This window comes from Cellulomonas sp. NPDC055163 (assembly GCF_053607065.1).
On sequence record NZ_JBSGSU010000004.1, the window covers coordinates 301,895 to 358,565 of the forward strand.

51 protein-coding genes (2 of these 51 cut by a window edge) are annotated in these 56,671 nt (G+C 74.2%); 26 read left to right on the forward strand and 25 right to left on the reverse strand.

What is annotated here, in order from left to right:
- Positions 1–1,143: the 5' portion of a glucuronate isomerase gene (uxaC, locus tag ACWFNE_RS09750; RefSeq protein WP_452122221.1), read on the reverse strand. The gene continues 321 nt to the left of window position 1, outside the view; only the first 1,143 of its 1,464 coding nucleotides appear in the window; it begins with the start codon at positions 1,141–1,143; its stop codon lies beyond the left edge, outside the window.
- A gap of 270 nt (positions 1,144–1,413) precedes the next feature.
- Between uxaC and ACWFNE_RS09755 the strand changes: the two genes are divergently transcribed.
- The 4 genes from ACWFNE_RS09755 to ACWFNE_RS09770 all read left to right on the forward strand — a co-directional run bounded on the left by ACWFNE_RS09755 (position 1,414) and on the right by ACWFNE_RS09770 (position 6,584).
- Positions 1,414–2,565: a LacI family DNA-binding transcriptional regulator gene (locus ACWFNE_RS09755; protein WP_452122222.1), complete on the forward strand. Its 1,152-nt coding sequence runs from the start codon at positions 1,414–1,416 to the stop codon at positions 2,563–2,565.
- Entirely contained in the window at positions 2,562–4,166 is a 1,605-nt protein-coding gene (locus tag ACWFNE_RS09760; RefSeq protein WP_452122223.1) for a mannitol dehydrogenase family protein, read from the forward strand. Before ACWFNE_RS09755 ends, ACWFNE_RS09760 begins: the two co-directional genes overlap by 4 nt.
- A 211-nt stretch (positions 4,167–4,377) precedes the next feature.
- Entirely contained in the window at positions 4,378–5,541 is a 1,164-nt protein-coding gene (locus ACWFNE_RS09765) for a Gfo/Idh/MocA family protein (protein ID WP_452122224.1), read from the forward strand.
- Complete coding sequence (locus ACWFNE_RS09770) at positions 5,538–6,584, forward strand: sugar phosphate isomerase/epimerase family protein (protein ID WP_452122225.1); 1,047 nt, start codon at positions 5,538–5,540, stop codon at positions 6,582–6,584. The genes ACWFNE_RS09765 and ACWFNE_RS09770 overlap by 4 nt, the downstream gene beginning before the upstream one ends.
- Positions 6,585–6,727: 143 nt before the next feature.
- On the opposite strand, the gene ACWFNE_RS09775 is transcribed toward ACWFNE_RS09770, so the two are convergent.
- Positions 6,728–7,375, reverse strand: coding sequence for a TetR/AcrR family transcriptional regulator (locus ACWFNE_RS09775; RefSeq protein WP_452122226.1), 648 nt, complete (start codon positions 7,373–7,375; stop codon positions 6,728–6,730).
- A 68-nt stretch (positions 7,376–7,443) separates the two neighbouring features.
- Between ACWFNE_RS09775 and ACWFNE_RS09780 the strand changes: the two genes are divergently transcribed.
- The gene (locus ACWFNE_RS09780) at positions 7,444–7,959 is read left to right on the forward strand and encodes a cupin domain-containing protein (protein WP_452122227.1); all 516 of its coding nucleotides are present in this window, start codon (positions 7,444–7,446) and stop codon (positions 7,957–7,959) included.
- Positions 7,960–8,127: 168 nt separating this feature from the next.
- Here ACWFNE_RS09780 and ACWFNE_RS09785 read toward each other — a convergent pair whose 3' ends face one another.
- Together ACWFNE_RS09785 and ACWFNE_RS09790 are read right to left on the reverse strand one after the other, a co-directional pair.
- On the reverse strand, positions 8,128–8,595 hold the full coding sequence (locus tag ACWFNE_RS09785; protein WP_452122228.1) for a hypothetical protein: 468 nt from the start codon (positions 8,593–8,595) through the stop codon (positions 8,128–8,130).
- Positions 8,596–8,612: 17 nt separating this feature from the next.
- Positions 8,613–8,981 (reverse strand): hypothetical protein, encoded by a 369-nt coding sequence (locus ACWFNE_RS09790; RefSeq protein ID WP_452122229.1) that lies wholly within the window; start codon positions 8,979–8,981, stop codon positions 8,613–8,615.
- A 326-nt stretch (positions 8,982–9,307) separates the two neighbouring features.
- Between ACWFNE_RS09790 and ACWFNE_RS09795 the strand changes: the two genes are divergently transcribed.
- The 3 genes from ACWFNE_RS09795 to ACWFNE_RS09805 all read left to right on the forward strand — a co-directional run bounded on the left by ACWFNE_RS09795 (position 9,308) and on the right by ACWFNE_RS09805 (position 12,678).
- Entirely contained in the window at positions 9,308–9,670 is a 363-nt protein-coding gene (locus ACWFNE_RS09795) for a gamma-glutamylcyclotransferase family protein (protein WP_452122230.1), read from the forward strand.
- Positions 9,671–9,822: 152 nt separating this feature from the next.
- Positions 9,823–10,098 (forward strand): hypothetical protein, encoded by a 276-nt coding sequence (locus ACWFNE_RS09800; RefSeq protein WP_452122231.1) that lies wholly within the window; start codon positions 9,823–9,825, stop codon positions 10,096–10,098.
- A 153-nt stretch (positions 10,099–10,251) separates the two neighbouring features.
- On the forward strand, positions 10,252–12,678 hold the full coding sequence (locus tag ACWFNE_RS09805; protein WP_452122232.1) for an SIR2 family NAD-dependent protein deacylase: 2,427 nt from the start codon (positions 10,252–10,254) through the stop codon (positions 12,676–12,678).
- Between the two features lie 123 nt (positions 12,679–12,801).
- Here ACWFNE_RS09805 and ACWFNE_RS09810 read toward each other — a convergent pair whose 3' ends face one another.
- The 5 genes from ACWFNE_RS09810 to ACWFNE_RS09830 form a co-directional block, all read right to left on the reverse strand.
- Complete coding sequence (locus tag ACWFNE_RS09810; RefSeq protein ID WP_452122233.1) at positions 12,802–14,910, reverse strand: FAD-binding protein; 2,109 nt, start codon at positions 14,908–14,910, stop codon at positions 12,802–12,804.
- A gap of 35 nt (positions 14,911–14,945) precedes the next feature.
- Positions 14,946–15,740 carry a 3-ketoacyl-ACP reductase gene (locus ACWFNE_RS09815; RefSeq protein WP_452122234.1) on the reverse strand — a complete coding sequence of 265 codons (795 nt, stop codon included), beginning with the start codon at positions 15,738–15,740 and terminating at the stop codon, positions 14,946–14,948.
- A 138-nt stretch (positions 15,741–15,878) separates the two neighbouring features.
- Positions 15,879–16,736, reverse strand: coding sequence for a sugar phosphate isomerase/epimerase family protein (locus ACWFNE_RS09820; protein WP_452122235.1), 858 nt, complete (start codon positions 16,734–16,736; stop codon positions 15,879–15,881).
- Between the two features lie 81 nt (positions 16,737–16,817).
- Positions 16,818–17,927, reverse strand: coding sequence for a Gfo/Idh/MocA family protein (locus ACWFNE_RS09825; protein WP_452122236.1), 1,110 nt, complete (start codon positions 17,925–17,927; stop codon positions 16,818–16,820).
- Positions 17,924–18,751: a sugar phosphate isomerase/epimerase family protein gene (locus ACWFNE_RS09830; RefSeq protein ID WP_452122237.1), complete on the reverse strand. Its 828-nt coding sequence runs from the start codon at positions 18,749–18,751 to the stop codon at positions 17,924–17,926. The genes ACWFNE_RS09825 and ACWFNE_RS09830 overlap by 4 nt, the downstream gene beginning before the upstream one ends.
- A gap of 238 nt (positions 18,752–18,989) precedes the next feature.
- On the opposite strand from ACWFNE_RS09830, the gene ACWFNE_RS09835 reads away from it, so the two are divergent.
- The 4 genes from ACWFNE_RS09835 (at position 18,990) to ACWFNE_RS09850 (ending at position 25,318) form a co-directional block, all read left to right on the forward strand.
- The gene (locus tag ACWFNE_RS09835) at positions 18,990–20,162 is read left to right on the forward strand and encodes a Gfo/Idh/MocA family protein (protein WP_452122238.1); all 1,173 of its coding nucleotides are present in this window, start codon (positions 18,990–18,992) and stop codon (positions 20,160–20,162) included.
- A 63-nt stretch (positions 20,163–20,225) separates the two neighbouring features.
- Complete coding sequence (gene recQ, locus ACWFNE_RS09840) at positions 20,226–22,319, forward strand: DNA helicase RecQ (RefSeq protein ID WP_452122239.1); 2,094 nt, start codon at positions 20,226–20,228, stop codon at positions 22,317–22,319.
- A 4-nt stretch (positions 22,320–22,323) separates the two neighbouring features.
- Positions 22,324–23,283, forward strand: coding sequence for an AEC family transporter (locus ACWFNE_RS09845; RefSeq protein WP_452122240.1), 960 nt, complete (start codon positions 22,324–22,326; stop codon positions 23,281–23,283).
- Between the two features lie 274 nt (positions 23,284–23,557).
- Positions 23,558–25,318 (forward strand): glycoside hydrolase family 64 protein, encoded by a 1,761-nt coding sequence (locus tag ACWFNE_RS09850; RefSeq protein WP_452122241.1) that lies wholly within the window; start codon positions 23,558–23,560, stop codon positions 25,316–25,318.
- Positions 25,319–25,333: 15 nt separating this feature from the next.
- Here the strand turns inward: ACWFNE_RS09850 and ACWFNE_RS09855 are convergent, their stop codons facing one another.
- The gene (locus ACWFNE_RS09855; protein WP_452122242.1) at positions 25,334–26,221 is read right to left on the reverse strand and encodes an alpha/beta fold hydrolase; all 888 of its coding nucleotides are present in this window, start codon (positions 26,219–26,221) and stop codon (positions 25,334–25,336) included.
- Positions 26,218–27,261, reverse strand: a complete 1,044-nt coding sequence (mgrA, locus tag ACWFNE_RS09860) for an L-glyceraldehyde 3-phosphate reductase (protein ID WP_452122243.1) — start codon at positions 27,259–27,261, stop codon at positions 26,218–26,220. Before mgrA ends, ACWFNE_RS09855 begins: the two co-directional genes overlap by 4 nt.
- Positions 27,262–27,404: 143 nt before the next feature.
- On the opposite strand from mgrA, the gene ACWFNE_RS09865 reads away from it, so the two are divergent.
- Both ACWFNE_RS09865 and ACWFNE_RS09870 read left to right on the forward strand, forming a co-directional pair.
- Positions 27,405–28,439 (forward strand): endo alpha-1,4 polygalactosaminidase, encoded by a 1,035-nt coding sequence (locus tag ACWFNE_RS09865; protein WP_452122244.1) that lies wholly within the window; start codon positions 27,405–27,407, stop codon positions 28,437–28,439.
- A 31-nt stretch (positions 28,440–28,470) separates the two neighbouring features.
- Positions 28,471–28,935: a tRNA (cytidine(34)-2'-O)-methyltransferase gene (locus tag ACWFNE_RS09870; RefSeq protein ID WP_452122245.1), complete on the forward strand. Its 465-nt coding sequence runs from the start codon at positions 28,471–28,473 to the stop codon at positions 28,933–28,935.
- 213 nt (positions 28,936–29,148) lie between these two features.
- On the opposite strand, the gene ACWFNE_RS09875 is transcribed toward ACWFNE_RS09870, so the two are convergent.
- Both ACWFNE_RS09875 and ACWFNE_RS09880 read right to left on the reverse strand, forming a co-directional pair.
- The gene (locus ACWFNE_RS09875; protein WP_452122246.1) at positions 29,149–29,814 is read right to left on the reverse strand and encodes a TetR/AcrR family transcriptional regulator; all 666 of its coding nucleotides are present in this window, start codon (positions 29,812–29,814) and stop codon (positions 29,149–29,151) included.
- Positions 29,811–30,515: a sugar O-acetyltransferase gene (locus tag ACWFNE_RS09880; protein ID WP_452122247.1), complete on the reverse strand. Its 705-nt coding sequence runs from the start codon at positions 30,513–30,515 to the stop codon at positions 29,811–29,813. Before ACWFNE_RS09880 ends, ACWFNE_RS09875 begins: the two co-directional genes overlap by 4 nt.
- 83 nt (positions 30,516–30,598) lie before the next feature.
- On the opposite strand from ACWFNE_RS09880, the gene ACWFNE_RS09885 reads away from it, so the two are divergent.
- The gene (locus ACWFNE_RS09885; RefSeq protein ID WP_452122248.1) at positions 30,599–30,979 is read left to right on the forward strand and encodes a VOC family protein; all 381 of its coding nucleotides are present in this window, start codon (positions 30,599–30,601) and stop codon (positions 30,977–30,979) included.
- A gap of 9 nt (positions 30,980–30,988) precedes the next feature.
- On the opposite strand, the gene ACWFNE_RS09890 is transcribed toward ACWFNE_RS09885, so the two are convergent.
- Positions 30,989–32,086 carry a DNA glycosylase AlkZ-like family protein gene (locus ACWFNE_RS09890; RefSeq protein WP_452122249.1) on the reverse strand — a complete coding sequence of 366 codons (1,098 nt, stop codon included), beginning with the start codon at positions 32,084–32,086 and terminating at the stop codon, positions 30,989–30,991.
- A gap of 20 nt (positions 32,087–32,106) precedes the next feature.
- A complete protein-coding gene (locus ACWFNE_RS09895; protein ID WP_452122250.1) occupies positions 32,107–32,757 on the reverse strand; it encodes a VOC family protein in 651 nt (216 codons plus the stop codon).
- Between the two features lie 134 nt (positions 32,758–32,891).
- Here ACWFNE_RS09895 and ACWFNE_RS09900 point away from each other — a divergent pair, with 134 nt between their 5' ends.
- The 7 genes from ACWFNE_RS09900 to ACWFNE_RS09930 all read left to right on the forward strand — a co-directional run bounded on the left by ACWFNE_RS09900 (position 32,892) and on the right by ACWFNE_RS09930 (position 41,027).
- Positions 32,892–33,632, forward strand: coding sequence for an ankyrin repeat domain-containing protein (locus ACWFNE_RS09900; RefSeq protein WP_452122251.1), 741 nt, complete (start codon positions 32,892–32,894; stop codon positions 33,630–33,632).
- Positions 33,633–33,696: 64 nt separating this feature from the next.
- A complete protein-coding gene (locus ACWFNE_RS09905; protein WP_452122252.1) occupies positions 33,697–34,509 on the forward strand; it encodes a hypothetical protein in 813 nt (270 codons plus the stop codon).
- 221 nt (positions 34,510–34,730) lie between these two features.
- Positions 34,731–36,575: a gamma-glutamyltransferase family protein gene (locus tag ACWFNE_RS09910; protein WP_452122253.1), complete on the forward strand. Its 1,845-nt coding sequence runs from the start codon at positions 34,731–34,733 to the stop codon at positions 36,573–36,575.
- Positions 36,576–36,634: 59 nt separating this feature from the next.
- Positions 36,635–36,880, forward strand: a complete 246-nt coding sequence (locus ACWFNE_RS09915; protein ID WP_452122254.1) for an AbrB/MazE/SpoVT family DNA-binding domain-containing protein — start codon at positions 36,635–36,637, stop codon at positions 36,878–36,880.
- The gene (locus ACWFNE_RS09920) at positions 36,877–37,245 is read left to right on the forward strand and encodes a type II toxin-antitoxin system VapC family toxin (protein WP_452122255.1); all 369 of its coding nucleotides are present in this window, start codon (positions 36,877–36,879) and stop codon (positions 37,243–37,245) included. Before ACWFNE_RS09915 ends, ACWFNE_RS09920 begins: the two co-directional genes overlap by 4 nt.
- A 427-nt stretch (positions 37,246–37,672) precedes the next feature.
- Positions 37,673–39,832, forward strand: coding sequence for an alpha-glucuronidase (locus ACWFNE_RS09925; protein ID WP_452122256.1), 2,160 nt, complete (start codon positions 37,673–37,675; stop codon positions 39,830–39,832).
- 115 nt (positions 39,833–39,947) lie between these two features.
- Positions 39,948–41,027, forward strand: a complete 1,080-nt coding sequence (locus ACWFNE_RS09930; protein ID WP_452122257.1) for a diguanylate cyclase domain-containing protein — start codon at positions 39,948–39,950, stop codon at positions 41,025–41,027.
- Positions 41,028–41,045: 18 nt separating this feature from the next.
- Here the strand turns inward: ACWFNE_RS09930 and ACWFNE_RS09935 are convergent, their stop codons facing one another.
- From ACWFNE_RS09935 to ACWFNE_RS09955, 5 genes are all read right to left on the reverse strand, one after another.
- Complete coding sequence (locus tag ACWFNE_RS09935; RefSeq protein WP_452122258.1) at positions 41,046–41,744, reverse strand: DUF624 domain-containing protein; 699 nt, start codon at positions 41,742–41,744, stop codon at positions 41,046–41,048.
- Positions 41,741–43,345: a GH39 family glycosyl hydrolase gene (locus ACWFNE_RS09940; protein ID WP_452122259.1), complete on the reverse strand. Its 1,605-nt coding sequence runs from the start codon at positions 43,343–43,345 to the stop codon at positions 41,741–41,743. Before ACWFNE_RS09940 ends, ACWFNE_RS09935 begins: the two co-directional genes overlap by 4 nt.
- A 139-nt stretch (positions 43,346–43,484) precedes the next feature.
- Entirely contained in the window at positions 43,485–45,158 is a 1,674-nt protein-coding gene (locus tag ACWFNE_RS09945; RefSeq protein WP_452122260.1) for an ABC transporter substrate-binding protein, read from the reverse strand.
- Between the two features lie 58 nt (positions 45,159–45,216).
- Complete coding sequence (locus tag ACWFNE_RS09950; RefSeq protein ID WP_452122261.1) at positions 45,217–46,152, reverse strand: carbohydrate ABC transporter permease; 936 nt, start codon at positions 46,150–46,152, stop codon at positions 45,217–45,219.
- Positions 46,146–47,072, reverse strand: a complete 927-nt coding sequence (locus ACWFNE_RS09955; RefSeq protein ID WP_452122377.1) for an ABC transporter permease — start codon at positions 47,070–47,072, stop codon at positions 46,146–46,148. Before ACWFNE_RS09955 ends, ACWFNE_RS09950 begins: the two co-directional genes overlap by 7 nt.
- A 487-nt stretch (positions 47,073–47,559) precedes the next feature.
- On the opposite strand from ACWFNE_RS09955, the gene ACWFNE_RS09960 reads away from it, so the two are divergent.
- The 3 genes from ACWFNE_RS09960 (at position 47,560) to ACWFNE_RS09970 (ending at position 50,505) form a co-directional block, all read left to right on the forward strand.
- A complete protein-coding gene (locus ACWFNE_RS09960; protein ID WP_452122262.1) occupies positions 47,560–48,108 on the forward strand; it encodes a MarR family winged helix-turn-helix transcriptional regulator in 549 nt (182 codons plus the stop codon).
- Positions 48,105–49,916, forward strand: a complete 1,812-nt coding sequence (locus ACWFNE_RS09965) for an MDR family MFS transporter (RefSeq protein ID WP_452122263.1) — start codon at positions 48,105–48,107, stop codon at positions 49,914–49,916. The genes ACWFNE_RS09960 and ACWFNE_RS09965 overlap by 4 nt, the downstream gene beginning before the upstream one ends.
- 103 nt (positions 49,917–50,019) lie before the next feature.
- Complete coding sequence (locus ACWFNE_RS09970; protein ID WP_452122264.1) at positions 50,020–50,505, forward strand: MarR family winged helix-turn-helix transcriptional regulator; 486 nt, start codon at positions 50,020–50,022, stop codon at positions 50,503–50,505.
- Between the two features lie 214 nt (positions 50,506–50,719).
- Here the strand turns inward: ACWFNE_RS09970 and ACWFNE_RS09975 are convergent, their stop codons facing one another.
- A complete protein-coding gene (locus ACWFNE_RS09975) occupies positions 50,720–51,484 on the reverse strand; it encodes a nuclease-related domain-containing protein (RefSeq protein ID WP_452122265.1) in 765 nt (254 codons plus the stop codon).
- A gap of 175 nt (positions 51,485–51,659) precedes the next feature.
- Between ACWFNE_RS09975 and ACWFNE_RS09980 the strand changes: the two genes are divergently transcribed.
- Entirely contained in the window at positions 51,660–52,382 is a 723-nt protein-coding gene (locus ACWFNE_RS09980) for a histidine phosphatase family protein (protein ID WP_452122266.1), read from the forward strand.
- 68 nt (positions 52,383–52,450) lie between these two features.
- Here ACWFNE_RS09980 and msrB read toward each other — a convergent pair whose 3' ends face one another.
- From msrB to ACWFNE_RS10000, 4 genes are all read right to left on the reverse strand, one after another.
- A complete protein-coding gene (msrB, locus tag ACWFNE_RS09985) occupies positions 52,451–52,894 on the reverse strand; it encodes a peptide-methionine (R)-S-oxide reductase MsrB (protein WP_452122267.1) in 444 nt (147 codons plus the stop codon).
- A 94-nt stretch (positions 52,895–52,988) separates the two neighbouring features.
- A complete protein-coding gene (locus tag ACWFNE_RS09990; protein WP_452122268.1) occupies positions 52,989–53,894 on the reverse strand; it encodes a diguanylate cyclase domain-containing protein in 906 nt (301 codons plus the stop codon).
- Between the two features lie 170 nt (positions 53,895–54,064).
- Positions 54,065–55,402: an NADP-specific glutamate dehydrogenase gene (gene gdhA / locus ACWFNE_RS09995; protein WP_452122269.1), complete on the reverse strand. Its 1,338-nt coding sequence runs from the start codon at positions 55,400–55,402 to the stop codon at positions 54,065–54,067.
- Positions 55,403–55,623: 221 nt separating this feature from the next.
- A protein-coding gene (locus ACWFNE_RS10000; RefSeq protein WP_452122270.1) for a hypothetical protein crosses the window boundary here: on the reverse strand, positions 55,624–56,671 show its final stretch. It continues 1,292 nt past the right edge of the window; the window shows 1,048 of its 2,340 coding nt (coding positions 1,293–2,340); its start codon lies off the right edge, out of view; the stop codon is at positions 55,624–55,626.

Sequence of the window (56,671 nt, forward strand, 5' to 3'; positions counted from 1 at the left end):
GAGCGGCGCGAGCTCGCGCGAGTACGTGTCCTCGTCGACCGTGAACACGATGAGCCGCAGCCCGGGGTGGTGCCCGAACGCGGTGAGCAGCGGGCGCAGCGCGTGCGTGAACTCCGTGGGCACCGGGATGTCGTAGCCGACGTCCGGCCCGCGCGCGGCGAGGACGGCGGGGTCGTGGTCGCGCAGGACGCCGGGGTGGAGCTGCATGACGAGGCCGTCCTCGGCGGACATCCGCGCCATCTCGAACAGCATGTGCCCGCTGAACGCCTCGGCCTCGGGTGCCTCGGCCTCGCCGCGCACCGCGGCGGCGAAGATCCGCTCCGCGTCGGCGAGGGGCAGCGGCGAGGTGTCGCCGCGCAGGTGCCCGTGGTCGGTGGCGCGCGCGCCGGCCGCGACGAACGCCGCCCGGCGCTGCTCGAGCGCGCGCAGGTAGCCGGTGTAGGTCGTGGCGTCGGTGCCGGAGCGCTCGGAGAGGAGGTCCAGATCGGTGCGCCATGCCGGGCGGTCGAGGTGCAGCAGGGCGTCGGGGCGGAACGTCGGGACGATGCGCCCGCCCCAGCCGCGGTCCGCGAGCGCCGCGTGGTCCGCGAGGGTCGCGGTCGCCGGGTCCGTGGTCGCGAGGACCTCGATGCGGAACTGGTCGACGAGCGCGAGCGGGCGCATCCCGGGCTCGGCGAGACGCTCGCTGATCGCGTCGTACAGGCGGTCGGCCGACTCCGCGGACGGGCGCTCGGTCAGCCCGAGGACCCCCGCGAGCACGTGCTCGAGCCAGAACCGGGTCGGGGTGCCGCGGTACAGGTGCCAGTGCGACGCGAACGTGCGCCAGATCGCGCGCGGGTCGCTCTCGACCGGGCGGCCGTCGCGGCGCGGGACGCCGAGCGCGTCGTGCGGGACGCCCTGCGAGACGAGCATCCGCACGAGGTAGTGGTCGGGGACGACGAACAGCTCCGCGGGGTTGCCGAACGGCTCGTCCGCGTTCAGCAGGGCGGCGTCGACGTGGCCGTGCATGGACACGATCGGCAGGTCGACGGTCGAGGCCAGGATCTCGCGGGCGAGCGCCCGGGTCGCGGGGTCCGCGGGCAGGGCGCGGTCGGGGTGCAGGGTCCAGCCGCTCGTGGGCCGGGCGGGGGTCTCGGGGGTCACGGTCTCTCCCTGTGCCGGGCGTGCGGGCGGTCCTCGGTGACTCGCGCTGCACCACTCTGCAATCGTTTGCATCGACCCTAGCGGCAGCAGGCGTGCGCGACAACGCACCGAGAACACGTGGCTGACGGCCGCGCTCGCGCTGGTGGCGAGCACAGGTGGTTCCGGCTCCCGCTCCCGCGCACGCCCGGTCGGCGCTCCGGACGTCGTGCGGGGGCACCACCACGAGACGGTCGTTGCACCCGAGCACCCGCCCGTGGTGCAATCGCATCCATGACGCCACCGGTGACGCTGCGCGACGTCGCGCGGGCCGCGGGCGTCTCCCCCGCGACGGCCTCGCGGGCGCTCGCCGCCACGGGTTCCACCTCGACCGACCGCCGCGCGCAGGTGCACCGCGCCGCACGCGAGCTCGGCTACCGGCCCAACCGCGCGGCGCGCGAGCTCATCACCGGGCGTACCGGCAACCTGTGCCTCGTCGTCCCCGACCTCGAGAACCCGTTCTTCGCGGCGGTCGCCAAGGCCGTGCAGTCACGTGCGCGTGCCGCGGGCTACGCGGTGTTCGTCGCGGACTCCGAGGAGGACCCGCACCTCGAGACCGAGCTCGTGACGCAGCTCGGTGCGCAGGCGGACGGCGTGATCCTGTGCGCGCCGCGCATGAGCGAGACCGCCCTGACCCGGCTCAGTGCGGGGCGCTCCGTCGTGCTCGTCAACCGCGAGGCGCCCGGCGTCGCGTCGGTCGTGGTGGACAACGTCGACGGGGTGCGCCAGGCCGCCGCCCACGTGCACGCCCTGGGCCACCGCCGCGTCGCGTGGGCGGGCGGCCCCGCCGACTCGTGGTCGGACCGTGAGCGCCACGCGGGCCTGCTCCGCGCGGCCGAGCAGCTCCCCGGCCTCGAGGTCGTGGACCTCGGCCACTTCGCCCCCGTGTTCGCGGGCGGCGTCGCCGCGGCGGACCTCGTGGCGGCCTCGCGGGCGACCGCGGTGCTGGCGCACAACGACCTCATGGCGCTCGGGATCCTCGACCGGCTGCGCTCGCGCGGCACCGCGGTGCCCAGTGGGGTCTCGGTCGTCGGGTACGACGACGTGCCCGCCGCGACGCTCGTCTCGCCCGCGCTCACGACCGTGGCCGTGCCGTTCGGACGCCTCGGCCGGGCTGCGGTCGACACCCTGCTCGGGCTCGGCACGTTCGCCGACGCGGACCGCTCCGGCGTCGCAGCGGCGCGGTCGGGGTCCGCCGGAGGGCGGCGCGCGACGGACCCCGACGGCCGGGGCGGCGGCACCGACGCCCACGGCACCGGCACTCGCGGCACCGACACCGGCTGTGACGCCGGCGCCGGACCTGACGCCGACACGCCCGGGCACCGGCTCGCCGTCGAGCTCGTCGTCCGCGGCTCGACCGACACCGCCCCCGGAGGCGCCCCGTGACGACCACCCCGACCGACGTGACACCCGCCGACGCGGCCGCCGGCGCCCCGCGCCTCTCGCTCGCGACCCTCGACACCGCCGCGTCGCGCGCCGCCGCGTCGCGCGCCGCCGCGTCGCACCCCGGTGCACCGCGCGCCGCCGCGACGACGTGGACCCCGCCCGCGGTCGACCCGCGCGAGGTCGAGGTCGGGATCGTGCACCTCGGGCTCGGCGCGTTCCACCGGGCGCACCAGGCCGTGCACACCGAGGACGCCGCCGCCGCGACCGCGGACACGCGCTGGGGCATCCTCGGCGTCACGCAGCGCAGCCCGCGCGTCGCCGAGCAGCTCGCTCCGCAGGACGGTCTCTACGGCGTGCTGACGAAGGGCCGCGACACGACCTCGTTGCGGGTGATCGGCTCCCTGCGCGGCGTCGCGTTCCCCGGCACGCAGACCCCCGAGGTGCTCGACCGCCTCGCCGCACCGACGACGCACGTCGTGTCGTTGACCGTGACCGAGAAGGGCTACCGCCGCGCACCGGGCGGCGGCCCGGACCTCGACGACGCCGGCACGCAGGCGGACCTCACGGCGCTCGCGGCCGAGCTCGGCGCCCCGGGCGCGGGGGCGACGGACGCGCGCCCGGCCGCGACGTCGACGGGCCTGCTCGTGCGCGGGCTCGCGCGCCGGCACGCGACGTCGGGCGCCCCCGTCACGGTCGTGTGCTGCGACAACATGGTCGACAACGGCGCGCAGGTCCGGCGGATCGTGACCGGGCTGCTCGACGCGGTCCCCGGCGCGGAGGCGCTGCGCGCGTGGGTCGAGGAGTCGGTGCGCTTCCCCGGGACGATGGTGGACCGGATCGTCCCGGCGACCACCGAGGAGCACCGCGCGGAGGCCCGGAGCATCCTGGGCCTGCGTGACGAGGGCCTCGTCGTCGGCGAGCCCTTCACCCAGTGGGTGATCGAGGACGACTTCGCGGGCCCGCGCCCGGCCTGGGAGCGCGCGGGCGCGACGCTGACCCACGATGTCGCGCCGTACGAGCGCGCGAAGCTCCGGGTCCTCAACGCGACGCACTCGACGCTCGCGTACCTCGGGGCGCTGCACGGTCACCGGACCATCGCGGAGGCGGTCCAGGACCCGGCCCTCGAGCAGGTCGCGCGTGCGCTGATCGACGAGGACGTGCTGCCGACGCTGACGCCGCCCGACGGCCTCGACCTGCACGCGTACCGCGACTCGGTGCTCGAGCGGTTCGCGAACCCGAACACCGGCCACACGACGATCCAGGTCGCGATGGACGGCTCGCAGAAGCTGCCGTTCCGGCTCCTGGCGACGGCCGCGGACCGGCTCGCCGCCGGGGCGGTCCCGCACGCCGTTGCCCGGGCGGTCGCGGCGTGGGTCGTGTTCGTGCGGCGCGGCACCTCCGTGACCGGCGACGCCCTGCCCCTCGACGACCCGCTCGCCGACGTGCTGCGCGGGGCCGCCGCCGGCCCGGAGGACGGGCTCGCCGACCGGATGCTCGACCTCCGTGCGGTGTTCCCGGCCGAGGTCGGCGACTCCCCCGAGATGCGCGCCGCCGTGCGCGCGGCGGTGCGCGAGCTGCTCACGGACGTGCGCGAGGCCTGACGCCGGGCGGGCACCCGGGTACGTCCAGGGCGCGTCGGGCAGGCCCCGGCGCGTCCCACGCATGCGCAGAGCGCGTCCCACGCATGCGCAGAGCGCGTCCCGGGCGCGCGCCGAGCCCGTCTCGGCACGCGGCGGGCCAGCCTTGACGACGGCGTTCCGTCCGGCCTATCGTGGAAAGCGCATTCCCGCGCCTACCCCACTCGGAGAGACAATGACGTCCCGCACGCTCCGCATCGCGATGAACGGCATCACCGGTCGCATGGGCTACCGGCAGCACCTCGTCCGCTCGATCCTCGCGATCCGCGACGCGGGCGGCGTCGCGTGCGACGACGGGTCGGTCGTGCAGGTCGAGCCCGTGCTCGTCGGGCGCAACGAGGGCAAGGTCCGCGAGCTCGCGGAGCGCCACGGCGTCGCCGAGTGGAGCACCGACGTCGACACGCTGCTCGCCGACCCGACGATCGACATCTACTTCGACGCCCAGGTGACGTCGCGCCGGTACACCGCCCTGACCGCGGCGATGAAGCAGGGCAAGCACATCTTCACCGAGAAGCCGACCGCCGAGACGCTCACCGAGGCCGTCGAGCTCGCGCGCGTGGCCCGGGACGCGGGCGTCACCGCGGGCGTCGTCCACGACAAGCTGTACCTTCCGGGCCTCGTGAAGCTGCGCCGGCTCGTCGACGAGGGCTTCTTCGGGCGGATCCTGTCGCTGCGCGGCGAGTTCGGCTACTGGGTCTTCGAGGGCGAGCACCAGCCCGCGCAGCGCCCGAGCTGGAACTACCGCAAGGAGGACGGCGGTGGCATGACCACCGACATGTTCTGCCACTGGAACTACGTCCTCGAGGGCCTGCTCGGCTCCGTCACGGCGGTCACCGCGAGGACAGTCACGCACATCCCGACCCGCTGGGACGAGAAGGGCCGGCCCTACCAGGCCACCGCCGACGACGCCGCCTACGGGATCTTCGAGGTCGAGGGCCCGGCGGGCGAGGAGATCGTCGCGCAGATCAACTCCTCCTGGGCCGTGCGCGTGTACCGCGACGAGCTCGTGGAGTTCCAGGTCGACGGCACCGAGGGCTCGGCCGTCGCGGGGCTCAACCGCTGCGTCGCCCAGCAGCGCGCGCACACCCCCAAGCCCGTCTGGAACCCGGACCTGCCCGTCACCGAGTCCTACCGGGACCAGTGGCTCGAGGTCCCCGCGAACGCGGACCTGGACAACGGTTTCAAGCTGCAGTGGGAGGAGTTCCTGCGCGACGTCGTCGCCGGGCGCGAGCACCGCTTCGGGCTGCTCTCGGCCGCGCGCGGCGTGCAGCTCGCCGAGCTCGGGCTGCAGTCCTCGGCCGAGGGTCGCCGGCTCGAGATCCCCGAGATCACGCTGTGAGCACCGGGTCCCCCGACCTCGCGCGGCTGTCCCTCAACACCGCGACGACCAAGGCGTGGGACCTGCGCGAGGCCGTCGAGGGCGCCGCCCGCGCCGGGCTGCCCGCCGTCGGGCTGTGGCGTGACCGCGTGCAGGAGGTCGGCGCGCCGCTCGCCGCGAAGATCGTCGCCGACGCCGGCCTGCGCGTCTCGTCGCTGTGCCGCGGGGGCTTCCTCACCGCGTCCGACGACGCCGGGATCGCGGCGGCGCTCGCGGACAACCGGGCCGCGGTCGTCGAGGCGGCGACGCTCGGGACGCGTGAGCTCGTGTTCGTCGTCGGCGGGCTCGGTGCCGCGTCGGCCCCCGGCGGCCCGGCGCTGCCGTACCCGGGAACGCCGCCGGGTCCGACGTCCCACCCGGCCTCCGCGGCACCCACCGGCGCGCCGTCGAGCGCCTCCGCGGCACCCACCGGCGCGCCGTCGGGCACCTCCGCGGCACCTTCCGGCGCGTCGTCGGGCACCCCGGCTACGACGCCCGACGGGACGGACCCCGCGCGCGACCTCGTCGCGACCCGCGCCCGCGTGGCCGACCGCATCGCCGACCTCGTGCCGTTCGCGGCCGAGCACGGCGTGCGGATCGTCCTCGAGCCGCTGCACCCGATCTTCGCGGCGGACCGCGCCGTGATCTCGACGCTCGGCCAGGCGCTCGACCTCGCGGAGCCGTTCCCGGCCGAGACGGTCGGGGTCGTCGTCGACACGTACCACGTGTGGTGGGACCCGGACCTCGAGCGGCAGATCGCCCGCGCGGGCGCCGAGGGCCGGCTCGCGGGCTACCAGGTGTGCGACTGGGTCCTCCCGCTCGCCGCCGACGCACTGCTCTCGCGCGGCCACGTCGGTGACGGCTACGTCGACTTCGCGACGATCACGCGCTGGGTCGCCGCCGCCGGGTACACCGGGGACGTCGAGGTCGAGATCTTCCGGCAGGAGATCTGGGACGCCCCGGGCGACGAGACCGTCGCGACGCTGGCCGACCGCTACGCCCGGCACGTGCTGCCGCACCTCTGACGGGCGGCGCGGCCGAGCGGCCCTGGGACCGGCCTCGACCGGGTGGCTCTGCGCTGCGGGTTCGGCGGTCCGCCGGCGCGTCCGGGCACGGTCCGGCGTGAGCCCGCGGGGTCACCGGGCGGCGTTCCGTCCCGCGGGCTCCGTCAGCGTCGCGTGAGCAGCGTGCGCGTCCACACGTCGACGAGCAGGTCGCCGTACCGCTGCGCCGACCACCCCCGCGAGGCGAGCAGCCCGTAGTACTCGGGGGCGTTCGTCGACCACACGAGGTCGGCGGCGTCGTCGTCGGACAGGTCCGGGCGGAGCTCGCCGGTGGCGCGCAGGTCGGCGACGAACAGCCGCATGTTGCCGGCCCGCCGGTCGGCGACCCGCTGCCACGCGGCCGCGCACGACGGGTCGGTCACGGCGGCCTGGCGCAGCACCTCGACGAGCGGCGCGAGCCTCGGCTGGAGCTCGGTGAGAGCGCGGGCGTAGCGGCGGATCTTCGCCTCGGCGCCGGTCGCCTCGCGGACCTCGCGGACGTAGTCACGCTCGGCGGCGGGCACGGCGTCGGTCGTCCCGGAGATCGCGCGCTCGAGCAGCGCGAGCATCACGTCGGGCTTCTTCCCGACCGCGGCGTAGACGGTGTCGAGCGCGACGCCGGCCTCGTCGGCGATGGCCCGCGCCGTCGTGCCGCCGTACCCGCGGGCGAGGAACAGCCGCTCGGCGGCGGACAGGACCGCCTCGCGGGTGCGTTCGCGCTGCGCCTCCCGTGCCGGGCTGCGGTAGCTGCGGGTCTTGTCGGGGACCGTCACGGGTCCTACGGTAGCAACATTGATCCGAAACACGTTCCGGTGAATTGCGACCGGAGGACGGAGCCGTCATGTCCGCAGTCACCGAGGTCCCCGCCGGCGCCGTCGTCCGCCGGGCCGCCGAGACGCACGCGACCTGGGCCGTCGGTGGCCTCTTCGAGCGGCTGCTCACGGCCGCCGAGACGGGCGGGGCGCTCGGGCTCGCCGTGACGACGCAGCTCCCCGGGGCGGCCATGCCGCTGCACGTGCACAGCCGCGAGGCCGAGTGCTTCTACGTGCTCGACGGCACGCTCACCTACCGGGTCGGCGAGCACGTCGCGCGGCTCGCGGCCGGCGACCTCGTCTGGCTGCCCGCCGGCGTGCCGCACGCCTTCCGGGTCACCGGCGACCGGCCGGCCCGGTTCCTCGCGCTCACGGTGCCCGACGGCCTGCTCGACCTGTACGACGCCGTCGGCACCCCCGCCCTCGACCGCCGCCCGCCGCGGCCGGACGAGCAGTCGGTCCCGCAGCAGGCCGGGGCGTGGCTCGCCGCGGCGCCGGAGTTCGGCATCACCGTGGTCGGCCCGCCGCTGCCGCCCGAGGACTGAGCCGCGGAGGGCCGAGCAGTCCAGGACCCAGCCACTCCCGGACCGAGCCGTTCCCGGACCGCGCCGTTCCCGGACCGAGCCGTCCAGCTCAGGACCACCCGGGCGACGCGGGCGGCCCGGACGCGCGAGCCCCGGTGGCGGCCCGCCGGGGAACCGCTCGCTCCGGCGTCAGGCGCCCGTGCCCGTCGTGCGGATCGACGCACGGCGGACCTCGGCGAACGTCCCGCGCGCCGGCGTCCGGGTGTCCGACCCCGCGGGCGACGGCGCCCGGCGCTCCTCGCGCAGCGGGCCGACCAGTGCCGCCGCGTCGACGTCCCGGAGCACGGCGTCCGCCGAGCGCCGGACCAGGGCCACGTTCCACGCCGACGGCCCGACGAGGACCACGACGAACCCCGCCGGGTCGTGCACCGCGTAGTAGGCCGCGTCGGCCGTCTCGACGACGGACCGCACGACCGACTCGCCCGCCGTGTCGAGGAACGCCAGCGTCGCGGCGACCGCGCGCGCCGCCGAGACCTGCGCGTCGGAGGCGGACCCGTCGGCGAGGACGACCCGGTCGACCGTGTCGAGGGCCAGGACGTGCTCGACGTCCGCGACCGCCTGCAGGCGGTCGAGGACGTCGGCGAGCTGGTCGGGCATGTCGGGGTGCCCGGGGCTCAGATGTCGAGCTGGTCCTCGAGCCCCTTGAGCGCACGGCGTGCGAGCGCGAGGTTCGAGCGACTGCGGTCGAGGACGAGGTAGGAGAAGACGCCGGCCAGGTCGGCCCGCGCCGAGAGCCGGATGAGGTGGTACTGGGTGCCGAGCGTGATGAGGATGTCCTCGATCGTCTCGCCGAGGCCGAGGCTCTCGATCGCGCGCATCTTGGCGCGGATGACCTCGGTGTTCACGGCGGCAGCGAGCTCGAGGTCGAACGGGACCTTCGACTGCTGCGCGAGCGCCATCCCGCTCCCGAGGTCGACGAGGGCGATCGCGAGGGCGCCGTCGAGCTCGAGGATCTGCTGGAGCGCGGCGTCGGGCGTGGCCATGGTGGGCCTTTCGGTCGGCACGGTGTGGTGGTGGGGCGCAGCACCGCGCCGCCTGCCATGGTCCGGAGGGCCCGACGGGGCGGCAACCGCCGGTCCGCATCGGCCGCCCCGGACGTCCCGTTCCGTCCTGTTTTCGCGCGCCGGGATCGCCCCGAGTTCACCCCGCACCGCGCCCGCCCGCCACCCGTTCGGAGCACGCCGGCCCGGAACGCTCGTCGCTGCCGCCCCGCCGCCCGGTCCGGCCGCGCCCGGCGACGAGGCGCGTGGCCGCACCGCGCGCTGCGCCCGCCTCGTGCCCCGGTCGCCGGCTCGGGCACGATGGCGCCATGACGGAGCACCTCTTCTCGTACGGCACCCTGCAGGACCCGCGGGTCCAGCGCGCGACGTTCGGGCGCCAGCTCGCCATGACCGCCGACGCGCTCCCGGGGTACCGCACCGAGCTCGTCGAGATCCACGACGCCGAGGTCGTCCGCACGAGCGGCCTGGCGCACCACCCGGCGCTCGTGCCGACGGGCCGGGACGCCGACGTCGTCGCCGGCAGCCTCCTGCTCCTCACGCCCGGCGAGCTCGCCGCCGCGGACACCTACGAGGTGGACGACTACGTCCGCGTCCCCGTCACGCTCGGGTCCGGCGCGACGGCGTGGGCGTACGTGAGCCGCGCGCACGTCGGGGCCGGAGAGACCGCCTGACCGGCTCGGCGACGCGGACGAGCCAGGCCGGCCCCCACGCGACGACTCGGCGACGACTCGCGACCGCGGCTCGTGCCGTGAGCCCCCGGCGACGCGGGGAAATCGCCCTGTCGGCGGCTCAGGACCGCTCGTGGGATGCCGATCCGGAGCGCATGGACGTCAACACCCACCCGGAGTTCGCGCCCACGTTCGCCGGCATCCGACGCCAGTACGGCGACGCGTGGGCCAAGCGCTTCGTGCTCACCGCACCTCTCCTGCTCGGCGACCCCAAGGGACCCGTCTTCCGCGCCTTCCGCTCCGGGCTCGCCGCGCACGCCGCCGGTGACGCGCTGGGCGAGGACCGCGCGTGGGCGACGTGCCAGGCGCTCATGTCGGAGCTCGCGGCGTCGCTCGTCGCCGAGGCGGAGCGGTTCCTGACCGACGCGTGATACGCGAACCGCCACTGCAGCTCGCCGAGCGATGGCAACCGAGTGGGTGAAATCTACCCTCTGGCATAGTTCGTCCGACTTCAACCTGGATTGTGCCGTTACTAAGCGCGACACTTGCCATACGCCACATGCGTGTGATGACAGGGGACTGCCGTGCTGACACTTCCGGACCTGGTTCGCAACCTAACCCCCGCACGAACGGTGCTCTTCTTGGGTGCTGGCGCTGCGGTCAAGAGCGGCGGTCCGGCGGGCAGCGTACTCGGACAGCGCCTAGTTGCACTCCTTAGTCCTGAGAGTGGACTCGCGGGGGACCTCGCGGATGTCGCGAGCGTCCTCGAACTTCGCCGCGGCCGCGCCGAATTGATCTCGGCACTTCGCTCCGTACTGGCTGATTTGCAGCCAACGGGCGGAATATTGTCGCTCCCGGAATACGACTGGGCTGCCCTCTACGGAACAAACTACGACTACCTTGTTGAGAGGTCGTACGAAAGAGCTGGACGCGCCCTTGCCGTCAGCAGATCCAATTTCGACTACAACATCTCAGAGCGAAATCCGGACGCTACGCCGTACTACAAGATTCACGGATGCCTCTCGCAGGATACTGTCGACGGCCAACACGCCCGAATCGTCTTAACCGAAGGCGACTACGATGAGTACTCGTCTTACAGAGAAGTGCTTTTCAAGCGCTTGGATCTCGACCTACAGACAAGAGATCTGGTAGTGATCGGCAGCTCGCTTCGCGATCCGCACATAAAGAAATACATGGACGAAGCTGCACGACTTCATCGCGAACGCCATGCGCCTGGACGCCTATATGCCGTAATTTACGAGGAGGACGAAGAACGAGCCACCCTTCTTGAACGCAAAGGCTACGCCATCGCGTTCGGTAGCCTTGACGCCTTTATGGATGAACTTGCCCAAGTCCATGTCCCGTCCCCGCTTGCCGCCCCGGGACCTGGGATCAGATTGCAGGGCGCATTGACGTCGAAGACGACGTCGATCGAGCATGCGCGAACGCTTTCTTCGAACGCAACACGGTTGTTCAACGGCGCGCCTGCCACGTACGCCGACATCGCGGACGGACTGACGTTTCAGCGAGAGATCGAGCCTACTATCGTGCAGGCATTTTCCCACCGCAATCGCCTTGTAGTGACAATCACCGGCACAGGCGGCGTCGGTAAGACAACGCTGGCGCGTCGAGTCCTTACGCAAATGCAAGATCTCGGTTACTCATGCTGGGAACACGATCCGAACTTTCCCTTCCTGCGCAGCGAGTGGCTATCCGTCGAGGCGCAGTTGCGCGCGTCAGGCCTGTACGGGATTCTCTTGGTCGACGATTGCACGCCGATCCTAAGCCAACTAAACCAGTTGCTCACGCATCTGTCACAGATTCCTGATTGTGCGCTACTCATCGTTGTCACTGCCGGGTCGACACAGTGGCGGCCGAGGACAAAGTCTCCAATATTCTTCACCCACGGTGAAGACTTCGTACTTTCCCGCCTAACACCTGCTGACTTAAACGATCTGCTCAACCTCGTGGACCGCCAGCCACAGTTGCGAAATATGATAGCGCCGGCCTTCGCCCTCGCGACGCGATCCGAACGCTACACACTTCTCCGTCGCCGATGCGCGGCAGACATGTATGTGTGCTTGAAGAATGTGTTTGCGTCCGAATCGCTCGATGGAATTCTTCTGCGCGAGTATGCCGAGTTGTCGGAAGATAATCAGAATGTGTACCGCCTTGTAGCGGCCTTGGAGGCAACCGGCGCCCAGGTGCACCGCCAGCTCGTGCTACGGCTACTCGGCGTCGAAGCGGGCACCGTTCAAGCCCTTCTCCAACTACTAGAAGGAGTCGTTGACGAGTTCGACATTAGACCCACTGAGGGCATCTTCGGTCTTTCTACCCGGCATCGCGTGATCGCGCAGACGATAGCCAACTACAAGTTTGCCGATCAGGACGAAAGATACAATCTATTCCGTCAAGTGCTCGATGGCCTCAATCCGACTGTCTTTTTGGAGTTGCGGCTGGCCAGGGAGCTGTGCGACCGCGAGTATGGGATCGGCAGCCTGACTTCCGATGACAAGCAGGTCGAACTTTATCGCCAACTAGTTGCGCTGGTGCCGGGCGAGCGCATCCCGCGCCACAGACTGATTGCACAGTACTTGCACATGGGCGAGCTCGATCTCGCTGAGCGAGAGATTCGCGAGGCCGTCGACGCGGTTCGTCTAGACCCTCCGCTAGCACGGTATTCGGTCCGACTTCTGATGCAGCGCGCGGTAAAAACTCCGGGAATCATGCGCGAAGATCGTCACGCACTTCTTCTCCGTGCAGAGTCCAAAGCGCTAGAGGCAATGCGCAAGTTCGCCAACGACCCATACTCCTACGTAATCCGCGCCGACGTGGCCTTGGCGATCGCTGAGTTGCTCGACGATGGCCGGGGACTCGACGACGCAATCGAGATCCTCGAACTCAAATACAGCGAACTGCGCGAGCCCAACATGGCTAAAGCGATCAGTCGACTTCGCGATTCGCAGCGAGGCTTTGCACGCCCGACGACGTTGGACAATCAGACGGTGTAATTGTTGCGCGTCTTGAGGTGTTAATGAGCCGCAGCCTCGGCCAAAACGACTCTCGGCGCGATAGGCCCAACGAGGATCATCTCTTGCCATGCCCTCCGCAAGCCAGGCGTACCCGTCTTGCGGTCACACGACGTTCCGGTGCTCCCGGTACTCGCGCCACACGTTCTCGAAGAAGTCGTCGTCCTCCGGGATGGGCCGCACGGGCCGCCACGCGAACGTGACCTTGCCGGAGCCGTCGACCACCACGCCGTCCTCGGGCCGGACCGCCGCCGGGGCGGCCGCCGCCGGTGACGCGTCGGGCACCGCCGGGGACCAGGCGACCTCCTGCACCTCGCCGTCGAGCGCGCCGCCGTCGAGCGCGAACCGGAAGATCTCGGGGAGCTCGAGCTCGCGCGCGGCGTCGTCCCCGAAGCCGACCTGCGGCAGCGCGCCCTCGGGGTCGGTGTAGAGGACGGACCCGCGCGACCGGCCGCCGTGCTCGACGTAGTCGGCCATCGCCGCGAGGTACACCGACGCGGTCGTGAGGATGTCGCGGACCAGGAAGGTGCGGTTGACCGCGCGGCGCGACCCGCCGTCGGCGGCGACCGTCGCCTCGTAGTCGGCGAGCCAGGCGCGGACCTGGTCGAGGGCCTCGTGGATCGACTCGCGCGAGCGCACCGGCCCGGCCTTGGCGCTCATGAGCTCGCCGACCGCCGTGAGCAGGTCGCCGGTGTTGTCGGGCACGCCGGCCGCCGCACGGGCGGTCGCCCGCTCGACCAGCCCGTGGGCCGCCCCCAGCACCGGTCCGGCGACGGCGGCGAAGTCGTCGTCGCCCAGGGGCGCGGAGGTCCGCTGCACCGCGATCCACTGCGCCGCGCGCGTCGCCCCGACCTGCCCGCTGTTGAGGGCCGCTCCCCCGGGCCGGTAGACGCCGTGCGCCCCGCCCGCCTCGCCGACGGGGAAGAACCCGCGGACGTTCGACTGCCACCACGCGTCGACCACGAGGCCGCCGTTGTTGTGCTGCGCGCACACGTCGACCTCGAGCAGCTCGGTCGCGAGGTCCACGTACGGGTTCTTCTGCAGGTAGAAGTCGTAGGCGGGCCGGTTCATGCGCTGCAGCCGCTCGACGGGGGTGCCGAACAGGACGCCCGCGCGCTCGAGGTAGTCGTGGGCCTCGGGCGACAGGGCCGACGCGTCGAGCTCGTCGCGCACCGGGTTGCGGCGGAAGTCGAGGAACACACGCCGCCCGCGCAGCACGGTCTCCCGGTACACGAGGAGGTCGATGAGCGAGGACCCGTCGCGGGCCTTCCGCACGTCGAACGGCCACTGGTAGCCCTTGAGGAAGATCAGCGAGAGCTGGCGGCCGTAGTCGGGGACCGACTCGGACAGGAACTCGCGCTCGTCGTTCCCGTCCTGGTCCGTCGAGACGAAGCGCGGCAGGACCTGCATGTACGTGCCGGAGACGTTCCAGCGCGGGTGCGTCGACGCGAGCCCGAACTGCCACTCGGTGACGTTCTTGCCGTGCACGCCCGCGCGGTACGCCGCACCGGACGCCCCCCACTGACCGTGCGGGAACACGCGGGTCGCGTAGATGCCGGCCGGGCCGCCCGTCGCGTACACGAGGTTGGTGCAGCGGAACAGCAGGAACGGGCTCTGCTCGCCGTCGTGCGGGACGTCGGTGCGCAGCACGAGCAGCCCGGCGACCTCGCCGTCGCGCACCACGAGGTCGACGACGCGGCACTCGTCGTAGATGCGGGTGCCGTTGCGCGCGACCTTCTTCTCGAGCTGCTCGACCATGCTCCGCGACGTGTACGGCCCGACGGACGTGGCCCGGCGGCGCGGGTCGTGGTCGGTCTTGTAGCCGATGAACTCCCCGAACCGGTTCTGCGGGAACGGCACCCCGAGCTCGCACAGGCGCAGGAACGCCCGCGCGGAGAGCGCGGCCTCGGCGAGCGCGTTGTCGCCGTCCATCGCCCCGCCCGAGAACAGGGTCTGGGCCATCTCCCGGACCGAGTCGGGGTCGCCGCCGGAGAGCGTCATCTTGTAGTACGTCTGCTTGTCGGAGCCGGCGTTGCGCGACGCCCCGGCGCCGATCTTGTCGGCGACCATGACGACGTCGGTCTGCCCGAACTCCCAGAGCCGGTCCGCGGCGCAGAAGCCCGCGGACCCCGTGCCGACGACGACGGTGTTGGCGGTCACGACCGGCACCGCGCGCCCGTCGATCGTGAGCTCGTGCGGCTCGTGGCTGGTCATCGCGGGGTCCTCCGGCTGGGGTGGGAGCGGGGGCGTCAGAGCGTGGGGATGTGCAGGCCGCCGTCGACGTGGAAGACCTCGCCGGTCGAGTACGGGGTCTGCCCCGACACGAGCAGCGAGACGGCGCCGGCGACGTCGGCCGGGCGGCCCCAGCGGTTGACCGGCGCGAGCCCCTCGGCGATGAGCGCGTCGTACTTCCCGGCGACGCCCGCGGTCATGTCGGTCGCGACCACGCCGGGCCGGACCTCGTGGACGACGATCCCCTCGGGCGCGAGCCGCACGGCGAAGAGCTGGGTCGCCATCGCGACGCCGGCCTTGGAGACGCAGTACTCGCCGCGCGCGGTCGAGACGGTCGTCGCGGAGATCGACGAGACGTTGACAACGGTCGCGACGGGGCCCTCGGGCGGCTCCGGCAGGTGGTCCAGGTCGCCGCGCAGCCCGATCACCCGGTTCGCGAACGCCTGCGTGAGGAAGTAGGGCCCGCGCAGGTTGATCCCGAGCACCCGGTCGAAGCTCTCGGCGCCCGCCTCGAGGAGGTCCGCCCGCACGCTCGGCGCGACGCCCGCGTTGTTGACCAGCACGTCGAGCCGCCCCCACGCGTCCACGGCGTCGTCGAGGTAGCGCGCGTGGTCGTCGAGGTCGGCCACGGAGCCGCGCACGTACCGCACGCGGTCGCCGTCGCCGGCGAGGTCGCGCAGCTCCGTGAGCACGTCGGCCGGCTCCTCGCGCGTCGCGAGGATCGAGACGGCGAACCCGTCCTCGACGAGTCGGCGGCTGATGCCGAGGCCGATGCCCCGGTTGCCGCCGGTGACGAGTGCGACTGCCGGCATCGTTGCCATCCTCTTCGCGGGTCGGGCGCACCGCGGCGGTGCGGTGTCGCGCCGATCCTGGCATGCGACGCCGCGCCGTGGCAAGCGCTTTCCGAGCCGCCGCTCGCGGGCCGGGGTGCGCGCCCCTCGTGCCACCCGTCAGAACAGGTGCGCGTACCCCAGCGACACGAGGTGGTCCCGCGACATCGCGAGCGACTCGAACGGGTCCCGCCCGTAGGTGTCGTCCTGCTCGACGAACAGGTACTCCGCACCGCTCGCGAGCGCCTGGTCGACGATGGGCCGCCACTGCAGCGTCCCCTGGCCGACCTCGGCGAACTGCACGACGTCCCGGAACTCGCGCATGAAGCCGGCGACGTCGCCCGCCGCCAGGTGCTCCGCGGCGGCCGGCGGCAGGAGGCCGATCCGGTAGTCCTTCAGGTGCACGAGCCGCACCCGGCCCGCGTGCTGCGCGAGCGTCGCGACCGGGTCCTGCCCGCCGCGGTGCACCCAGTGCACGTCGATCTCCATGCCGAGCCGGGGGGCCGTGTCGGCGATGACGTCGAGCATGAGGCGTCCGTCGAGCTTCGCGAACTCGATGTGGTGGTTGTGGTAGTAGAGGTCGACGCCCTCCGCGGCGAGCTGCGCCGCGACCTCGTCCGCACGCCCGGCGAAGTCCGTGACCTGCCCCAGCGACCCCGCCGCCTCGAGCGGCAGCATCCCGATCCGGACCATCGTGGTGCCGAGCGTCCGGCAGTCCTCGACGATCTTGTCGAACGACGTCGTCAGCGACTCGGCGCCGGGCGTCTGCGGGGTGAGGCTCGCCGAGAGCGCGGCGATGCGCACGCCCAGCTCGTCCTGCGCGCGCCGCATCTCGGCGACGTTCTCGGGGGTCATCGCGACCTGGGAGATCTCGACGGCGCGGTAGCCGAGGTCACGCACGCGCCGCAGCGTCTCGTAGGTGCCGAGCTCGCTGAACGCGCTCTTGATGGTGCTGGCCTGGACGCCGATGGTCGCCATGGGGTGCTCCTCGCGAAGGGGTGGGACGGGACGGTGGTGGCACCCGGGGCCGGGTGCCGGCCGCGGAACGTGCGCGGGCGGTCAGAGCGTGATCGGCTCCCCCCTGCGGGCGGAGTCGTAGATCGCGCGGACGAGCTCGACGGCGTTGCGGCCCTCGAGCCCGTCGACGAGCGGCGGGCGGCCCTGCTCGACGGCGTCCACGAGGTCGAGGAGCTGGGCCCGGTGCGCCCGCCCCCACGTGTCGGCCGGCTCGGGGGTGTCGTCGGCGCGGAGCTCGGCGGCCACCGCCCGGGCGGACTCGTCGACCGCCCGCGTGGCCGCCCGGGTCCCCCCGGTCGCGACCTGGACGGCGTGCGCGTTCACCGCCTCGCCACCCCGTGCGACGCCGTCGACGGTCGAGAGCACGGCGAGCCGGTCGCCCTCGATCACGGCCCCGCCGCGGGTGCCGTGCACGGCCAGCCGGGCGGGGAACCCGGGGTAGGCGGCGGTCGACGCGACGACGGAGCCGACGGCGCCGTTCGCGAACGTGACGGTCGCGCACACGACGTCCTCGACCTCGATGCGCTCGTGCGCGGCGGTGCGCGCCTGGGCGTACACCGTCCGGACCGGCCCGCACGTCCAGCGCAGCAGGTCGAGCGTGTGCACGCCCTGGTTGATGAGCGCCCCGCCGCCGTCGAGCGCCCAGGTCCCGCGCCAGTCGCCCGAGTCGTAGTACTCCTGCGTGCGGTACCAGGGCACGCGCGCCTCGGCCAGCACCACCCGGCCCAGCTCGCCGGCGTCGACCGCGGCCTTGACCGCCCGGGACGCCGGGTCGAACCGGTGCTGGGAGATCACCGCGAGCGCCGTGCCCGAGGTCGCCTGGGCCGCGAGCAGCCGGTCGCACGCCTCGACCGAGACGTCCATCGGCTTCTCGACGACGACGTGCTTGCCGGCCAGCAGCGCCGGCACCCCCACCTCGGCGTGCCGGCCGCTCGGCGTGCAGACGGACACCGCGTCGATCGTCGGGTCGGCGAGGACGTCCTCGTAGGGCCTCGCCTCGAGCCCGAACTCGTCCGCGAGCGCGCGGGCCCGCTCCGGGAGCACGTCCGAGCAGGCGACGAGCTCGACGCGGTCCGCGAGCTCGAGCAGGGCACGGACGTGCGTGGGGGCGATGACCCCGCACCCGACGACGGCGAAGCGCAGCCGGCTCACCGGTACGGCACCCCCTCGGCGTCGAGGATCGCGGTGAAGGCCTTCGTCGCGCGGACGAAGTTCTCCGGGCCCGAGAACCCGCCGAGGTGGTGCGCGGAGGACAGGTGCGGCTCCATGGACACGAAGCCCTCGTACCCGTCGTCGGCCAGCGCGCGGACCGTGTCGCGCAGGCGGCCGTCGCCCTCGCCGGCCGGGACGACCTCGCCCGTCGCCAGGACCGCGTCCTTGATCTGGACGTAGTCGGTGTAGGGGCGCAGCAGCGCGTACGCCTCGGGGAACGGGACGACGCCGCACTGCACGTAGTTGGCGGCGTCCCACGCGAGGCGCAGCGCCGGGGAGCCGACGGCCGTCACCAGGTCGTGCACGCGCTCGGGCACGTCCCCGAAGATCTCCTTCTCGTTCTCGTGCAGCAGCACGACCCCGCCCGCAGCGGCCCGCTCGGCCATCGCGCCCATCCGCCGCACGACCTCGTCGCGGTGGTCCTCGGGGCGCTGGTCCGCGGTGAGGAAGAACGAGAACACCCGGATGTACGGGGCCCCGAGCGCCCGGGCGACCTCGACCGCGCGGTCCGTGCGGCGCAGGTGCGCGTCGAAGTCGTCGGTGACGTTGACCTTGCCGAGCGGCGAGCCGATCGAGGAGACGCCGATGCCGTGCGCGTCGAGGATCCCCTTGACCTCGGCGACCTGCGCGTCGGTCAGGTCCAGGACGTTGACGTCCCAGGCGCTGCGGAGCTCCACGAAGCGGATGCCCAGGCTGTCGAGGACCTGGCACTGCACCTCGGGGTCGGGGTCGATCTCGTCGGCGAAACCGGACAGGACCCACATGCGGACCTCCAGGGGGTGGACGGGACCGTACGCCGGCAGCCGGCGACGGAAGGGCTGCTCGCCACGCTAGGGACGGCGCCGCACGGGCGGCAACCGATTGCCGGGAGTTGCCGCGGTCGCTCCGGGTCCCGGGTGCGGGGCGCGGTCGACAACTGGCGGCAACCGCTTGCACCGCCGCCGCGGACGCTGCGTGGATGGGTGGGTACCCGACCCCGAGAACGCACGCGAAGGAGCAGACATGGCCGACACCACGGTCCGGCTCGGCATCATCGGCCTGGGCCAGCAGGGCGGCATGTACGCCCGGCTGATCCGCGAGGGCCGCGTCCCGCACATGACGCTCGGCGCGATCTGCGACACGGACCCCGCGAAGCGCGACGCCGCACGGGAGGCCTACCCGGGCGTCGCCGTGCACGACGACTACGCCGCGCTGCTGGCGTCCGGCGACGTCGGCGCCGTCGTCACGACCGTGCCGCACTACCTGCACCCGGAGATCGGGATCGCGGCACTCGACGCGGGCATCCACGCACTCGTCGAGAAGCCCGTCGGTGTCTACACCCGCCAGGCGAACGAGCTCGTCGACTTCGCGGCGACCCGGCCCGAGCTGACCTTCGGCATCATGTTCAACCAGCGCATGAACCCGCTCTACCAGCGCCTCAAGGAGATCGTCGAGGGCGGCGAGATCGGGAAGGTGCTCCGCAGCGGCTGGACGATCACGACGTGGTGGCGCCCGCAGGGCTACTACGACTCGAGCGCGTGGCGCGCGACGTGGGGCGGCGAGGGCGGCGGCGTGCTCGTCAACCAGGCGCCGCACCAGCTCGACCTGTGGCAGTGGATCTGCGGCGTCCCGCAGAAGGTCTACTCCAAGCTCGGCTACGGCGTGAACCGGGACATCGCCGTCGAGAACGAGGTCACCGCGCTCGTCGACTACGGCGACGGGGTGACCGGCACGTTCGTGACCTGCACGTACGACATCGCCGGTACCGACCGGTTCGAGATCCTCGGCGACCAGGGCAAGATCGTCGTCGAGGACAGCAAGCGCGCCGTGGTGACCCGCCTGCACAAGCCCGAGGCCGAGCTCAGCGCCGGCATGGACATGGCCGACGTCATGCGGCTGTTCACCGGCGAGGTCGACCTCGACACCCTGTACACGCAGGAGGTCATCGAGCTCGAGTCGCCGTTCGGTCAGCAGCACGCCGACGTGCTCGAGAACTTCGCGCGGAACGTCCTCGACGGCACGCCGCTCGTCGCGCCCGGGGCCGACGGGCTGCACGGGGTCCGGCTCGCGAACGCCATCCACCTGTCGAGCTGGCTCGACCAGGAGGTGCCCCTCGACTTCGACGAGGAGCAGTACCTGGGCCTGCTCAACGACCGGATCCGCGACGAGGGCCTGTTCCCGGTGCGCGACGCCTGACGGCTCGTGCGCGGCGGGGCCAGGCTGGGGACGCACGCCGCGGTGTCGCCCGCGGCTCGTAGGGTGGTCCCCGTGAACCCGGGCCCCGCCACGTACGACGACGTCCCGCCGTACGACCCGGCGTACGACGACGTCCCCCCGTTCGACCCGGAGTACGACGCCGGGCCGCCGGACGACGCCCACCTCGCCGCGACGCGCAGCCGGTCGGCGCCGGCCACGCGGCCGCAGGCCGGGGCGCGCAGCACGTCGGCGCCCCCGTCCGCGGGGTCCCGGGCAGCCGCGGCGCCGTCCGCGGAGCCCGGGACCGCCGCACCCCGCCCCGCGCGTCCCGCCGGCCCGGCGCCGACCCCGGCCGAGGTGCTGAGCACCGTCTTCGGGTACGACAGCTTCCGCGGCGACCAGGCCGAGATCATCGAGACCGTCGTCGGCGGCGGCGACGCGCTCGTGCTCATGCCCACGGGCGGCGGCAAGTCCCTGTGCTACCAGGTGCCGGCGCTCGTGCGCCCGGGCACCGGCGTCGTGATCTCCCCGCTCATCGCGCTCATGCAGGACCAGGTCGACGCGCTGGCCGCCGCCGGGGTCCGGGCCGACTTCCTCAACTCGACGCAGGACGTCGCGGCGCGGCGCCGGGTCGAGCGCGAGCTGCTCGACGGCGAGCTCGACCTGCTGTACCTGGCCCCCGAGCGCCTGCGCGTCCCGGACACGCTCGAGCTCCTCGGCCGCGCCGACCTCGCGCTGTTCGCGATCGACGAGGCGCACTGCGTGTCGCAGTGGGGCCACGACTTCCGCCCCGACTACCTCCAGCTCTCGGTCCTGCACGAGCGCTGGCCCGACGTCCCCCGGATCGCGCTCACCGCGACGGCGACGGAGACGACGCACGCCGAGATCGCCCAGCGCCTCCAGCTCACCGAGGCCCGGCACTTCGTCGCGAGCTTCGACCGCCCGAACATCCAGTACCGGATCGTCGCCAAGGACAACCCGCGGGCCCAGCTCCTCGACCTGCTGCGCACCGAGCACGCCGGCGACGCCGGGATCGTGTACTGCCTCTCGCGCGCGTCGGTCGAGCAGACCGCGCAGCACCTCGTCGACCACGGCATCCCGGCGCTGCCGTACCACGCAGGGCTCGACTCGCGGGTGCGCGCCGCCAACCAGGCGCGGTTCCTGCGCGAGGACGGCCTCGTCATGGTCGCGACGATCGCGTTCGGGATGGGCATCGACAAGCCGGACGTGCGGTTCGTCGCGCACCTCGACCTGCCCAAGTCCGTCGAGGGCTACTACCAGGAGACCGGGCGCGCGGGCCGTGACGGGCTGCCGTCGACCGCGTGGCTCGCGTACGGCCTGCAGGACGTGGTGCAGCAGCGGCGCATGATCGACACGTCCGAGGGCGACGCCGCGCACCGCCGCCGGCTCGGGGCGCACCTCGACGCGATGCTCGCGCTGTGCGAGACCGTCGAGTGCCGGCGCGTGCAGCTCCTCGCCTACTTCGGCCAGGAGAGCACCGCGTGCGGCAACTGCGACACGTGCCTGACGCCGCCCGAGTCGTGGGACGGCACGGTGCCCGCGCAGAAGCTGCTCTCGACGGTCGTCCGGCTCGAGCGCGAGCGCGGGCAGCGGTACGGCGCCGGGCACCTCGTCGACATCCTGCTCGGCAAGAGCACCCCGCGCGTGACGCAGCTCGGGCACGCGTCGCTCAGCACCTTCGGCCTCGGCACCGACCTCTCGGACACCGAGTGGCGCGGCGTCGTCCGCCAGCTCCTCGCCCAGGGGGTCCTCGGCGTCGACTCCGACGGGTACGGGACGCTGCGCCTCACGCCCGCGAGCGCCGAGGTGCTCACGGGCGCCCGGCCGGTGCGGCTCCGGCGCGAGGCGCCCAAGGCCGCGCGCGCCGCCCGGTCCTCCCGCCGCACCGCCTCGACCGCCGCCGCCGCACAGCTCGACCAGAGCGCCGCCGCGGTCTTCGAGAAGCTGCGTGCGTGGCGCGCCGCGACCGCCAAGGAGCAGGGCGTCCCCGCGTACGTCGTGTTCCACGACGCGACGCTCCGCGAGATCGCGACGAGCCCGCCCGCGGACCTCGACGCGCTCGGGACCGTGAGCGGGGTCGGCGTGACCAAGCGCGACAAGTACGGTCCGGGGCTGCTCGCGGCGCTGCACGGCTGACCGCATGGGCGCGATCGTCACGGCGCTCGGCACGATGGGCGCGATCGTCGCGCTCGGCTGGGTCCTCGGGCGCCGGGGCACGCTCGGCCCGGCCGCCCCGGCGGTGCTCGCGCGCGTCGTGTTCGCCGTCGCGACGCCGTGCCTGCTGCTCGTGACGGTCGCGCACGCCGACCTGCACCTGCTGCTCTCGCGGGCCGCGCTCGTCACGGCGCTGAGCACCACGACGGTCGTGCTGATCGCGGTCGCGGTGCTGCGCGGCCTGTGGCACCGGCCCGCCGCGGACGTCACGGTCGCGACCCTCGCGTCCTCCTACGTCAACGCCGGGAACCTCGGGCTGCCGCTCGCGGTGTACCTGCTGGGGGACGCGGTCGCGGTCGTGCCGTCGCTGCTGTACCAGCTGCTCGTGCTCGCGCCGGTCGCGTTCGCGGTGCTCGACGCCCGCGAGCCGCACGAGCCCGGCCCCGACCCGGTCGCCCGGGGCCCGCGTCGTGGCGCCGTCGCCCTGCGCGCCGTCCTGCTCCGGACCGTGCGCAACCCGATCATCGTGGGCGCGCTCACGGGTCTGCTCGTCGCGGCGCTGCCGTGGACCCCGCCTGAGGTGCTGCTCGGGCCGTTCGCGATCATCGGCGCCGCCGCCGCCCCGCTCGCGCTCCTCACGTTCGGGATGTCGCTCGCGGTCCCCCGCACGGTCGACTCCCGGCCGGTGCGGCGCGAGCTCGTGCTCGTGGTCCTGCTGCGCTCGCTCGTGCACCCGCTGCTCGCGGGCGGCATCGGCGCGGCGCTCGGGCTCCGGGGTACGGCGCTGCTGGCCGTGACCGCGATGGCGGCGCTGCCGACCGCGCAGAACGTGCTCGTGTACGCGATCCAGTACGGCCGGCAGCAGCCGCTCGCGCGCGACGCCGGGCTTCTCACCACGGTCCTCGCGGTGCCCGTCCTGCTCGTCGTCACGGCCCTGCTGGGCTGACCTGCACCCCCGGGCGCACCGGGCGTTCGTCACATTCGGGCGATCACCCGCGAAGCGCGGAAGCTCGCCGCCCCGGCCCGGTACGGTCGTGCCGTCCTGGATGACGGCTTCTCGGGTGCAGCTCCCCGGGGCCGTCCCGTGGGCCGTCGACCGGCCCGGGCACCAGCCGCGCGCACGATCGCGTCGCGCGCACGGCCCTCGCCGGGACCACGCACCACCGCAGGGGGAATCGATGCTCCGCGTCTCGCCACGCACCCGGAAGATCGTCGCGGGGGTGACCGCCGCCGCCGTCCTGGCGCTCGCGGGCCTCACCGGCCTCGCGGCGATGATGCCCGCGCGCGCGGCCTCGTCGGACCTGCCGTTCACCGTGACGAACACCTCGGGCCGCCCCGAGGAGACGTTCCTCTACGTGATGGCGCGCAGCCAGTCGACGGGTGCGCAGGGGTACGTCGACGGGTCCGGCGACTGGCACGCGTTCGACCTGCCGGCCTCGGTCGCGAACGGCACCGAGAACCCGACGGCGCCGGACGTGTCGATCCCGGGCCCGGCCGACGGGGGGAGCGTGCGGCTGTCGCTCCCCGCAAACCTCACGGGCGGCCGCATCTACGTCGCGTTCGGCGAGCACCTGACGTTCCAGCTCTCCCCCGGCGGCCTGGTCGAGCCCGCCGCCTGGAACAGCGACGACCCGAACCACGACGTGCTGTTCGACTGGGCGGAGTTCGCCCGCAACGGCACCGCGATCAACATCAACACGACGATGGTCGACATGTTCAGCGTGCCGATCTCGATCACGGTCAAGGCGCTGACCCCGCCGCCGCCCCCGCCGCCGGTCGACAACGCCGTCCCCGTGGACCCGAGCGCGCCCCCGCCGGACACCACGCCCGTCCCCGTCACGCGCACCGAGGGCACGCTCGTCGAGGACGGCCGGCGGAAGGTCTTCGACGCCGTCACCGCGCTCGGCGGCGACTGGGCGGAGCTCGTCGACGTGCGCGAGTCCGACGGGCTGCCGCTGCGCGTGCTCGCCCCGATCCACGGGATCGACAGCACCGCGCCGGTGTTCGACGGCGCGTTCTTCGACTCCTACGTCGACGGGGTCTTCGCGTACTACGCGACCCACACCCTCACGGTCGACACCGCGCTCGGCGTCTTCACCGGCAAGGTCGCGAACGGCGTCTTCACGTTCCGCGGCGAGGGCGGCCGGACGATCGGCACCGTCGGCCGTCCGACGACGCCGGAGATCTTCGGCTGCCACGGCGCGGTCCAGCCGGCCGGGCAGCCCGACCAGGACGCGATCCTCGCCGTCGGCGCCCGGATCTGCGCCGGCTTCCACCGCGGGACGCTCTCGACGCCGGACCGCCCCGGCTCGGACCGCCAGGCGACGTTCGACGCGAAGGCGTTCTACCAGCGCGAGTCGTCCGACCTGTACGCGAAGGTCATGCACGACCAGTCGACGAACGGGCGCGCGTACGGCTTCGCGTTCGACGACGTCGCCGAGTTCAACCCGAGCATCGACGAGCCGACCCCCACGTCGGTCACGATGACGCTGCAGCCGTTCGGCTCGTCGGTCGCGACCGGGCCCGTCGCGGGCGGGGAGCCGGCACCGCCGTCGGCGCCGAGCCCGGGCGGCGAGGCTCCGGTGGGCGCGATCCAGGCGGAGCACCGCACCGCGCAGCACGGCACGGCGGTCTCCCCGACGTCGGACTCGGGCGGCGGGAAGCACGTCGGGCACGCGGGTGACGGCGACTGGGTGCGCTTCGACGACGTGAACTTCGGGCGCAACGGGCTGAGCACGCTGCGAGCGCGCGTCGCGTCCGGCGCGGCGGCGTCGGTCGGCGGGGTGGTCGAGGTGCGGCTCGACAGCCGCACGAGCACCCCGGTCGGCGCGTTCGCGGTCGGCCGTACGGGCGGCTGGCAGTCGTGGCGGACCGTGCCGGCGGCGATCACGCCGACCACGGGCACGCACGACGTCTACCTGACGTTCGCGACCGGCTCGGGCCGGGAGTTCGTCGACGTCAACTGGCTCGTCTTCGGCTGAGACGGGGCCCGTCCGTCAGACCCGCCCGAGCGCACCCTCGACCGCGGCCAGGAACGCCTCGCGCCCCTCGCGCCGCACGCTGTGCCCGACACCGGGGACCGCGACGTGCGTGAGCCCCTCGCCGAGGGCCGTGCGTGCGCGCTCGACGTGGGTGGACCCCACGAGCGCCCCGCGGCCGACGTCGCCGGTCACGAGGGTCACGGGCACCCGCACCTCCGCGAGCGCCCCGACCCACTCCCGGCCGTCCCACACGTGCGGGACGTGCACGAGCCGCTGGTCGAGCTGCGCCTTCGAGCGGGCCCACGGGCCGTGCTCGTCGTCGGCGAAGTCCCCCTGCGTCGCGCGCGAGCGGGCCTCGAGCGTCTCGGCGTCGACGCCCGCGAAGGACAGCAGGAACGGTGCGAGGAACGGCGGCACCCCGTCGGGCGTCGCGACGCCACCGGTGTCCCAGGCCGGGTCCTCGAGCACGAGCCCCGCGATGAGGCCGGGCTCGGTGAGCGTGAGCTCGGTCGCCACGAGACCGCCCATCGAGTGGCCGACGACGAGCGCGGGACCGTCGGCGACGTGCCGCAGGACGGCGGCGGCGTCGGCCGCGAGCGACGCGATCGTGAACGGCCCCTCGCCGAGCGGGGTCCGGCCGTGCCCGCGCGCGTCGACCCCGACGACGAGCCGCTCGGCGGCGAGCAGGCGCGCGACCGGGTCCCAGGTCTCCGCCGAGTCGGTCACGCCGTGCAGCAGGAGCACGGGGGGCGCGTCGCCGGGCCGCCCCCACACGGTGTAGCCGACGGGCCGCCCGTCGACGCCGAGCGTGCGCTCGCTGCGGTGCACGGCGGCCCCGTCGACGTCGGACCCCGCGGCGACCTCGGTGCCCACGTCGCCGGCTCCACGCGCGTCGAGCGTCACCGCGCGGTCCCGTCGACGGCGTGCTGCTCGATCGCGGCGAGCTCGTCGCCGGTCAGCGCGGGTGCGTCGAGCGCGGCGACGTTGTTCTCGAGCTGCGCGACGCTCGACGCCCCGATGAGCGCCGAGGTGACCCGCTCGTCGCGCAGGACCCAGGCGAGCGCGAGCTGCGCGAGGCTCTGGCCGCGCGCCGCCGCGATCTCGTTCAGCGCCCGCGCCCGCGCCAGGTACGTCTCGCTGATCCGCTCGGGCTGGAGGAACCGGCTCTGCGCCGCACGCGAGTCGCCGGGGACCTCACCGGAGAGGTAGCGGTCGGTCAGCAGGCCCTGCGCGAGCGGGGAGAAGACGATCATGCCGATGCCGAGGTCGCCGACCGCGTCGAGCAGCGTCTCGTCCTGGCCGTCGCCGACCTGCTCGACGTGCCGGTTGAACATCGAGTAGCTCGGCTGGTGGAGGAGCAGCGGCGTCCCGAGCTCGGCGAGCACGCGCTGCGCGTCGCGGGTCTGCGCCGGGGAGTAGTTCGAGATGCCCGCGTACAGCGCCTTGCCGCTGGTCACGGCCGTGTGCAGCGCACCCATCGTCTCCTCGACCGGGACGCTCGGGTCGGGGCGGTGCGAGTAGAAGACGTCGACGTAGTCGACCCCGATGCGGCGCAGCGACTGGTCGAGCGACGCGAGCAGGTACTTGCGCGAGCCGCCGTCGCCGTACGGGCCGGGCCACATGTCGTAGCCCGCCTTCGAGGAGATCACGAGCTCGTCGCGGTAGGGCCGCAGGTCGCTGCCGAGGACGCGCCCGAAGTTCTCCTCGGCCGAGCCGTACGGCGGGCCGTAGTTGTTGGCGAGGTCGAAGTGCGTGATGCCGAGGTCGAACGCGCGGCGCAGGATCGCGCGCTGGGTGTCCCCCGACGTCGTCCCGCCGAAGTTGTGCCACAGGCCGAGCGACAGCGCCGGGAGCGCGAGCCCGCTGCGCCCCGCCCGGCGGTACGTCATCGCCTCGTAACGGTCCTCGGCGGCGGTGAAGGGGCGGTGGGGCTCGGTCGGCATCGGTGGCGTCCTCTCGCAGGGTCGGTCACGACCAGCCTAGGCGCCGTCCGGCGTCACCCGGATCGGGGCTTGACCCGGTCGGCCGAGATCACGATATGGTCACGGCTTCGTCGGGGGGCGGACGACGCCAGGAGACGCACAGCATGCCCACGACCCGCCGCCGGACCTTCACGATCGCCCTCGTCGCCCTCGCGGCGCTGTGCGCGGGGTGCAAGGCCGGACCCGTGGAGGCCCGCCCGGCGGCCCCCTCCCCGACCACCGTGGCGCCCGCGCCGGACGCGACCGCCGTCCCCTCCCCGGGTTCCACGGCCACGGCCACGCCCGCCCCGAGCGCGTCCGCGACACCCTCGGCGACCCCCGCGCCGTCGACCGCACCCACGTCCGCGAGCCCCACGAGCGCACCTCGGCCCACCCCCACGCCGTCGGCCCCGCCCGTCGCCCCGACCGGCCTCGGCGGGATCGTCGTCGACTACCAGCTCGGCGGCGCGTACGCCCTGCCCGCGGGGGTCGGGGGCGTCGTGCGCGACAGCACGTCGGAGCCCGCGCCCGGCGCGTACTCGATCTGCTACGTCAACGGCTTCCAGACCCAGCCCGACGAGCGCACCACGTGGCTGCGCGAGCACCCGGACCTCGTGCTGCGCGACGCCGCCGGCCGCGTCGTCGCCGACCCGGGCTGGCCCGACGAGGTGCTGCTCGACACGTCGACCGACGAGAAGCGGGCACGGCTCGCGGACGTGATCGGGGTGTCCCTGCAGCGGTGCGCCGACGCGGGCTTCGACGCCGTCGAGCTCGACAACCTCGACTCGTACACGCGGTCCGGCGGGCTGCTCACGGCCGACGACGCGCTCGCGGCCGCCACCCGGTACGTCGCGGCGGCGCACGGGCTCGGGCTCGCCGTCGGGCAGAAGAACGCCGCCGACCTGACCCGGCGCGGGCACGACGAGGTCGGCTTCGACTTCGCGGTCGCGGAGGAGTGCCACCGCTGGGACGAGTGCGGCGCCTACACCGACGTGTACGGCGACCAGGTCATCGACGTCGAGTACGCCGACGACCTGCGCGGCACGTTCGCCGAGGTGTGCGCCGACCCGCAGACGCCCTTCTCGACGGTCCTGCGCGACCACGACCTCACGACGCCCTCGTCGCGCGCGCACGTGTTCGAGGCCTGCCCGCGCGGCTGAGCACGGTGCGCCGGGGTGGGAGGATCGCCGGGTGCTGCACGTCGTCTTCTTCGAGCCCCGCATCCCCGGCAACACCGGCAGCACGATCCGGCTGGTCTCCGCGACCGGGGCGACGCTGCACCTCGTCGAGCCGCTCGGCTTCGACCTGAGCGAGCCCAGGCTGCGCCGGGCAGGCCTCGACTACCACGACCTGGCGCACGTCGTCGTGCACCCGGACCTCGACACGTGCCTCGACGCGCTGCCGGGCTCGCGGGTGTTCGCGTTCACGACGCAGGCGACGACCGGCTACACGGCGGTCGGGTACCGCGAGGACGACGTGCTGCTGTTCGGCCCCGAGCCCACCGGGCTGCCCGACGAGGTCCTGGTGCACCCCCGCGTGACCGACCGGCTGCGCATCCCGATGCTCGCGGGGCGCCGGTCGCTCAACCTCTCGACGTCCGCGGCGGTCGCGTCGTACGAGGCGTGGCGTCAGCTGGGGTTCGCCGGCGGCGTGTGACGTCTCCGTCGGTCAGCCCGCCGCCCCCGCGTCGAGAGGGTCGTCGCCGCCGGTGCGCGCAGCGGCAGCGCGAAGATCGCCGGGCCGCTCGGCAGGCGCGTGCAGGACCTCGTCCTGCCGCTCGTCTTCCGGCACGTCGTGACCGACCGGAGCACCGCCTGGATGTACGACCACCGCATCGACTGGGACGCCCGGGTCGCGTGAGCCCGCTCCCTACCGGGCCATCCTGCGCAGCGCGTGCCGGAGCTCGCCCGGAGTCATCGGGTCCGTCGAGAGGGCGCTGTGCAGCACGAGCCCCTCGACCAGCGCGTCGAGCTCGCGCGCGGTGACCGGGTCGAAGTGCCGCTCGAGCGCGCGCCGGCTGCGCAGCATCCACTCCTGGGTGACCGCGCGCAGCACCGGGCGTCGCGCGGCGACGACGTAGAGCTCGATCGAGAGCACGAGCCCGCGGCCGGGCGCGAGCAGGTCGTGCGCGAGGTGGTCCGCGAGCGCGTCGAGGGCCGCGCCCGCGTCCCGTGCGGTGCCGAGGCGCCGCTCGAGCGCCCCTGCGACGTCGTCCGCGTGCCGCCGGAACGCCGCCGCGAGGAGCTCGTCGATCGACGCGAAGTGGTACGTCGTCGAGCCGAGCGGGACGTCGGCGGCCTGCGCGACCGCGCGGTGCGTCGTGCCGGCGACCCCGTGCTCGGCGAGCACGTCGAGCGCCACGGCGACGAGCCGGTCGCGGCGGCCCGGGTCGTGCCGGCGCGCGCGGCGGGGCGGCGTGGGCTCGGGGGTCGGTGGCTCGGGGGCCGACGGATCGGGCGCCGAGGGCTCGGGGGCTGCGGCCTCGGGCGCCGAGGGCTCGGGGGCTGCGGCCTCGGGCGCCGAGGGCTCGCTCATGCAGCGCCGGAGGTGCCCGACGCGCGCGCTGTGCCCTCCGAGCCCGCCGTGCCGGCCGTTCCCGCAGCGCCCGCTGCGCCCCCAGCGCCCGCCGTGCCCGCAGCGGCGTCGTCCGCGATCGTGCGCACGACCCGCGCCGGGTTGCCGACCGCGACGACGTTCGCGGGCAGGTCGCGGGTCACGACCGAGCCGGCGCCGACCACGGTGTTCTCCCCGATGGTCACGCCGGGCAGGACGACGACGCCGCCGCCGAGCCAGACGTTGTCGCCGATCACGATGGGCTTCGCGGCCTCCCACTTGTCGCGCCGCGGTCCGGGCTCGACCGGGTGCGTGGGCGTGAGGAGCTGGACGTTCGGGCCGATCTGCACGTCGTCGCCGATCGTGATCGTCGCGACGTCCAGCGCGACGAGGCCGTAGTTGGCGAAGCAGCGGGCTCCGACGCGGATCTGCGAGCCGTAGTCGACGAGGAACGGCGGGCGGATCTCGGTGCCCTCGCCGACGGCCCCGAGCAGCTGCTCGAGGAGCGCCCGGCGCAGCGGACCCTGCCGCACGGTCGTGGCGTTGTACGCGGCCATGAGGTCGAGCGCGGCGGCGTTCGCCTCGGCGAGCTCGGGGTCGTCGGCGAGGTACAGGTCGCCGGCGAGCATGCGCTCGCGCATCGTGCGGGTGTCGTCCGGGCCCTGCGACGTCTCTGCGGTCATGCGGACGAGCGTACGCATCGTTGCGTACGCCTGTCCACAACGCGATGCGACGTCCGTGTCGGTGGTCGGCGCGACGATGAGCCATGGCCACGCACACGCACCGCATCCATAACTCGATCGACTACGTCGAGCTCCCGGCGACCGACCTCGCCGCGGCACGCGCGTTCTACGCTGCGGCGTTCGGCTGGCAGTTCACCGCGTACGGCGACGGGTACGCGGGCATCCGCACCGCGGCCGAGGACGGCTCCGACGAGGCCGGCGGGCTCACGCTCGCCGAGTCGGCGGCCGTCACCCGCGGCGGCCCGTTCGTCCTGCTGTACTCCGCGGACCTCGACGCGACCCTCGACGCGGTCACCCGCGCCGGCGGCACGGTCGTCGAAGGTCCCTACGCGTTCCCCGGCGGGCGGCGGTTCCACTTCCTCGACCCGTCCGGCAACGAGCTCGGCGCCTGGTCGGAGTCGTAGGCGCGACGCTCAGTCCGGCAGCACGAGGTCGAGCTCGAGCCACTCCGCCAGGCCCTCGACCTCGCGGGCGACCGCCGCCGACATCGCCGCGGTGAACGGGACGTCCCGGTGCAGCGCGTTCACGCGCAGCACACCGGCGCGCGGGTCCGCTGTCGCGTCGAGCTTGCCGACCAGCCGGTCCCCGACCAGCACCGGGAGCGCCCAGTACCCCCAGCGCCGGCGCGCCGCGGGCTTGTACATCTCGAGCTGGTAGTCGAACGCGAACAGGTCCGTCATGCGCCGGCGGTCGAGCAGGAGGCGGTCGAGCGGCGACAGCAGCGCTGCCCGCCCCGTGAACGGCTGCCCGAGCGCGGCGGGGTCGACACGCCACGTCCCGCGCACCCCCTCGACGACGGCAGGCTCCCCCGCGTCGCCCACGTCGTCCGGCTCGTCGGGCCGCGCGGTGGCCCGCGCCCGTGCGATCCCGAGCGCCCCCAGGCGACGGTCGTCGCGCACGCGACGGGCCTGCGCCGACGGGATCGCCTCGACATCCGGGTACACCCGCGGAGCGAGGTCCCACAGCTTCTCGCGCCCGGCCGTCCCGGCGACCGCGACCTCGCCGCGCGCGACGAGCACGTCCAGCAGCATCCGCACGTTCCGGTGGTCGTTCCACCCGCTCGACCGCCACGGCCGCACGCACGAGTCCGGCAGGGCGCTCGCGGGCAGCGGGCCGTCGCCGCGCAGCCGCTCGAGCACGTCCTGGTGGCACGCCGCGTTCGCCCGCAGCCACGCGTGCACCTCCTCGCGCCAGGCCGGTACGTCACCGGCGCCGGGCCACGCGTCCATGTCGGCGCGGAACAGCGCGACGTCCTCCGCGGGTCGCAGGAAGCCGCGCAGCTCGACGACGCGCTGCTGGTCGACGAGGTCTCGCAGCTCCTGCGGCGCGTAGCGGGCGCCGAGCCGGCTCCACAGCACGAGGTCCGCGCTCGGCGCGACATGGTTCGTCGGGTCGGGCTGCAGGACGGTCAGGTGCCGGAGCACGTCGAGGACGCCGGTCGGCCGGTCCGCGGCCAGGAGCTGCGCGCGGACGGCGATGCGTCGGGCGTCGGCCCGGCTGATCTCGTGCACGAGCCCTCTCCCGGGCCGGCCTACGGGATCCAGACCGCGAGGTCGACCTCGTTGCCCTCGGGGTCGGCGAGCGTCCACCACGCCGGCGCGTGGGCATCGCTCACGACCGCGCCACCGGCGGCCACCGCGGCCTCGATGCGGGCCTCGACCTGGTCGACCGGCAGGTACACGTCGACGTGCAGCCGGTTGCGCTGCGGCCGCGGGGCGTCCATGGGCTGGAACCACACCGACGGCCCGCGGCGCAGCGGGTCGACGAGGTCCTCGTCGCCGAGCTCGTCGTAGCCGAGCACCGCGCGCCAGAAGGGCCGCACCTGCGCGGTGCCGAGCGCGTCGACCGCGAACTGCACGTGCTGCACGGCGGACGGGTCGGCGTGCGCGTCGAGGGCGCGCGCCGCGGCGGAGATCGTCCGGGCGAGGTCGAGATCCCGGGTGCGGAACCCCTCGGGCCCGTCGCCGCGCAGCCGGACGGTCACGCCCTCGGGCCGCAGGTCGACGTCCGGGTGGCGGTGCGCGGTCGTCGCCGCGCCGCTGATCGCCTGGACGAGCGCGGCCGCGACGGAGAACGACGGCGTCCGGAAGTGCGCGCACGCCCACGCCCCGCCCCACACGACCCGCCAGTCGGCGAGCCCGTGCGCCTCCGCCACCTGCCGAGGGCTGATCCGTTCGGTCATGTGCCCACGCTAGCGATCTGCGTCCCCAGGCCGGCGATCCGCGCGTGCGCGACGGGTTCGCGCGTGACCTGAGCCGCCCCTGGACACACCGCCGGGCCGGGTGCACCGTGGAGGTCTCGGCGAAGGAGCCACCCGTGGACGCAACCCTGACGTTGGCCGCCGACGACCCGCTCGTGCGGGAGGCCGCCGACGCGATCCGCACCGGTGACGTCGAGCGCCTGCATGGCCTGCTCGACGCGAACCCGGGCCTCGCCGCCGCCCGGATCACGCGCGACGACGCCCAGCCGGACGCGACCGTCGAGGACCTGCCGACGTGCACGCTGCTGCACGTCGCGACCGACCACCCCGGGCACCTCCTGGCCGTCGGGCGCACCATCGAGGTGCTCGTCGCCGCCGGCGCCGACCCCGACGCGCCGTTCACCGGGCCCCACGCGGAGACCCCGCTGCACTGGGCCGCGAGCTGCGACGACGTCGAGGCCGTCGAGGCGCTCGTCCGGGCCGGTGCGGACCTCGAGGCGCCCGGCTCCGTGATCGGCGACGGCTCGGGCACGCCGCTCGCCGACGCCGTCGCGTTCGGGCAGTGGCGCGCCGCGGAGCACCTGTTCCACGCGGGTGCGACCACGAACCTCTGGCAGGCGGCGGGCCTCGGGATCGTCGAGCGGGTCGAGGCGCTGCTCGACGCCGAACCCGCCCCCGACGCCGACGACCTGACGACGGCGCTGTGGTGCGCCGCGCACGGCGGCCGGCGCGAGTGCGTCGACCTCCTGCTCGCTCGAGGGGCGGACCCGGGCTGGATCGGCTTCGATGGCCTCACTGCCGCCGGCGCCGCGCGCCGGGCCGGTCACGGCGAGCTCGCCGACGCGCTCACCCCCTGAGCCGGCGTCGCCGACCGGACGGCAGCGGACGCACGCCCAGGTTCGACCGCCGAAGGAGAGCCCGATGAGCACGCCCCACGAGACCGAGCCCACGCACCACCGCCACGCCGACCCCGAGCGACCGGTCTCGACCGACGTCCCCGCCGGGGCGACGAGCCACGGCGAGCACCTCGACCCCCGCACCGCCGACGACCGCACCGCGGTGCTCGACCCGACGGACCGCGACCACCCGGACCACCGCCCGTCCGTGGCCGACCCCGCCGACGTGCCCGAGCCGGAGCCGGTCACCGTCTCCGCCCGCGACCTCGGAGTCGACCGGCAGAGCGTCGTGGCCCGCGAGAAGGAGGAGTTCGGCGGGATCAAGATCGGCTCGGCGTTCTTCGGCTGGCTCACCGCGACGGGGACCGCGGTGCTGCTGACGGCGCTCGTCGCGGGCGCCGGGACGGCCGTGGGCGTCGCGACGAACACCGACGTGGGCGAGGCCGCGGACCAGGCGGCCAGCGAGATCGGCACGGTCGGCGCCGCGGGGAGCATCGCCCTGCTGGTGGTCCTGTTCCTCGCGTACTACTGCGGCGGGTACGTCGCGGGCCGCATGGCGCGGTTCAACGGCGCCAAGCAGGGCCTCGCGGTCTGGCTGTGGGCGGTCGTCATCGCGATCGTCGTCGCGATCCTCACGGCCATCGCCGGTGAGCAGTTCAACGTGCTCGCGCGCCTCGACAGCTTCCCGCGCATCCCGCTCAACGAGGGCGACCTCACGACGGGCGGCATCGTCGTGATCCTGCTCGTGGCCGTGGCGAGCCTCGCCGGCGCCGTGGTCGGCGGGCTCGCCGGGATGCGGTTCCACCGCCGCGTCGACCGCGCGGGGCTGGGCCGCTGACCGTCCCGCGGCAGCACGCCCGGGCCGGCCGGAGCACGCGCACCGTGTGCCCGGCCGGCCCCGTCGCGTCGACGGGCTGACAACGCCCTGGGGGCACCCCGGTCCGCACACCGTCCGCTCGCGCCGACCTGAGCGGCCCTGCCACGCACCTGCGGCGCGCGGACGCCGCCGCCGGGCACGAGGGCCCAGCCGACCGGCGCTCCCGGACCCCGTCGGGCACGATGCTGGGCATGGCCACTGGCACGTTCACCACCCGCCCGGAGCTGCTCGGCACGCACGGCATGGTCGCCTCGACGCACTGGCTCGCGAGCGCGGTCGGGATGTCGGTCCTCGAGGCGGGCGGCAACGCGTTCGACGCCGCTGCCGCCGCGGGCTTCACGCTCGGCGTGGTCGAGCCGCACCTCAACGGCCCCGGCGGCGACGCGCCGCTGATGGGCCACCGCGCGGCGGACGGCCACACGTTCGTGATCTGCGGCCAGGGCACCGCGCCGGCGGCCGCGACCCTCGACCACTACGCGGGCCTCGGGCTCGACCTCGTGCCAGGCACCGGGCACCTCGCGGCCGTCGTCCCGGGGGCGTTCGGGGCGTGGCTGGACCTGCTCGCGCGGTACGGCACCCTGCCGCTCGCGGACGTCCTGGGTCCGGCGATCGGGTACGCGCGCCACGGCTACCCGCTGATCCCGCAGGCCGTCGCGACGATCACGAGCGTCGCCGGGATGTTCGCGGAGCACTGGCCGACGTCGGCCGCGGTGTACCTGCCGCACGGCGCGCCGCCCGAGGCCGGGGCCCGGTTCACGAACCCTGAGCTCGCCGACACGTTCGAGCGCCTGCTCGCGGAGGCGGCCGCCGCGGGCCCGGACCGCGAGGCGCAGATCGAGGCCGCCCGGCGGGCGTTCTACGAGGGCTTCGTCGCGGAGCGCATCGACGCCTACGTGCGGGGCACGGCGGTCATGGACTCCTCGGGCAGCGCGCACACGGGCGTGCTGAGCGGCGACGACCTCGCGGGGTGGCGCGCGACCGAGGAGCCGAGCGTCGCGGTGCCGTTCGGCGGCTACGAGGTGCACAAGACCGGCGCGTGGGGGCAGGGGCCGGTTCTCCTGCAGCAGCTCACGGTGCTCGACGCGCTCGGCGTCGGCGAGCTCGGCGAGGGCCCCGAGCTCGTGCACGCGGTGACCGAGGTCGCCAAGCTCGCGTTCGCCGACCGCGAGGCCTGGTACGGCGACGCGCCCGGCGCCGACGTGCCGCTCGCGGCGCTGCTCTCGCGCGGGTACGCCGAGCAGCGGGCGGCGCTCGTCGGGCGGGACGCGTCGGACGGGCTGCACCCGGGGTCGCCCGACGGCCGGGCGCCGCGCCTGCCCGCGTTCCTGTCGGCGGGGCCGGGCGCCGCGGCCACCGGGTCCCGCGCGTCGTCGGCCGGCACCCTCGGCACCGGGCCCGTCCCGGGCATCGGCGAGCCGACCGTGCGCCCCGACGGCCTCACGCGCGGCGACACGTGCCACGTCGACGTCGTCGACCGCTGGGGCAACCTCGTCTCCGCGACACCGAGCGGCGGCTGGTTGCAGAGCTCCCCGGTGGTCCCCGGCCTCGGCTTCGCGCTGCCGACGCGCGCGCAGATGTTCTGGCTCGAGTCGGGGCTGCCGAGCTCGCTGGTGCCGGGCCGCCGACCGCGGACCACCCTCAGTCCGGGCCTCGTGCTGCGCGACGGCGCCCCGTACCTCGCGTTCGGCACGCCGGGCGGCGACCAGCAGGACCAGTGGCCGGTGCCGTTCCTGATCCGCCACCTGCTGCACGGGCGCAACCTGCAGGAGGCCGTCGACGCGCCCGCGTGGCACTCGACGCACGTCCCGTCGTCGTTCTACCCGCGCGAGCAGGTGCCCCGCGGGCTCGTCGCCGAGTCGCGCCTGGGTGCGGGCACGCTCGCGGACCTCGCACGTCGCGGGCACGCGGTGCAGGACGCCGGACCGTGGTCGCTCGGGCGGCTCAGCGCGACGGGTGTGCGCGCCGACGGGATGCTCCGCGCGGCGGCGAACCCGCGCGGGATGCAGGGGTACGCGGTCGGGCGGTGAGGCGGGGTCGCGCGACGACCCGGCTCCCACCGGGAAGTGCGCAGTGGTACGGTGCATGGATGAGTGGGACATACGCCGTCACGATGGGAGACCGCGGGCGGCTCGTGGTTCCCGCCGAGGTCCGCGCCCACGCAGGCCTCGACGCCGGGGTTCCCCTGATCCTGCTCGAGACCCCGGGCGGACTGGTCGTCATGACGCGAGCGCAGGCTCGCGACCACCTGCGCGGTCAGCTCGCCGGAGCGGACCTCGTCGGAGGCCTGCTCGCCGAGCGTCGCGCCGCCGCCGGGCAGGAGGACCTCGCATGACGACGGTCCTCGACGCCTCGGCGATCCTCGCGTACCTCGGCGGAGAGCCCGGGGCCGACATCACCGAGCAGGCGCTCGCCGACGGCGCGGCGTGCTCGACGGTGAACTGGTCCGAGGTCGCGCAGAAGGTCCGGGCCGCCGGCGGGGACTGGCCTGTTGCCACCGCCCTCCTCTCCAGCTACGGGCTCGCCGTCCACGACGGGACGACAGCCGACGCCGAACGCGCTGCCACCCGGTGGGCGCGGGGGTCCGGACTGTCGCTCGGCGACCGGTTCTGCCTGGCACTGGGCGACCGCCTGGACGCCACCGTGCTGACAGCGGACCAGGCCTGGTCAGCCGAGCAGCGCGTCCGCCTCATCCGCTGATCCCCCCGATCTCCTGCGCGGTCAGGCGCCCCGCGAGGAGTCGCCGCTGACGCCGTCGACGACCAACGGCACGGGCCACCGCTGGCCGAAGCAACCGCAGCCGGCGGGCGCGCTCGCGTCGCCCGGCCTCGCGCTCGCGTGTTGCCCGGCCTCGCGCCCGCGTGCTGCCCGGCCTCGCGCCCGCGTGCTGCCCGGCCTCGCGCCCGCGTGCTGCCCGGCCTCGCGCTCGCGTGTTGCCCGGCCTCGCGCTCGCTGCCTAGGGTCGGTGCGGGCCACGCGCCCGGCGACGGCGCCGGGCGGGATCGGAGACGCACCGCATGACCCTCGGACCCACGACCGGCGCGGCCGGGCCGCTCGTCACGCTCCCGGGCCACCGGCTGCTCGATATCGGTTTCTGCGTCGGCCGCGCGCGCACGGTCGACGCCCGATGAGCGCCCCCACGACCGGACCCGCCGCCGCGCCCGCCGGGCCGGCCGCCCCCGTGCACCCGGCCTGGCTGCCCGACGCCGCGCTCGCCCCGCTCGGCGCCGGCCACGTGCTGCTGCTGACCGGGGAGGGCGAGCCCGCCGCCGACCCGGTCCTGCCGACCGTCGAGGCCGAGCTGCGCCGCGCGACGGCGGCGCACGGCGGCCGGCTCTCGACCCGAACCGGCGGCGACCCGGGGGCGGACGTGCGGCTCGTGCTCGCGACGACGTCCGCCGGCCCCGGGCCGCGCCCCGGCGAGACCACGGATGCCCGAACGGCCGCCGCCGACCGCCCCTGGTCCGCCCTCGTCCGGCGCGTGCTCGACGACCCCGGCGACCTGACCCCCGAGTCCTTCCGCCTCGTGCGGGACGCCGGCGTGACCGTCGTCGTCGCGTCGTCGGGCACGGGCCTGCTCCACGGGCTGCACCACGTCGCCCGCGACGCCGCGGCCCACCCGGGACGCGTGGACCACCCCCCGGTCGACGAGGTCCACACCCCGGCCCAGGCGGTCCGCATGCTCGACCACTGGGACAACGTCGACGTGCACGACGTCATGGGCCAGGTCGAGCGCGGGTACGCGGGCGGGTCGATCTTCTACGACCGCGGCGCGCTCCGCACGGACCTGTCCCGCGCCGAGGGGTACGCCCGGCTGCTCGGCTCGATCGGGGTCAACCGCGTCGGGCTCAACAACGTCAACGTGCACGCGCGCGAGGCCCGGCTGCTCACCGACGGCCTGCCCGACGTCGCGCGCCTGGCCGCGGTGTTCCGGCCGCACGGCATCCGGGTGCACCTCTCCGTGTCGTTCGCGGCGCCGATGACGGTCGGCGGACTGGCGACGGCCGACCCGCTCGACCCGGGCGTGCAGCGCTGGTGGGCCGACGCGACCGCTGCGGTGTTCCGCGCGGTCCCCGACTTCGGCGGGTACGTCGTCAAGGCCGACTCCGAGGGGCAGCCGGGGCCGTTCGCGTACGGGAGGGACCACGCCGACGGTGCGAACGTGCTGGCGCGGGCCCTCGCGCCGTTCGGCGGGACGGTGTTCTGGCGCGCGTTCGTGTACGACCACCACCAGGACTGGCGCGACCGCTCGACGGACCGGGCCCGCGCCGCGCACGACCACTTCGCGCCGCTCGACGGCCGGTTCGACGAGAACGTGGTGCTGCAGGTCAAGCACGGGCCGCTCGACTTCCAGACGCGCGAGGCCGTCTCCCCCGTGATCGCCGCGATGCCGCGGACCCGGCTCGCGGTCGAGCTGCAGGTGACGCAGGAGTACACGGGCCAGCAGCGGCACGCGTGCTACCTGGCGCCGTGGTGGCGCGAGATCCTGGACTTCCGGCCGTGGGGCGAGGGCGCGACGGTGGCCGACGTCGCGACCGGCGACGGTCCCGGCGGGCGCCCGGGCGCGCTCGTCGCCGTGTCGAACGTCGGCGACGACCCGTTCTGGACCGGGCACCCGCTCGCGCAGGCGAACCTGTACGCGTTCGGTCGCCTCGCGTGGGACCCGACGCTGGCTCCCGGGACGGTCCTCGACGAGTGGGCCGGGCTCACGTTCGGCGCCGACCCGGAGGTCCGCGCCGGGATCCACGCGGTCCTCGACGGCTCGTGGCGCACCTACGAGGACTGCACCGCGCCGCTCGGCGTCGGGTTCATGGTGCAGCCCGGGCACCACTACGGCCCCGCGGTCGACGGGTACGAGTACTCGCCGTGGGGCACGTACCACTTCGCCGACCGCGACGGGATCGGCGTCGACCGCACGCGCGCGACGGGCACGGGCTTCACCGGCCAGTACCCGGCGCCGTGGCGCGACGTGTACGAGGACGTCGCGACGTGCCCCGACGAGCTGCTGCTGTTCTTCCACCACGTCCCGTACAGCCACGTGCTGCACAGCGGCAGCACCGTCGTGCAGCACGTCTACGACACGCACTTCGCGGGGGTCGAGCGCGTCGAGGAGATGGTCGCGACGTGGGCGTCCCTCGCCGGCCGGGTGCCGGGCGACGTCCACGCACGCGTCACCGAGCGGCTCGACGAGCAGCTCCGCAGCGCCCGGGAGTGGCGCGACCAGCTCACGACGTACTTCTTCCGGAAGTCCGGCGTGCCCGACGCGCGGGGTCGCCGGATCTACTGAGCTCGTGCTCCCCCACCCGGCGCGGTCGCCTCGTCACAGCCCCCCGCCGAGCCGTACCGTGGTCGTGCGCGCGGGTGGACCGCAGCCGCGCGGGGCGCAGGGCGTGCGGGGGACCATGCCGGAGGACCGAGGGCTCGTGCAGGCCGTGGCGCGGCTCTCCGCGGTCGCGACGCTCGGCGCGGGCTCCGGGGACATGCTGCGTGAGCTGTGCGTGGCCGCGGCACGCGGGATCCCCGTCGACACCGTCGGGGTCATGGAGGTCGAGGCCCGTGACGGGCGCCGGGACACCCTCCGGTTCGTCGCCGTCGAGGGGCGCGTCGCGCCGGCCGAGGCCGTGCAGGAGGCGTTGCAGCTCGGACCGTGCCACGACGCGGTCATGACGCAGGGCGTCGTCGTCGTCGAGGACCTCAGGCGCATGCGCGACGTGTGGGGGCCGTTCGTCACGGCCGCCCTCGCGGTCGAGGTCGAGGCGGTCGTCGCCGTGCCGCTCCTCAGCCGTGACGTCGCCTGGGGGACCCTCGACATCTACCGGCGCACCGCCGGGCCGTGGGACGAGCGCGAGGTCGAGGCGGCGCGGCTGCTCGCCGACGTCGCCGTGTCCTACCTCGTCATGGCCCACGACCGCGACGAGGCGCGTGCGGCGCGGCGGGAGATCGAGCACCGGGCGCTGCACGACCAGCTCACCGACCTGCCCAACCGGAGCCTGCTGTTCGACCGCATGACCCACGCCGTCGCCGCGTCGCAGCGCACCCGCAAGGCCCTCGCCGTCGCGTTCCTCGACCTCGACGGGTTCAAGGGCGTGAACGACACCCTGGGCCACGCCGGCGGCGACGCCGTCCTCGTGGAGGTCTCCCGGCGCCTCGTCGCCACGGCCCGCACGGCCGACACCCTCGCGCGGCTCGCCGGGGACGAGTTCGTGCTGCTCTGCGAGGACGTCCCGCCCGAGCCCGAGCCGCGCGCCCGTGCCGTCCGGGCGCTCACCGAGCGGCTCGCGCGGGCGTTCGGCGAGCCGCTGCAGGTCGCGGGCACGCCGCTGGCGGTGACCGCGAGCATCGGCGTCGTCGTCGTCCGGCCCGGCCCGGACGCGTCACCCGACGAGCTGCTGCACGCCGCCGACTCGGCGATGTACGAGGCGAAGGCGCACGGCCCCGGCGCGGTCGTGGTGCACGACCGCGTGGACAGCCTCTCGACCTGAGCCGGGGCCGCCGCCCCCTCACGCCCCGGCGGTGAACCGTCCCTCGACGTCCGCGACCATCGGGCCGGCGTTGCGCAGGAGCAGCCCGACGAGCACCGACGCGAGCAGCGCGAGCACCCAGTCGGACGCGAGCAGGACGATCCCCGTCGCGAGCACCCCGAGCGACGCGGCGCCGAGCGTCACGCCGGGCCGTCGCGCGAGGAAGTACCCGGCGAGGCGTGCGGCGTCGCGCGTGCGGAACGAGAACAGCGAGACGAGCACGAGCATGTGGGCGCACCACAGGGCCAGCCCGAGGGTCAGCACGCCCAGCAGCGGCGCGAGCACCGGCCCGGCGGGGACCGTGCCGAGGTGCGTGAGGTTGGTCGCGAGCACCGCCATGACGACGAGGAACGGGACCCAGAGCCGCAGCACGTCGAGCCAGTTGAGCCGGTACCCGCGCCAGAAGTGCGCCGCGGGACGCAGGTCCGGGTCGCGGCGGTAGGCGCGCAGGGCGAACAGGGCCGCGGACAGCGCCGGGCCGAGCGGCACGAGCGCGAGCGCGACGAGCGGGACGTTGCTCGCGTCACGGGCGAGGAGCGGCAGGACGAGCAGCCCGGGGGCGGCGGTCAGCAGGAGCAGGGCCTCGACGACGAGGTACCAGTACGCCGTCGCGGAGGCCCGCGCGAGCACGCCGGTCCCGATCTCGCCGGGCTGCTCACGGGCCGTCACCTGAGTCATCCTCGCTCCTGCGCGGCCGCGGCGCCGGGCGCACCGCTCCCGGCCCCGCCCGCGCCCGGTCCGCGGACGTCGCCGGGCACGGCGCCGAGCAGGCGCCGGTCGTCGACCCAGGGCGGTGTCTCGTCGCGCACCGGGAGCACCTCGACGAGCGCGATGCCGTGCCGGCCGAGCGGGACCTCGAGGTCGACCCGCCCGTCGCGGACGGTCGCGGGCCGGTGGTCCACGGCCGGCTCCGCGCAGTCGTGCAGCAGCCCGAGCTGGCGCTCCGTGGGGTCCGCGGGCCGCCCGAGCTCACGCCACGCCGCCCAGGCGTTCCCGCGTTCCGTGTCGACCGAGCGCTGCACGACGAACGCCGGGCCGTCCGCCGCGGCGACCGGGACCGACAGCCGCACGACGTGCCCGGGGCCGTCCCCGCCGTCACCGGCGTCGGTGCCGCCCACCGGCTGCCACGCGAGCACCGTGACCCTCCCGTCGTCGTCCCGGCACACGAGGTGGTCGTCGCCGCGCGCGAGCACGTGCGCGCCCATGCGTGCGAGGAACGCGTAGAGGTGGAACGTCGGCTTGCGGACCTGCCGGTGCGTCAGCAGCCCGAAGCCGCCGTGGAACAGCGCGGTGGGGATGTTCTCCTCCTCGAACACGTCGCTGAACGTCCAGTAGGAGAACGAGTCGGCGTGCTCGCCGCCGCCCGCGAGCACCGGCGCGAGGTAGGCCGCGTTGTACGCGGTGTCGTGGACGGGGTTGTCCGGCCGGTAGGACGTGTTGAGCTCGGTGATGTGCACGGGCAGGTCCGCGAGCGCCGTGCCCGCGAGGTGCCGGCGCGGCGCGGCGAGCTGGTCGAGGAGCGCCTGCGGGTGCGTGAGCGTCTGGTAGGTGCCGAACGGCACGTGCTGCGCGGGGCCGGAGCCGTAGGCGTGCCGGCTCACGAAGTCGACGGGCACGTCGCGTGCGGTGACGAAGTCGGCGAAGGGCGCCCACCACTCGTCGGACCCCGGGGAGATCGCCGGCCCACCGACCAGCAGCGACGCGTCGACGTCCTTGACGGCCCGGGCCGTGACCTCGTAGAGCCGCAGGTACTCGCCCCGGTCGGCGCCCTGCCAGAAGACCGTGAGGTTCGGCTCGTTCCAGACCTCGACCGGCCAGGTGCGCACCTCCTCGATCCCGTACCGGTCCACGAGGTGCCGCAGCGTCGCGCGCACGAGCGCCGCCCACTCGTCGTAGGACCGCGGGGGCGTGACGTTGCCCTTCCACCAGAACACCGTCTGGTCGCCCGACGCGAGGCCCGACGGCATGAACCCGAGCTCGAGGAACGGCCGGGTGCCGAGGCGCAGCCACGCGTCGACGACCTGGTCGAGGTACGTGAACGCGTGCCGCACGTGCCGGACGCCGTCGACCTCGTAGGGCCGGTGCACCCCGAGGTCGTCGCTCAGCAGCCCGTGCCCGCGCACGTGCCGGAACCCGATCTCGCGCTGCACCAGCGCGAGCGACTCCTGGTGGTCCTGGCGCAGGGCGAGGTTGAGCCGGCCGGTGCCCACGCACGTGCGCCAGGCGTCGCCGAGCGGTCCGAGGGGCTCGGCGGGGACGGTGACGCGCGGGGTGCTCACGGGGTCTCCTTCGGGGGTGGACATGCCACCGTCCGGTCGCGGGCGAGGGGGGCGCGCGACCGGACGGCGGCGTTCGGGGGTACCTGCAGGCTCAGCGGGAGGACGGCTCAGCGACCGCCCGGCCCGCCGGGGGTGGCGCTCAGCCGTTCGCCTCCTCGTAGCGCTGGTGGGCGCCGTTGACGGCGTCCATGAACGCCGTGAGGTTCATGCCCTCGAGCTCGGCGACGTACGCGTCCCACTCGCTCAGCGGGCGGTCACCGAGGATGAACTGCAGCGTGCTCGCCTCGACGTAGTCGGTCAGGGCCGTCTGGTAGAGGCTGACCTGCTCGCGCTCGATCTCGTCGAGCGGGTACGGCGGGGCGACCGGGACGGCCTCCTTGGTCGCCATCTCCTCCTGCCAGGCGAGCTCCTCCTCGTCGAGCATCGAGTAGACGAGGTCGGTCGTGGAGCCCTGCGCGAGCAGGAACACGCCGTTGTTGAAGCCGTAGTCGACGTTGAGCTGCTTCGGCGCGCCCGGGTTGAGGCCCAGGTAGGTGATGTCGCTCGCGAGGGTGCGGGTGCCGTCGTCGGCCTTCTCGTACGTCTCGCCCTCGACGCCCCACTTCGCGAACTCGAGTCCCTCGTCGGAGTAGTACAGCCAGTCGATGAGCTGCAGCGTCGCGACGAACGTCTCCTCGTCGGCCACGCTCGACGAGAGCATGATCCCGCTCTCGAGCCGCGTCCCCGCGGTGAGGTCGCCGGCCGGGCCGGACGGGACGCGGATCTTCTCGAACTGCGCGCCGGTGCTGCCCTGCTCGGCGAACGTCGCGCGGTGGCGCAGCATCTCCTGGCGGTTCGTGCTCATCGCGGACGACTGGCCGGACACGAGCTTCTGCTCGGCCGCGGCGTCCTCCTGCGTGAGGCTCTCGGGGTCCATGAGTCCGTCCTCGACGAGCCCGTGGACGTACTCGACCAGGTCGCGGTACTCGTCGGTCGCGCCGGCGTAGACGAACTCCTCGGCGCCCGAGTCCCACTGCACGCCCGAGACGTAGCCCCAGCCGCCGATCGTGCCGAAGCTCGGCGCGGCGACGTTGAGGAAGGCACCGAGGGACGTCGGGTTGCTCCAGCGGTCCGAGAACGGGTACTGCGACGGGTTCGCGGCCTTGACCTTCGCGAACGACTCCGCGAGGTCCTCCCACGTCTCGGGCTCGGTCTCGGCGCCCGCCGCCTCGAACACGTCGGTGCGGATGCCGATCGTGTAGTCGGGGCGCGGGGCCTCGAGCAGGCCGGGCAGCAGGTAGTACTTGCCGTCCTCCTGGCGGAGCTGGTCGAGGTACGGCTCGAGCTCCCACTCCTCGACCTTCGCCTGGAAGTTCGGCATGAGGTCGACGTAGTCGCTGACGGGCAGGATCGCGCCCGAGGCCACGAACGGGGCCTCCTGGCCGGGGTAGGTCACGGGGATGATCGACGGCGCGTCGCCCGCGCCGATGAGCAGGCTGCGGCGCTGCTCCCAGTCGCTCAGCGGCGCGACGACCGTCTCGAACGAGACCTTGTTCTTCTCCGCCAGGGTCGTGAAGAAGAGCCAGTCCTCCTGGATCGGGTAGTTGGGGTGGTCGCGGTACATCAGCGACAGCTCGATGGGCTCCGTCGCGACGAAGGTGTCACCGACCCCGAAGTCGTCCATCGCGCCGACCCGCTTGCCGTCGAGCGCGGCCGAGTCGGCGGTCGTGCCCTCGTCGCCCTCGTCGTCGCCGCCGCTCGAGCAGGCACCGAGGCCGAGGGCGAGCACGCCCACGGTCAGCCCGGTGATCAGGCGCGTGCGCCTCGTGGTCATCGTCGTTCCTTCCGTCGTCGGCCGCCGTCGGCCGGTGCGGGGTGGGGTTCGGGACGCGTCACTGCTTGACCGCGCCGAGCATCACGCCCGACACGAAGTACTTCTGGACGAACGGGTAGAGCAGGACGATGGGCAGCACGGTGAGCACCATCGTCACGGACTGGATGTTGGAGGCGATCTGCGTGACGTTCTCGGACGAGCCGCCGCCCACGGAGGTCGCGGTCGTCGCACCCGCGATGAGGTTCCGGAGGTACATGGTCACGGGGAACATCTCGGCGCGGTCGAGGTACAGGAACGCGGAGAACCACGAGTTCCAGAAGAACACCGCGTAGAACAGCACCATCGTCGCGATGACCGCCTTGCTCAGCGGGAGCACGATGCGCAGGAGCGTCCCGTAGGTGCTGAGCCCGTCGATCGCGGCGGCCTCCTCGAGCTCCGTCGGGAGGTTCTCGAAGAACGACTTCATGACGAGCAGGTTGAACACGCTGATGGCGTTCGGGACGACGATCGCCCAGAGGGTGTTCGTGAAGCCGAGCGCGTTGACGAGCACGTAGTTCGGGATCAGCCCGCCGTTGAAGAACATCGTGAACACGGCGACGGCGATGAAGACGTTCCGCCCGCGCAGCGCGCGCTTGGAGATCGCGTACGCGAACGTCGTGGTCAGCACGATCGAGATCGCGGTCGCGACGACGGTGTAGACCACGGTGTTCCGGTAGTTGACCCAGAACATCCGGTCGGACATCACGAGCTGGTAGGTGTCGAGGTTGAACCCGCGCGGGACGACGTTGACCTGGCCCGCGTTGATGTACGCCTCGCCGCTGAACGACTGCGCGACGATGTTCACGAACGGGTAGAGCATCACGACCATCACGAGCACGAGCAGCGTCGCGTTGGCGGCCCGGAACGCACGGTAGGAGCGGCTGTCCTTCAGGCCGGTCGGGTGCGGGGCGGCCCGCAGGCGCCGGTCGAGGGCGGCCGGGTCGGTGGTCACCACAGGCTCGTCCCCACGGTGCGGCGTGAGATCGCGTTGGCGGACAGGATGAGCGTGAGCCCGATGAGCGACTCGAACAGGCCGATCGCGGTCGCGTAGCTGAAGTTGCTCGACGAGATGCCGACGCGGAACAGGTACGTCGAGATGACGTCGGCCGTCGAGTACACGAGGGGGTTGTAGAGCAGCAGGATCTTCTCGAAGCCGACCGCCATGAACGTGCCGATGTTGAGGATGAGCAGCGTGACCATCGTCGGGCGGATGCCGGGGAGCGTGACGTGCCACGTCTGCTTCCAGCGGTTGGCGCCGTCGATGCGCGCGGCCTCGTAGAGGTTCTGGTCGACGGTCGTGAGCGCGGCGAGGTAGAGGATCGTGCCCCAGCCGACGGTCTGCCACACCTCGGAGCCGATGTACACGGCCCGGAACCACTCGGCCTCCTGCACGAAGTTGACGGGCGAGCCGCCGACGAGGCCGATGAGCTGGTTGACGGTGCCGCGCAGCGAGAGGAGCTGGAACACCATGCCGACGACGATGACGACCGACATGAAGTGCGGGAGGTAGGAGACGGTCTGCACGAGCCGCTTGAACCGCGGGGACCGCAGCTCGTTGAGCAGGAGCGCGAGCACGATGGGGAGCGGGAACGCGATCGCGAGGCTGAGTGCGCCGAGGACCAGGGTGTTCTGGAAGACCTTCCAGAACGTGGGGTCGTTGATGAAGAGCTCGACGTAGCGCAGCCCGACCCACTCGTCGCCGAAGATGCTGCCGCCGGGACGGAACCGCCGGAACGCGATGACGTTGCCGAGCATCGGCACGTACCGGAACACGAGGAAGAACAGCAGCGGGAGCACGACGAGCGAGTACAGCTGCCAGTCACGACGCACCGCTCGGCGCCAGCCGCGCCGGGCGGGCCGGGTCCCGCGGGTCACCGGCGGGGCGGTGACGGTCGCGAGGGCGGCCGCCGAGCCGGTGCTGCCGGTGCCGGTGAGCGGGCCCGCGGAGCCTCCTGCGGAGCCGGTGACGACAGGGTCGTGGACGGTCACGCACGGCCCCCTTCCCACCGGACAGCGCTGTCCGGTGTTCCGAAACTATCGACATCGGTGTCGATATGTGGACCCTAGGTGACGGGTGAAGATGGGTCAAGACCGGCGTCACATCACCCGGCCACGCGGCGCCGCGCTCGCTCGTTCACCCAGACGGATGTGGACGTTCACATCCTGACCAGGCGAAACAAGATCGCAACTTTCGAGTGGCCTGGCGAGAGGTCCGTGCGCAGGTGGCGAAACCGCGCGCGACCTGGTTCGTCGTCGAACCGCTTGCCTCCGCGGCCCGTGTGAGCGAGCGCACGCCCGCAGATCGTTGCCAGAGACAACCTTCGTGTTAAAGTTGCTTCCGGCAACTAAGGAGGCCGTCACCGTGACCACGAGCTCGTCCCGCACGCTGCTGACCGCGATCGAGGACCTCGCCCGCGCCCAGCGCGAGACCGGCGCCCTGCTCGCCCGCGAGCTCGACTGCCCCCGCGCCGGGCTCACCCTGGTGCGCCTCCTCAGCCGGCTGGGCCCGCTGCCCGTCGGCGACCTCGCCGAGCGGCTGCGCGTCGACATCTCGGTCGTGAGCCGTCAGGTCAGCGCGCTCGTCGACGCGGGCCTCGTCCACCGGACCGCGCCCGACGGACCCGGCGCCGACCGGCGCGTGCGCACCGTCGCCCTGACCGTGCGCGGTGCCGAGCTCGCCGCCCGCAGCCGCGCCCACCTCGAGCAGCGGGCCGGCGAGGCCTTCGCCGGCTGGACGCCCGACGAGCTCACCGCAGCCGCCGACCAGGTCCAGAAGATCACCGCCGCGATCCAGTCGCTCCCCCCGGCCCACCACGTCACCACCCGGCCCGGCACCACCCCGCCCGCCGCCCCGGCAGCCGCCACCGAACCCGCCACAGCACCCCTCACCCGAGAGCAGATCCACGCATGAGCACACCGCCGCAGACCCCCCGCCCCGCCCCCGACGAACAGCGCACCGCGACCGCCACCGCACCGGCCGGCGCCCCCGCCGCCGCACCCATGAACCGCCGCGAGGTGCTGGAGGCGCTGTCCGGGATCCTCCTCGGCATGTTCGTCTCGATCCTCGCGACGAGCGTCGTCTCGTCCTCCCTCCCCCGGATCATCAGCGACCTGTCCGGCACCCAGTCGTCGTTCACCTGGGTCGTCGTCGCGACCCTGCTGACCACCACGATCTCGACGCCCATCTGGGGCAAGCTCGCCGACCTCGTCGACCGCAAGCTCCTCGTGCAGCTCGCGCTCGTGGTCTCCGTCGTCGCCTCGGCCCTCGCCGGGCTCTCGCAGAACGTCGAGACGCTCATCGCGATGCGCGCCCTCCAGGGCATCGGCGCCGGTGGCCTCATGGCGCTCGGCACCGTCCTCATCGCCGACATCCTGTCCCCGCGCGAGCGCGGCAAGTACATGGGCCTCATGGGCGGTGTCATGGGCGTCGCGATGATCGGTGGCCCGCTCCTCGGTGGCGCGCTGACCGACTCGGTCGGCTGGCGCTGGAACTTCTTCGTCGGGCTCCCGTTCGCCGTGGCCGCGATCGTCGTGCTCCAGCGCACGCTGCACCTGCCCCGGCGACCGCGACGCGTCGTGACCATCGACTACGCGGGTGCCGCGCTCATCTCCGCCGGCATCGCCGGGCTGCTCCTGTGGGTCACCTTCGCCGGGCAGAACTTCGACTGGCTGTCCTGGCAGACCGCCGCGATGGTCGGCGGCTCGGTCGTCGCGCTCGTCGGCGCCGTCCTCGTCGAGCAGCGCGCCGCGGAGCCGATCATCCCGCTGCACCTGTTCCGCAACCGCACGCTCGTCCTCGCCGTGATCGCGAGCGTCGCCGTCGGCGTCGCGCTGTTCGGCACCTCCGTGTTCCTCAGCCAGTACATGCAGGTCGCCCGCGGCCGCACGCCCACCGAGTCGGGCCTGCTCACCATCCCGATGATCGTCGGGCAGCTCGTCACCTCGACCGTCGGCGGGCGCCTCGTGACCCGCACGGGCCGCTACAAGACGATCATGACCGTCGGTGCCGTCGTGCTCGGCGCGGGACTGGCCCTCATGGGGACCATCCACTACGACACGAGCTTCGTCGCCGTGAGCGCCTGGATGTTCCTGCTCGGCGCGGGGGTCGGCCTGCTCATGCAGAACCTCGTGCTCGCCGCGCAGAACACGCTCGACGTCCGCGAGGTCGGCTCGGGCACGTCCACCGTCGCGTTCTTCCGCACGCTCGGCGGCACGGTCGGTGTCTCGGCGCTCGGCGCGGTGCTCGCGAACCACGTCACGACCCGCATCTCGGACGGGCTCGCGGCCCTCGGCATCGACACGAGCGCGCTCGCGGGCGGCACGAGCGCGGTGCCCGACGTCGGCACCCTGCCCGGGCCGGTCCGCACCGTCGTCGAGTCGTCCTACGGCGACTCCGTCGCGGACCTGTTCCTGTACTGCGTGCCGCTCGCCGTCGTCGCGCTCGTCGCGGTGCTCCTGCTCCAGGAGGTGCCGCTGGGCCGGCGGTCGGGCCTCGAGCAGCTCGCCGCGCAGCAGGCCGGCGCCGAGGACGCCGCGGGCACGGCGTCGACCGAGCCCGGGCAGGACCTCGCGGCACGGACCACGGCGGACGCGCCCGGCACGGTCGCGGCGGACGGCGCACGTGGTGCGCACGACGCGGACCGTGCGGCTGACGCGGACCGTGCGGCCGACGCCTCGGACGCGGGCGACGCCCGCGAGACGGTGCGCTCGGGCGCGTGACGTCTCCCAGGGCCGGTCGTGGGCAGGTGCCCGCGGCCGGCCCTCGCCGTCGCCCGGGCGGACGGGCCGCGCCGGGCGCTGCGGCGTCCGTCAGGATGGTCCCGTGAGCACCTCGGCACCGACCCCCGGCGGGACCAGCGGCGACGCGCTGCAGCACGTCGAGCACGAGCTCGGCCTCCTGCTGCGGCGTGCCCGCGCGAGCTCGACGCGCATGGCGGCGCGGGTCCACCCCGACCTGGAGCCCGCCGCGTACCCGCTGCTCGCGCACATCGCCCAGAACCCCGACGTTCGGGCCCGCGAGATCGCCGCGCACATCGGCGTGGGCAAGGGCACGATGTCGCGGCAGCTCGCCCGGCTCGAGGAGCTTGCGCTCGTGGAGCGGCGTCCCGACCCCGAGGACTCGCGCGGCCAGCTCATCCGGCTCACGCCCGAGGGGCTGCGCCGCGTCGAGGGCGCCACGGTCGCGCGGCGGCAGTTCCTCGGGGCCGCCCTGGGTGCGTGGACGGACGACGAGATCGGCCACCTCGCCGACCAGCTCGCACGGCTCAACGCCGACCTGGAGACCGCGGCCCGCCGCCGCACGGACTGAGGCGCGCGCCCGCCCCCGCGCACGACCCGACGCGGTGCGGCGTGCGCACGGCCCGACGCGGTGCGGCGTGCGCACGACCCGACGCGGTGCGGCGTGCGTGCGAGCGGACGGGGTGCGCGTGTCCACGATCGGGCGGGGGCGGCGTGCGCGCGAGCGGACGCGAGGCGGCGTGCCTGCGACCGAACGCGGCGCGGCGGCGTCCGGGGACGGTGGGTCAGCGCTGCCAGGTGGTGCGCTGACGGGCGATCGCCGCGACCGCGTCGATCCGGGGCGCCACGAGGCGCTCGGGCAGGCCGCGGAAGACGCCGGGCACGTCGTGCCGGGCGACCACGAGCGGCTCGTCGGGCGTCTCGTCCGGGCGCAGGTCGAGGAGGCCCTGCAGCACGAGGACCCCCCGGACGCGCAGCTGCGACCCGACCGCGGAGCGCAGCAGCGCCTGGACCCGCGCGGCCTCGAGCCGGGCGTCGCGCAGGTACGGCACCGGGCGCCCGTCGAGCTCGATCGAGCGGCCCTCGACGCGCACGCGCCCACCGGGGTGCGCGCGCTCGGTCACCGTGAAGATGCCACCCGGCCCGAGCAGCAGGTGGTCCACGACCGTGCCCTGCCGTCCCAGCGGCACGCCGTGCACGACCTGCCAGCCCTCCTGCGTGAGCCGGTCGAGGCGCGTGCGGACCGACCCGCCACGCTCGCGCCGCGCGTTCTCCGCCGCGCTGCCGGACTCGTCGGCCGGGGGGCCGTCGAGCGCGTCCAGCGTGCCGAGCCGCTTCTCGAGCGTGAGCGGCAGCACGAGCTCGGTGACGTCCGCCCGCAGGTACGCCTGCGCCGCGCGGCGCACACCGGCCTCCGCCGCGGGCAGGTCGACGATGACCTCGCCCGACTGCAGGTCGACGCAGCCGAGCCTCGCCCCGGACTCGCCCGTGACGTACAGGCGGTCGGCGCCGTACCGGCGCCACCGTCGCACGATCAGGGCCTCGTCCACGTGAACCATTATCGGCATCCGCGGGCCCTCTCTGAACCCGCTCCCCGAACGCGTGACGCCCCCTCGCGCGCGCGGACGGCGTGTCGTCCCCCGGGAGGACGTGTCGCGACCGTCGCCACCCGGGCGCGCGCCGGTCCCGGGCGAGCGGCGCGCCGGTCACGGGGAAGATGGGGGCATGCGCCTCCTCCTCGTCCGACACGGCCAGACGTCCTCGAACGTCGGCCGCAAGCTCGACACCGCGGTGCCCGGCGCGGACCTCACCCCGCTCGGCCGGCGCCAGGCCCGGGCGCTGCCCGCGGCGCTCGCGGGCGCCGGGATCGACGCGGTCTACGTCTCGGACCTCGTGCGGACCCAGCAGACCGCGGCGCCGCTCGCCCAGGCGCTCGGGCTCGACGCGCACGTCCGCCCGGGGCTGCGTGAGATCTCCGCGGGGTCGCTCGAGATGGCGGACGACCTGCCGTCCATCCGGCTCTACGTCGACACGATCCTGCGGTGGGCCGCCGGGGACCTGACCCCCCGGCTGCCCGGCGGGGAGTCCGGGGCGGCGACGCTGAGCCGGTTCGACCGTGTCGTCGAGGAGGCCGCGGCCGCGTCCGGCGTCGCCGTCCTCGTGAGCCACGGCGCCATGATCCGCGCGTGGGCCGGGGCCCGGTGCGAGGACGTCACGGTCGGGCTCGCGGCCGAGCACCCGCTCTCGAACACGGGCGCCGTCCTGCTCTCCGGGGCGCCGGGGCGGTGGCGGCTCGACGAGTGGCACGCCGAGGCGCTCGGCGGCGCGCTCGTCGACGACCCGTCGCACGACGGTCCCGCGGGCGAGCCGCTCCCGGTGGCGGCGGACGGGCGGGCGGGCGCGGACGACGCGGGCGCCGCCGCCGGCCGACCGGCACCGCGCGGGTAGCGGACCGGCGCGCACCGGGACGCGACGACGCCCCCCCGCGCGGTGCGGGGAGCCGTCGTCGGCGGTCGTCAGGCCTGAGCCTCCGGGGCCGCCGGCTCGAACGTCAGGCTGACCGAGTTCATGCAGAACCGGTCGCCCGTCGGGGTCTGCGGCGCGTCGTCGAACACGTGCCCCAGGTGCGAGCCGCACCGGGAGCAGCGGACCTCGGTGCGCACCATCCCGAGCGTGCGGTCGGTGATCAGCTCGACCTTGTCGCCCGCGAGCGGCGAGAAGAAGCTCGGCCACCCGCAGTGCGAGTCGAACTTGGTGTCGGAGCGGAACAGCTCCTGGCCGCAGCCCCGGCAGCGGTAGACGCCCTCGCGCTTCTCGTCGAGCAGCTCACCCGTCCAGGGGCGCTCGGTCCCGGCGCGGCGCAGCACCGCGAACTCCTGCGGCTGGAGCAGCAGCTGCCACTCGTCGTCGCTCCTGCTGACCTCGTAGCGGCTCGTGCCGTCGGTCGGCGTGCTCGTCATGCGCCCTCCTCGTCGTCGCGGGGTTCACCCGTCGACCTGCACAACACCACACCGCCACGATCTGTGCCCGGGCACGCGGGGCCGTGAGCAGCCCTCACGTGCGCCCCACGGCCCGCTCCCGCTTGCGCCGGTACATCGCCGCGTCGGCGTGCCGGACGAGGTCGCGCGCGGTCGACCCGTCGCGGGGGAAGACCGCCGCACCGATGCTCACCGTCATCCGGTGCACGGCGTCGTCGACGGTGAACGGCTCGCGCAGCACCGCGTCGAGGTCGGCGACGACCCGGTCGACGGCGTGGACCGGGTCGCCCGGCACGCCCGCGAGGACGGCGACGAACTCGTCGCCCCCGAGTCGCCCGACGACGTCCTCCTCCCGCAGCCGGGACTGCAGGCAGCGGGCGGCGTGCGTGAGGTACGCGTCACCGACGAGGTGACCGTGCAGGTCGTTGACACCCTTGAACGCGTCGATGTCGAGGAACAGCACCGCCGCCCGCGTGCCGGTCACCGCCGCGCGCTCGAGCACCCGGCGCAGCGCGTCGTCGAACGCCGCCCGGTTGAGCAGGCCGGTCAGGGGGTCGCGCGTCATCGCCCGGACGGCACGGGTCTGCGCCTCGACCTCGGGGGTCACGTCGTGCTGGACGCCCAGGAAGTGCGTGACCGTGCCGGTGCCGTCGCGGGCGACGGAGATGTGGACGTCGTTCCAGAACGACGTCCCGTCCGCGCGGTAGTTGAGCAGCCGCACGCGCGTGAACCGCCCGGAACGCAGGCCCGCGCCCATCGCGTGCACCGCGGCGCGGTCGGTCGCGGGGCCCTGCAGGAACCGGGCGTTGCGCCCGAGGACGTCCTGCGTCGCGTAGCCGGTCATGACCTCGAACGCACGGTTGACGTAGACGAGCGGGTGGTCCGCCCCGAGGGCGTCCGCGATGGTGATCGGCGTGTCCGCGGCAGCGATGCAGAAGCCGAGCAGGTCCTCCGTCGTGGACGGGCGCCCGACCTCAGCCACCGGACGCACCCGTGCGCCGGTTGGTCCGCACGATCGCCCCCCAATGACGCGACCACGATCACCTGACCCCTCGACCATACCGACGGGTCGGGCCGGGCGGCAGCCCACCGGCCGACGTGCACGGTCGACGCGTCCACGGGTCGCCGCAGCCGCCCGCGACGCGTGCGGGGTCAGATCACCCCGAGCGCCAGCATCGCGTCGGCGACCCGGCGGAACCCGGCGATGTTGGCGCCCAGCACGTAGTTCCCGGGCGCCCCGAACTCCTCGGCGGTCTGCGCGCAGCGGTCGTGGATGCCGACCATGATCTCGGCGAGGCGCTCCTCGGTGTGCGGGAACGTCCACGAGTCGCGCGACGCGTTCTGCTGCATCTCGAGGGCCGACGTCGCGACCCCGCCCGCGTTGGCGGCCTTTCCGGGGCCGAACAGCACGCCCGCGTCCTGCAGGAGCTGCACCGCGTCGGGCGTCGTCGGCATGTTGGCCCCCTCGGCGACGGCCCGGACCCCGTGGGTCAGCAGGGTGCGCGCGTCGTCGGCGGTGAGCTCGTTCTGCGTCGCGCACGGCAGCGCGACGTCGACCGGGACGTCCCAGACGCTGCCGCCCTCGACGAGCCGCGCCCCCGGGCGGCGGGCCACGTAGTCCGCGGCGCGACCCCGCTCGACCTCCTTGACCTCGCGGAGCAGGTCCAGGTCGACGCCGGCCTCGTCGACGACGTAGCCCGAGGAGTCGGAGAACGTCACGACGCGTGCGCCGAGCGCTTGCGCCTTCTGGATCGCGTAGGTCGCGACGTTGCCCGCGCCGGACACCGACACCCGCAGCCCGTCGAGGGCGGCACCACGGGTCGCGAGCATCTGCTCGGCGAACAGCACCGTCCCGTACCCGGTGGCCTCGGTGCGCACGAGCGAGCCGCCCCACGTGAGGCCCTTGCCGGTGAGCACGCCCGACTCGTAGCGGTTGGTGATCCTCTTGTACTGGCCGAAGAGGTAGCCGATCTCACGGGCGCCGACGCCGATGTCGCCCGCGGGCACGTCGGTGTGCTCGCCGATGTGGCGGTACAGCTCCGTCATGAACGACTGGCAGAACCGCATGACCTCGCCGTCGGAGCGCCCGCGGGGGTCGAAGTCGGCGCCACCCTTGCCGCCGCCGATCGGCATGCCGCTGAGGGCGTTCTTGAAGATCTGCTCGAAGCCGAGGAACTTGACGATCCCGAGGTACACCGACGGGTGGAACCGCAGCCCGCCCTTGTACGGCCCGAGCGCCGAGGAGTACTCGACGCGGAACCCGCGGTTGATCTGCACCCGCCCGGCGTCGTCGACCCACGGCACCCGGAAGATGATCTGCCGCTCGGGCTCGCAGAGCCGCTCGAGCACGGCCCCTTCGGCGTACTGCGGGTGCGCGCGGACCACGGGTCCGAGGGTGTCGAAGACCTCGCGGACGGCCTGGTGGAACTCGGCCTCCCCGGGGTTGCGGCGCAGCACCTGCGCGTAGATCGGTTCCAGCGCGCTGTCCACGCCTACTCCTCGGCTCGCCCGTTCCTGTCGGTCGACAGGTTACGCGGGACGGTCGCCGGGCCCGGTCGCCGTCTCGTCCGCCGGGGTCGCGGCGCAGGTCGGCGCTCGTCGCCCGGGCGCCTCCGGGCTCGTCAGGTGCGAGCGAGCCGCTGCCAGGTGGCGCTGCGGCCTGCACCGTCGACCTCGACGTCCGCGGGCGGGCGGCACGGCACCGCGGCACGTCACGCCGCCTGCACCCACCGCGCGAGCTGGCCGGCCGGGACCACCCGCCGCCGCGCGACCGCGGCGGTCGACGCCCCGAGCCCGACGAGCGTCCACACGAGCAGCGCCGCGATCGCGCCGCCCGCGCCGCCCTGACCCGTCACCACGCCCTGCAGCCCACCGAGCGCCGCGGAGAGCGGCAGCGCGGTGAACAGGTGCTCGACGAGCGGCGGGACCGTCGAGACGACCGCGCCCGCGAGCCCGACGACCGCGATCACGACGGCGACGAACCGCCCGACCCCGCCGAGCACCGCGACGAGGCCCTGGTTGACCGCGGCGAACGCGACGCCCGCGAGCACCGCGACCGCGAAGAAGGTCGCCCAGCCGCTCGGCGAGAGGTCGAGCGCGAACGCCATGATGCCGCCGACGGCGAGGCCCTGGACGGCGCCGACGAGCGCGCCCGGGGCGAACGCGCCGAGCGCGAGGCGGACCGACGAGCGCGTCGAGCCGAGCGAGCGGTGCGGCACGGCGGCGAGCACGACGAACGTCGCGAGCCCCCCGAGCCACAGCGCGAGCGCCGCGAGCCACGGCACGCTCGTGTCCCCGAACAGCGCCCCGTCGTCGGACCGGGCCGCGACGGGCGTGGCGACGACGTCCGCGAGCGACGACGCCTCCTCGTCGGTGTACGACGGCACCTGCTCGCCTGCCTGCCCGAGGCCCGACGCGAGCTCGCCTGCGCCCGAGGAGAGCTCGGTCGCGCCCGACGCGATCTGGCCGGCACCCGACGCGAGGTCACCGGCGCCCGACGCCGCGTCGTCGGCACCGGAGGCGAGCGCGCGCGCACCGCCCGCCGCGGTCCGGGCTCCTGCGGCGAGGTCACGGGCACCGCCGGCGGCCGTGCGGGCGCCCGACGCGAGCTGTGCCGCACCCTGGGCGGACTGGTCGAGGTAGTCGGCGAGCGTCCCGAGGCCCGACGCGGACGCGGTGACACCGCCGGCGAGGCCCCGCACGCCGGCGGCGAGCTGGGTGGTGCTGGTGGTGAGGGGCGGGGCGCCGTTCACGCCGCTC

Excerpts from the sequence above, each read along its gene's own strand:
- ACWFNE_RS09905 (WP_452122252.1), top strand. The coding sequence starts at position 33,697 with ATGAGCACGCCCCACGAGACCGAGCCCACGCACCACCGCCACGCCGAC.
- ACWFNE_RS09920 (WP_452122255.1), top strand. The coding sequence starts at position 36,877 with ATGACGACGGTCCTCGACGCCTCGGCGATCCTCGCGTACCTCGGCGGA.
- ACWFNE_RS09830 (WP_452122237.1), bottom strand. The coding sequence starts at position 18,751 with ATGTGGGTCCTGTCCGGTTTCGCCGACGAGATCGACCCCGACCCCGAG.
- msrB (WP_452122267.1), bottom strand. The coding sequence starts at position 52,894 with ATGACGAGCACGCCGACCGACGGCACGAGCCGCTACGAGGTCAGCAGG.
- ACWFNE_RS09915 (WP_452122254.1), top strand. The coding sequence starts at position 36,635 with ATGAGTGGGACATACGCCGTCACGATGGGAGACCGCGGGCGGCTCGTG.
- ACWFNE_RS09815 (WP_452122234.1), bottom strand. The coding sequence starts at position 15,740 with ATGCCGGCAGTCGCACTCGTCACCGGCGGCAACCGGGGCATCGGCCTC.
- ACWFNE_RS09810 (WP_452122233.1), bottom strand. The coding sequence starts at position 14,910 with ATGACCAGCCACGAGCCGCACGAGCTCACGATCGACGGGCGCGCGGTG.
- ACWFNE_RS09845 (WP_452122240.1), top strand. The coding sequence starts at position 22,324 with ATGGGCGCGATCGTCACGGCGCTCGGCACGATGGGCGCGATCGTCGCG.
- ACWFNE_RS09945 (WP_452122260.1), bottom strand. The coding sequence starts at position 45,158 with ATGACCACGAGGCGCACGCGCCTGATCACCGGGCTGACCGTGGGCGTG.
- ACWFNE_RS09935 (WP_452122258.1), bottom strand. The coding sequence starts at position 41,744 with ATGACTCAGGTGACGGCCCGTGAGCAGCCCGGCGAGATCGGGACCGGC.
- ACWFNE_RS09930 (WP_452122257.1), top strand. The coding sequence starts at position 39,948 with ATGCCGGAGGACCGAGGGCTCGTGCAGGCCGTGGCGCGGCTCTCCGCG.
- ACWFNE_RS09800 (WP_452122231.1), top strand. The coding sequence starts at position 9,823 with ATGGACGTCAACACCCACCCGGAGTTCGCGCCCACGTTCGCCGGCATC.
- ACWFNE_RS09980 (WP_452122266.1), top strand. The coding sequence starts at position 51,660 with ATGCGCCTCCTCCTCGTCCGACACGGCCAGACGTCCTCGAACGTCGGC.
- mgrA (WP_452122243.1), bottom strand. The coding sequence starts at position 27,261 with ATGCCGACCGAGCCCCACCGCCCCTTCACCGCCGCCGAGGACCGTTAC.
- ACWFNE_RS09895 (WP_452122250.1), bottom strand. The coding sequence starts at position 32,757 with ATGACCGAACGGATCAGCCCTCGGCAGGTGGCGGAGGCGCACGGGCTC.
- ACWFNE_RS09795 (WP_452122230.1), top strand. The coding sequence starts at position 9,308 with ATGACGGAGCACCTCTTCTCGTACGGCACCCTGCAGGACCCGCGGGTC.
- ACWFNE_RS09925 (WP_452122256.1), top strand. The coding sequence starts at position 37,673 with ATGAGCGCCCCCACGACCGGACCCGCCGCCGCGCCCGCCGGGCCGGCC.
- ACWFNE_RS09820 (WP_452122235.1), bottom strand. The coding sequence starts at position 16,736 with ATGGCGACCATCGGCGTCCAGGCCAGCACCATCAAGAGCGCGTTCAGC.
- ACWFNE_RS09790 (WP_452122229.1), bottom strand. The coding sequence starts at position 8,981 with ATGGCCACGCCCGACGCCGCGCTCCAGCAGATCCTCGAGCTCGACGGC.
- ACWFNE_RS09765 (WP_452122224.1), top strand. The coding sequence starts at position 4,378 with ATGACGTCCCGCACGCTCCGCATCGCGATGAACGGCATCACCGGTCGC.
- ACWFNE_RS09865 (WP_452122244.1), top strand. The coding sequence starts at position 27,405 with ATGCCCACGACCCGCCGCCGGACCTTCACGATCGCCCTCGTCGCCCTC.
- ACWFNE_RS09780 (WP_452122227.1), top strand. The coding sequence starts at position 7,444 with ATGTCCGCAGTCACCGAGGTCCCCGCCGGCGCCGTCGTCCGCCGGGCC.
- ACWFNE_RS09910 (WP_452122253.1), top strand. The coding sequence starts at position 34,731 with ATGCTGGGCATGGCCACTGGCACGTTCACCACCCGCCCGGAGCTGCTC.
- ACWFNE_RS09835 (WP_452122238.1), top strand. The coding sequence starts at position 18,990 with ATGGCCGACACCACGGTCCGGCTCGGCATCATCGGCCTGGGCCAGCAG.
- ACWFNE_RS09875 (WP_452122246.1), bottom strand. The coding sequence starts at position 29,814 with ATGAGCGAGCCCTCGGCGCCCGAGGCCGCAGCCCCCGAGCCCTCGGCG.
- ACWFNE_RS09785 (WP_452122228.1), bottom strand. The coding sequence starts at position 8,595 with ATGCCCGACCAGCTCGCCGACGTCCTCGACCGCCTGCAGGCGGTCGCG.
- ACWFNE_RS09965 (WP_452122263.1), top strand. The coding sequence starts at position 48,105 with ATGAGCACACCGCCGCAGACCCCCCGCCCCGCCCCCGACGAACAGCGC.
- ACWFNE_RS09755 (WP_452122222.1), top strand. The coding sequence starts at position 1,414 with ATGACGCCACCGGTGACGCTGCGCGACGTCGCGCGGGCCGCGGGCGTC.
- ACWFNE_RS09880 (WP_452122247.1), bottom strand. The coding sequence starts at position 30,515 with ATGACCGCAGAGACGTCGCAGGGCCCGGACGACACCCGCACGATGCGC.
- ACWFNE_RS09885 (WP_452122248.1), top strand. The coding sequence starts at position 30,599 with ATGGCCACGCACACGCACCGCATCCATAACTCGATCGACTACGTCGAG.